Annotated in this window: 42 protein-coding genes and 3 pseudogenes; 16 read left to right on the top strand and 29 right to left on the bottom strand. The window is 70.4% G+C overall.

The window, feature by feature from the left end; all coding sequences use genetic code 11:
• Positions 1 to 65: 65 nt before the first annotated feature.
• Both F8271_RS05890 and F8271_RS05885 read right to left on the bottom strand, forming a co-directional pair.
• Positions 66 to 1,016, bottom strand: a complete 951-nt coding sequence (locus tag F8271_RS05890; protein WP_151488631.1) for a malate dehydrogenase — start codon at positions 1,014 to 1,016, stop codon at positions 66 to 68.
• Positions 1,017 to 1,111: 95 nt separating this feature from the next.
• On the bottom strand, positions 1,112 to 1,972 hold the full coding sequence (locus F8271_RS05885; protein WP_151488630.1) for a bifunctional methylenetetrahydrofolate dehydrogenase/methenyltetrahydrofolate cyclohydrolase: 861 nt from the start codon (positions 1,970 to 1,972) through the stop codon (positions 1,112 to 1,114).
• Between the two features lie 449 nt (positions 1,973 to 2,421).
• Between F8271_RS05885 and F8271_RS05880 the strand changes: the two genes are divergently transcribed.
• The 5 genes from F8271_RS05880 (at position 2,422) to F8271_RS05860 (ending at position 8,312) form a co-directional block, all read left to right on the top strand.
• The gene (locus F8271_RS05880; protein ID WP_151488629.1) at positions 2,422 to 4,023 is read left to right on the top strand and encodes an ABC transporter substrate-binding protein; all 1,602 of its coding nucleotides are present in this window, start codon (positions 2,422 to 2,424) and stop codon (positions 4,021 to 4,023) included.
• Positions 4,024 to 4,227: 204 nt separating this feature from the next.
• Positions 4,228 to 5,166 carry an ABC transporter permease gene (locus F8271_RS05875; protein ID WP_151488628.1) on the top strand — a complete coding sequence of 313 codons (939 nt, stop codon included), beginning with the start codon at positions 4,228 to 4,230 and terminating at the stop codon, positions 5,164 to 5,166.
• Positions 5,167 to 5,238: 72 nt separating this feature from the next.
• Positions 5,239 to 6,195, top strand: a complete 957-nt coding sequence (locus F8271_RS05870) for an ABC transporter permease (RefSeq protein ID WP_151488627.1) — start codon at positions 5,239 to 5,241, stop codon at positions 6,193 to 6,195.
• 70 nt (positions 6,196 to 6,265) lie between these two features.
• Complete coding sequence (locus F8271_RS05865) at positions 6,266 to 7,291, top strand: ABC transporter ATP-binding protein (RefSeq protein WP_151488626.1); 1,026 nt, start codon at positions 6,266 to 6,268, stop codon at positions 7,289 to 7,291.
• The gene (locus F8271_RS05860) at positions 7,275 to 8,312 is read left to right on the top strand and encodes an ABC transporter ATP-binding protein (protein ID WP_151488625.1); all 1,038 of its coding nucleotides are present in this window, start codon (positions 7,275 to 7,277) and stop codon (positions 8,310 to 8,312) included. Before F8271_RS05865 ends, F8271_RS05860 begins: the two co-directional genes overlap by 17 nt.
• Before the next feature lie 100 nt (positions 8,313 to 8,412).
• Here the strand turns inward: F8271_RS05860 and purH are convergent, their stop codons facing one another.
• Both purH and purN read right to left on the bottom strand, forming a co-directional pair.
• Complete coding sequence (purH, locus tag F8271_RS05855; RefSeq protein ID WP_151488624.1) at positions 8,413 to 9,984, bottom strand: bifunctional phosphoribosylaminoimidazolecarboxamide formyltransferase/IMP cyclohydrolase; 1,572 nt, start codon at positions 9,982 to 9,984, stop codon at positions 8,413 to 8,415.
• Positions 9,981 to 10,601, bottom strand: coding sequence for a phosphoribosylglycinamide formyltransferase (gene purN, locus F8271_RS05850; RefSeq protein WP_151488623.1), 621 nt, complete (start codon positions 10,599 to 10,601; stop codon positions 9,981 to 9,983). The genes purH and purN overlap by 4 nt, the downstream gene beginning before the upstream one ends.
• Before the next feature lie 178 nt (positions 10,602 to 10,779).
• Here purN and F8271_RS05845 point away from each other — a divergent pair, with 178 nt between their 5' ends.
• The gene (locus tag F8271_RS05845; protein WP_151488622.1) at positions 10,780 to 11,076 is read left to right on the top strand and encodes a CD225/dispanin family protein; all 297 of its coding nucleotides are present in this window, start codon (positions 10,780 to 10,782) and stop codon (positions 11,074 to 11,076) included.
• Positions 11,077 to 11,102: 26 nt separating this feature from the next.
• A complete protein-coding gene (locus F8271_RS05840; protein WP_151488621.1) occupies positions 11,103 to 11,678 on the top strand; it encodes a DUF4190 domain-containing protein in 576 nt (191 codons plus the stop codon).
• 54 nt (positions 11,679 to 11,732) lie between these two features.
• On the opposite strand, the gene F8271_RS05835 is transcribed toward F8271_RS05840, so the two are convergent.
• The gene (locus F8271_RS05835; RefSeq protein WP_151488620.1) at positions 11,733 to 13,061 is read right to left on the bottom strand and encodes a DUF6350 family protein; all 1,329 of its coding nucleotides are present in this window, start codon (positions 13,059 to 13,061) and stop codon (positions 11,733 to 11,735) included.
• A gap of 186 nt (positions 13,062 to 13,247) precedes the next feature.
• Between F8271_RS05835 and F8271_RS05830 the strand changes: the two genes are divergently transcribed.
• Positions 13,248 to 13,514, top strand: a complete 267-nt coding sequence (locus F8271_RS05830) for a DUF4190 domain-containing protein (RefSeq protein ID WP_151488619.1) — start codon at positions 13,248 to 13,250, stop codon at positions 13,512 to 13,514.
• 70 nt (positions 13,515 to 13,584) lie between these two features.
• On the opposite strand, the gene sucD is transcribed toward F8271_RS05830, so the two are convergent.
• From sucD to F8271_RS05815, 3 genes are all read right to left on the bottom strand, one after another.
• Complete coding sequence (sucD, locus tag F8271_RS05825) at positions 13,585 to 14,472, bottom strand: succinate--CoA ligase subunit alpha (protein ID WP_151488618.1); 888 nt, start codon at positions 14,470 to 14,472, stop codon at positions 13,585 to 13,587.
• A gap of 2 nt (positions 14,473 to 14,474) precedes the next feature.
• Complete coding sequence (gene sucC, locus F8271_RS05820; protein ID WP_151488617.1) at positions 14,475 to 15,653, bottom strand: ADP-forming succinate--CoA ligase subunit beta; 1,179 nt, start codon at positions 15,651 to 15,653, stop codon at positions 14,475 to 14,477.
• A gap of 433 nt (positions 15,654 to 16,086) precedes the next feature.
• Positions 16,087 to 16,491: a cobalamin B12-binding domain-containing protein gene (locus F8271_RS05815; RefSeq protein WP_151488616.1), complete on the bottom strand. Its 405-nt coding sequence runs from the start codon at positions 16,489 to 16,491 to the stop codon at positions 16,087 to 16,089.
• 410 nt (positions 16,492 to 16,901) lie between these two features.
• Between F8271_RS05815 and F8271_RS05810 the strand changes: the two genes are divergently transcribed.
• Positions 16,902 to 17,609 (top strand): M23 family metallopeptidase, encoded by a 708-nt coding sequence (locus tag F8271_RS05810; RefSeq protein WP_151488615.1) that lies wholly within the window; start codon positions 16,902 to 16,904, stop codon positions 17,607 to 17,609.
• Between the two features lie 262 nt (positions 17,610 to 17,871).
• The gene (locus tag F8271_RS05805) at positions 17,872 to 18,645 is read left to right on the top strand and encodes a M23 family metallopeptidase (RefSeq protein ID WP_151488614.1); all 774 of its coding nucleotides are present in this window, start codon (positions 17,872 to 17,874) and stop codon (positions 18,643 to 18,645) included.
• A gap of 66 nt (positions 18,646 to 18,711) precedes the next feature.
• On the opposite strand, the pseudogene F8271_RS05800 reads toward F8271_RS05805, so the two are convergent.
• Both F8271_RS05800 and pcrA read right to left on the bottom strand, forming a co-directional pair.
• A pseudogene (locus F8271_RS05800) lies at positions 18,712 to 18,816 on the bottom strand (DUF418 domain-containing protein); the annotation flags it as partial.
• Positions 18,817 to 18,948: 132 nt separating this feature from the next.
• Entirely contained in the window at positions 18,949 to 21,354 is a 2,406-nt protein-coding gene (gene pcrA / locus F8271_RS05795) for a DNA helicase PcrA (RefSeq protein ID WP_151488612.1), read from the bottom strand.
• A 265-nt stretch (positions 21,355 to 21,619) separates the two neighbouring features.
• Between pcrA and F8271_RS05790 the strand changes: the two genes are divergently transcribed.
• Positions 21,620 to 22,012 carry a chorismate mutase gene (locus tag F8271_RS05790; protein WP_151488611.1) on the top strand — a complete coding sequence of 131 codons (393 nt, stop codon included), beginning with the start codon at positions 21,620 to 21,622 and terminating at the stop codon, positions 22,010 to 22,012.
• A 149-nt stretch (positions 22,013 to 22,161) separates the two neighbouring features.
• Here F8271_RS05790 and F8271_RS05785 read toward each other — a convergent pair whose 3' ends face one another.
• The 14 genes and pseudogenes from F8271_RS05785 to F8271_RS05720 form a co-directional block, all read right to left on the bottom strand.
• Complete coding sequence (locus F8271_RS05785) at positions 22,162 to 23,175, bottom strand: ABC transporter ATP-binding protein (protein ID WP_151488610.1); 1,014 nt, start codon at positions 23,173 to 23,175, stop codon at positions 22,162 to 22,164.
• Positions 23,168 to 24,196, bottom strand: coding sequence for an ABC transporter ATP-binding protein (locus F8271_RS05780; RefSeq protein ID WP_151488633.1), 1,029 nt, complete (start codon positions 24,194 to 24,196; stop codon positions 23,168 to 23,170). Before F8271_RS05780 ends, F8271_RS05785 begins: the two co-directional genes overlap by 8 nt.
• Positions 24,197 to 24,222: 26 nt before the next feature.
• Positions 24,223 to 25,191 (bottom strand): ABC transporter permease, encoded by a 969-nt coding sequence (locus F8271_RS05775; protein WP_151488609.1) that lies wholly within the window; start codon positions 25,189 to 25,191, stop codon positions 24,223 to 24,225.
• Positions 25,184 to 26,110, bottom strand: coding sequence for an ABC transporter permease (locus F8271_RS05770; RefSeq protein WP_151488608.1), 927 nt, complete (start codon positions 26,108 to 26,110; stop codon positions 25,184 to 25,186). Before F8271_RS05770 ends, F8271_RS05775 begins: the two co-directional genes overlap by 8 nt.
• A 149-nt stretch (positions 26,111 to 26,259) precedes the next feature.
• Positions 26,260 to 27,900 carry an ABC transporter substrate-binding protein gene (locus F8271_RS05765; RefSeq protein WP_151488607.1) on the bottom strand — a complete coding sequence of 547 codons (1,641 nt, stop codon included), beginning with the start codon at positions 27,898 to 27,900 and terminating at the stop codon, positions 26,260 to 26,262.
• 662 nt (positions 27,901 to 28,562) lie between these two features.
• On the bottom strand, positions 28,563 to 29,126 hold the full coding sequence (locus F8271_RS05760; RefSeq protein ID WP_370461865.1) for an ATP/GTP-binding protein: 564 nt from the start codon (positions 29,124 to 29,126) through the stop codon (positions 28,563 to 28,565).
• Positions 29,127 to 29,160: 34 nt separating this feature from the next.
• Entirely contained in the window at positions 29,161 to 29,442 is a 282-nt protein-coding gene (locus tag F8271_RS05755) for a DUF742 domain-containing protein (RefSeq protein WP_255473645.1), read from the bottom strand.
• Positions 29,443 to 29,549: 107 nt separating this feature from the next.
• Positions 29,550 to 29,984 carry a roadblock/LC7 domain-containing protein gene (locus F8271_RS05750; RefSeq protein ID WP_151488604.1) on the bottom strand — a complete coding sequence of 145 codons (435 nt, stop codon included), beginning with the start codon at positions 29,982 to 29,984 and terminating at the stop codon, positions 29,550 to 29,552.
• On the bottom strand, positions 29,984 to 32,623 hold the full coding sequence (locus tag F8271_RS05745) for an ATP-binding protein (RefSeq protein ID WP_151488603.1): 2,640 nt from the start codon (positions 32,621 to 32,623) through the stop codon (positions 29,984 to 29,986). The genes F8271_RS05750 and F8271_RS05745 overlap by 1 nt, the downstream gene beginning before the upstream one ends.
• Positions 32,616 to 33,695, bottom strand: coding sequence for a hypothetical protein (locus F8271_RS05740; RefSeq protein ID WP_151488602.1), 1,080 nt, complete (start codon positions 33,693 to 33,695; stop codon positions 32,616 to 32,618). Before F8271_RS05740 ends, F8271_RS05745 begins: the two co-directional genes overlap by 8 nt.
• A 56-nt stretch (positions 33,696 to 33,751) precedes the next feature.
• On the bottom strand, positions 33,752 to 35,008 hold the full coding sequence (locus F8271_RS05735; RefSeq protein WP_151488601.1) for an ammonium transporter: 1,257 nt from the start codon (positions 35,006 to 35,008) through the stop codon (positions 33,752 to 33,754).
• A 171-nt stretch (positions 35,009 to 35,179) separates the two neighbouring features.
• Positions 35,180 to 35,437 (bottom strand): annotated as a pseudogene (locus tag F8271_RS05730) (transposase); the annotation flags it as partial.
• Positions 35,438 to 35,523: 86 nt separating this feature from the next.
• The gene (locus tag F8271_RS05725; protein ID WP_151488632.1) at positions 35,524 to 36,210 is read right to left on the bottom strand and encodes a response regulator transcription factor; all 687 of its coding nucleotides are present in this window, start codon (positions 36,208 to 36,210) and stop codon (positions 35,524 to 35,526) included.
• 2 nt (positions 36,211 to 36,212) lie between these two features.
• Positions 36,213 to 37,475, bottom strand: coding sequence for an ATP-binding protein (locus tag F8271_RS05720; protein WP_151488599.1), 1,263 nt, complete (start codon positions 37,473 to 37,475; stop codon positions 36,213 to 36,215).
• A 157-nt stretch (positions 37,476 to 37,632) separates the two neighbouring features.
• Here F8271_RS05720 and F8271_RS05715 point away from each other — a divergent pair, with 157 nt between their 5' ends.
• From F8271_RS05715 to F8271_RS05705, 3 genes and pseudogenes are all read left to right on the top strand, one after another.
• The gene (locus F8271_RS05715) at positions 37,633 to 39,402 is read left to right on the top strand and encodes a PspC domain-containing protein (RefSeq protein WP_151488598.1); all 1,770 of its coding nucleotides are present in this window, start codon (positions 37,633 to 37,635) and stop codon (positions 39,400 to 39,402) included.
• Positions 39,399 to 39,632, top strand: a pseudogene (locus F8271_RS34095) (hypothetical protein); the annotation flags it as partial. The gene F8271_RS05715 and the pseudogene F8271_RS34095, both read left to right, overlap by 4 nt.
• Positions 39,633 to 40,123: 491 nt before the next feature.
• Positions 40,124 to 41,377: a phosphatidylserine decarboxylase gene (locus tag F8271_RS05705; protein WP_151488597.1), complete on the top strand. Its 1,254-nt coding sequence runs from the start codon at positions 40,124 to 40,126 to the stop codon at positions 41,375 to 41,377.
• A gap of 58 nt (positions 41,378 to 41,435) precedes the next feature.
• Here F8271_RS05705 and F8271_RS05700 read toward each other — a convergent pair whose 3' ends face one another.
• The 3 genes from F8271_RS05700 to F8271_RS05690 form a co-directional block, all read right to left on the bottom strand.
• Positions 41,436 to 42,371, bottom strand: coding sequence for a phosphatidylcholine/phosphatidylserine synthase (locus tag F8271_RS05700; protein WP_151488596.1), 936 nt, complete (start codon positions 42,369 to 42,371; stop codon positions 41,436 to 41,438).
• Positions 42,372 to 42,717: 346 nt separating this feature from the next.
• Positions 42,718 to 43,626 (bottom strand): NUDIX hydrolase, encoded by a 909-nt coding sequence (locus F8271_RS05695; protein ID WP_151488595.1) that lies wholly within the window; start codon positions 43,624 to 43,626, stop codon positions 42,718 to 42,720.
• A gap of 116 nt (positions 43,627 to 43,742) precedes the next feature.
• The gene (locus tag F8271_RS05690) at positions 43,743 to 44,693 is read right to left on the bottom strand and encodes an NUDIX hydrolase (RefSeq protein ID WP_151488594.1); all 951 of its coding nucleotides are present in this window, start codon (positions 44,691 to 44,693) and stop codon (positions 43,743 to 43,745) included.
• A gap of 143 nt (positions 44,694 to 44,836) precedes the next feature.
• On the opposite strand from F8271_RS05690, the gene F8271_RS05685 reads away from it, so the two are divergent.
• On the top strand, positions 44,837 to 45,193 hold the full coding sequence (locus F8271_RS05685; protein ID WP_151488593.1) for a PspC domain-containing protein: 357 nt from the start codon (positions 44,837 to 44,839) through the stop codon (positions 45,191 to 45,193).
• 7 nt (positions 45,194 to 45,200) lie between these two features.
• Here F8271_RS05685 and guaA read toward each other — a convergent pair whose 3' ends face one another.
• A complete protein-coding gene (guaA, locus tag F8271_RS05680) occupies positions 45,201 to 46,757 on the bottom strand; it encodes a glutamine-hydrolyzing GMP synthase (RefSeq protein WP_151488592.1) in 1,557 nt (518 codons plus the stop codon).
• A gap of 141 nt (positions 46,758 to 46,898) precedes the next feature.
• Complete coding sequence (locus tag F8271_RS05675; protein WP_151488591.1) at positions 46,899 to 48,596, bottom strand: FAD-dependent oxidoreductase; 1,698 nt, start codon at positions 48,594 to 48,596, stop codon at positions 46,899 to 46,901.
• 146 nt (positions 48,597 to 48,742) lie between these two features.
• Here F8271_RS05675 and F8271_RS05670 point away from each other — a divergent pair, with 146 nt between their 5' ends.
• A complete protein-coding gene (locus F8271_RS05670; protein WP_151488590.1) occupies positions 48,743 to 49,861 on the top strand; it encodes an LCP family protein in 1,119 nt (372 codons plus the stop codon).
• Positions 49,862 to 49,987: the final 126 nt, after the last annotated feature.

Raw genomic sequence — 49,987 nt, 5'->3', positions numbered from 1 at the left:
AGGTGGGACTCGGAGGGGCGCGCCGGCTTGCCGGCGCGCCCCTCCGCGATGCGGTGGTTCGGGAATTACATGCTGGAGATGTCGCCCTGCTTGGCGCGGACGGCTTCGGCGGCCTCCAGGAGGCTGGCGCGCTCGTCGGCGTCCAGGTCGGTCTCGACGACGCGCTTGACGCCCTCGGCACCGATCTCGGCCTCGACACCCAGGTAGACGCCGGAGATGCCGTACTCACCGTCGACCCACGCGCAGACCGGCATGACCTCGCCGGAGTCCTCGGCGACAGCCTTGGCCATCCGGGCCGCGGCCGCGGACGGCGCGTAGTACGCCGAACCGGTCTTGAGCAGCGCGACGACCTCGGCGCCACCGTTGCGGGTCTTGACGACCAGCTCCTCGATCTGCTCGGCCGGCATCGCGTCGCGCAGCGGCTTGCCGTTGACCGTGCTCTTCGACGGCACCGGGACCATGGTGTCGCCGTGCGAGCCCAGGGTCAGCGTGCGGACCGACGCCACCGGCACGTTCAGCGCCTCGGCGACGAAGTTGCTGAACCGGGCGGTGTCGAGCATGCCGGCCTGGCCGAGCACCCGGTTCTTCGGGAACTGGGTGGCGAGTTGCGCGAGCGCGGTCATCTCGTCCAGCGGGTTGGAGACCACGATGACGACGGCGCTCGGGGCGTACTTGGCGACGTTCTCGGCGACCTGCCGCACGATCTTGGCGTTGGTCTCGAGCAGGTCCATCCGGCTCATGCCCGGCTTGCGCGGCAGGCCAGCGGTGATCACGACGACGTCGGAGCCCTCGATGGCCTCGTAGCCCTCGCCGTTCGGGCCGGTGGTCACGCCGACGACCTTGGTCTCGAAGCCCTCGATGGCCCGCGACTGGTTGAGGTCGAGCGCGAGGCCCGCGGGCTTGCCCTCCACGATGTCGGTGATCACAACGGTGTCGAAGACGTCGTACTCGGCCAGGCGCTGTGCGGTGGTGGAGCCGTAGAAGCCAGCCCCGACGACAGTGACCTTCTTACCCATGGTCGTCCCACTCCCTGATACCAGTCGGTTTTCCGGACCGTATCAGTCATCCTGGCACCGATCGGGCCAGGGGCGGACGGTTACGGCCCTACACCTCAACCGCGCTCGGCACGCTCCACGACGTTGGTGAGGAGCATGGCGCGGGTCATCGGACCGACACCGCCGGGCATCGGCACCAGCGCGCCGGCCGTCTCGGCCACCTCCGGGTCGACGTCGCCGGTGTAGCGGCCCTTGCCGTCCGGGCCGATCACCCGGGTGATGCCGACGTCCACCACCACCGCGCCCGGGTTGATCATGTCGGCGGTGAGCAGGCCCGGTACGCCGGCCGCGACGATGACGATGTCGGCGGCACGGGTGTGCGAGGCGAGGTCAAGGGTGCCGGTGTGGCACAGGGTGACCGTGGCGTTCTCGCTGCGCCGGGTGAGCAGCAGGCCGAGCGGGCGGCCGACGGTGTTGCCCCGGCCGACCACGGCGACGGTGGCGCCGCGCAGGGCGACGTCGTGGCGGCGGAGCAGCTCGACGATGCCGCGCGGGGTGCAGGGCAGCGGGCCGTCGTAGCCGAGGACGAGGCGACCCAGGTTGACCGGGTGCAGGCCGTCGGCGTCCTTGTCCGGGTCGATCAGCTCCAGCACGCGCTGGGTGTCCAGGTGGGCGGGGAGCGGCAGCTGGACGATGTACCCGTGGCAGGCCGGGTCGGCGTTCAGCTCGGCGATCACGTCGTCGACCTGCTGCTGGGTGGCGTCGGCGGGCAGCTCCCGGCGGATCGAGGCGATGCCCACCTCGGCGCAGTCGCGGTGCTTGCCGTTGACGTACGCCTGGCTGCCCGGGTCGGCACCGACCAGGACCGTGCCCAGCCCGGGGACGATGCCGCGTTCCGCGAGTGCCTTCACGCGTATCCGCAGCTCGTCCTTGATCTCCGCCGCGGTTGCCTTGCCGTCCAGAAGCGTCGCCGTCACGACCCGATCGTCTCATGTCCAACGCCTGCCGTTCCGACGACCTCACTCTGGATGCCTTGCGAGACCCCAGCCACACGTCAATCGGTAACTCAGAGTGAAGTGCGCTTCATCACTATGAGTGAGATATCTGTGTGACCGGACATCGTCGAAACGGTCAGACGGTGCGCGAGAGGCTGAGATCGGACGACGCGGCAGTGGGCGCTGAGTCCGGCCCGGCAGAGCACAAAGAGCCCTCAACTTGCCACCAATCTGGCAGCTCAGAGAACGCAATGCGGCTTGCGGTAGCACGGCACTGCGGCACCGCGCAAGCACGGCGCCTGCCGACCCAACGCATCCGCAACCCGGCCGTTGTCGACGGCCGGGACGTCAACATACCCTTGCGCCTTGTTGCGCAGCGTAAACCCAGCGTCGGGCCTGACTGCGCAGCGTGAGGAGATGAGGAGGTTCCAATGCGAGTTCGTAGACTCGCCGCCTGGACCGCCCTCCCGCTCGCGGTGACGCTGGGCCTCGCGGCCTGCGGCAGCGGCGGAGACGGTGGATCCGGCGGCAGCACCAGTTCGGCGGTCAGCATCCAGATCGGCGAGCCGAAGCACCTGGTTCCCACCAACACCGCCGAGACGAACGGTGCGCAGGTGCTCGCTGGCCTGTTCACCCCGCTCGTCGACTACGACGCCCAGAACAAGCCGTTCGAGGTCGCCGCACAGTCGGTCACCTCGTCCGACAACAAGGTCTGGACGATCAAGCTCAAGGACGGCTACACCTTCCACAACGGCGAGAAGGTCACGGCCGAGGACTACATCAACGCGTGGAACTACGGCGCGTACGCCCCCAACGGCCAGGACAGCAGCTTCTTCTTCGAGAAGATCGCTGGCTACGCCGACCTGCAGGGCGAGAAGCCGAAGGCCAAGGAGATGTCCGGCCTGAAGAAGGTCGACGACCTCACCTTCACCGTGACGCTCTCCGACCCGTACATCGACTTCCGGACGATGCTCGGTTACAACGCGTACCTGCCGATGCCGGACGCCGCGTTCTCCGCGCCGGGCGTGCTCAAGGACTCCTACGAGCAGGCGCCGATCGGGCAGGGCCCGTTCAAGATGAAGGGCACCTGGCAGCACGACAGCAAGATCAACGTCGAGCGCTACGACGCGTACCCGGGCGAGAAGCCCAAGGTGAAGGAGATCGAGTTCCGGATCTACCAGCAGCTCACCGCGGCGTACGCGGACGTCCTGGCGGACAACCTGGACGTGCTGCCGATCCTGCCGACGGAGAGCCTGAGCAGCGCGCCGACCGACCTGGGCGACCGGTACAAGACCAGCCCGATGTCGTCGTTCCAGTTCCTGGCGTTCCCGACGTTCGACAAGAACTTCGCGAACCCGGACGTGCGCAAGGCCATCTCGATGGCGATCGACCGTGACGAGATCACCAAGTCGGTCTTCAAGGGCTCGCAGACGCCGGCGCGTTCCTTCGTCTCGCCGGTCCTGCCGGGCTACCGGGAGAACACCACGGGCAAGGCGGGCGAGTTCAACCCGACCGAGGCCAAGAAGCTCTACCAGGCCGCCGGCGGCCCATCGAAGATTCTCATCTCCTACAACGGCGACGGCGGACACAAGGACTGGGTCGACGCCACGGTCAACCAGCTCAAGGCCAACCTGGGCGTCGACGCCGTCGGTGTCGCCGAGCCGAAGTTCGCCGACCTGCTGACCAAGGTCAAGGCGAAGCAGCCGGTGGGAGCCTTCCGACTGGGTTGGGTGATGGACTACCCGAGCATGGAGGACTACCTCGGCCCGCTGTACAGCACCAACGGCTCGTCGAACTACTACGGCTACAGCAACCCGGAGTTCGACAAGCTCGTCAAGGAGGGTTCCGCCGCCAAGACGCAGGCCGAGGCGATCGCCAAGTACCAGCAGGCGGAGGACATCCTGGCCAAGGACATGCCGACGATCCCGCTGCGCTTCGGCCAGAACGTGTTCGGCCACTCGACCAAGGTCAAGAACGTGGAGATGGACCTGTTCCAGCGGGTCAACCTCATCAAGATCGAAGCGGCCAGCTGAGCTGACCTACGGATTTCGGGCCACCCGGGCGACGACGCCCGGGTGGCCCGGACCGCGCTGTCCCGGCCGGGCCCCGCGCAGGCGGGGCCCGGAACGGGTGGTGCCGGCCTCCCCCGGGCCGGACGGCACGTGCCAGACATTTCGGGTACGACCAGAGATGCCGTCTTGCGACCCTTTCGCATATTTCCGGAGAGACTGCTAAGCATGTTCCGCTACATCCTGCGGCGCCTACTCCAGATGGTCCTGGCGTTCTTCGGGACCACCCTGATCGTCTACGCGCTGATGTTCGCCGGCCAGGGCGACCCCATCCAGGCCCTCGCGGGCGAACGCCCGGTGACGGCGGCCCAACGGGCCTACCTGACGGAGAAGTACCACCTCGACGCGACCGGCGTCGGCGGGTTCTTCTACCGCTACTTCGACTACGTCAAGAGCCTGCTCCAGGGCGACCTCGGCCAGTCACTGACCGGCCGCCAGATCGGCGACATCCTGCAGGCGGCCTGGCCGGTCACCGTCAAGCTCGCGCTCATCGCGCTCGCCGTGGCGATCATCTTCGGGGTCACCGCCGGCGTGGTCGCCGGCATCCGGCGGGCCAGCATCTTCGACAACTCGACCCTGGTGCTCACCCTGCTGGTGCTGGGCATCCCGACCATCGTGCTGGCGCCGCTGGCTCAGTACCTGCTGGGCGTCAAATGGCAACTCTTCCCGCCCACCGCCGGCTCCCAGCCGACGTTCTACGCGCTGCTGCTGCCGGGCATCGTCCTCGGCTCACTGTCGCTGGCCACCGCGCTGCGGCTGACCCGTACCTCGGTGGCGGAGAACCTGCGCGCCGACTACGTCCGGACCGCCCGGTCCAAGGGCCTGGTCAAGCGCCGCATCGTCACCGTCCACGTGCTGCGCAACTCGCTCATCCCGGTGGTCACCTTCCTCGGTGTGGAACTGGGCAACCTGATGAGCGGCGCGATCATCACCGAGGGCGTCTTCAACATCCCCGGCGTGGGCTTCAACCTCTTCCGCGGCATCCGCACCGAGGACGGCCCCCTGGTGGTGGGCATCGTCAGCGTGCTGGTCGTGGTCTACCTGGTCTCGAACCTGGTGGTGGACGTCCTGTACGCCGTACTCGACCCGAGGATCCGCTATGAGTGAGCGCAGCGAACGAATCATCAGCGCAGCGTGCTTGGGCTCGCAGGCCGGCATCGCGCGCAGCGAGGTGCCGGCATGAGTGATTTCGAGACTGTGGCGGCCAGCGAGAACCAGGCCGCACGGCGGGGCCCCTCGGGCGAGCCGGGGACACCCAACCAGGTCGGCGCACCGCACAAGCCGCGCAGCTTGGCCGGCGACGCCTGGCGCGACCTGCGCCGCAACCCGATCTTCTGGATCTCGCTGACGCTGGTCGTCATCTTCACGCTGATGGCACTGGCCCCGGGCGTGTTCACCGCCAACAACCCGAACGACTGCCTGCTCTCCCGGCAGCACGCCGGGCCGTCCGGCGGGGCCATCTTCGGGTACGACTTCCAGGGCTGCGACACGTACTCCCGGGCGGTCTACGGCACGCGGGCCTCGCTGCTGGTCGGCGCGCTCGCCGCGCTGGGCACCGGCATCATCGCGCTGGTGGTCGGCATGCTGGCCGGGTACTTCGGCCGCTGGGTCGATGCCGTGCTCTCCCGGGTGATCGACGTGGTGCTCGGCATCCCGCTGCTGCTGGCCGCGATCGTGCTGCTCAAGCGGGTGTCCAGCGACAGCACGAGCGCCCGGATCGCCGCGGTGATCTTCGTTCTGGCCATCCTGGGCTGGACCACCGCCGCCCGGGTGGTGCGGTCCTCGGTGATCACCGCCAAGGAGCAGGACTACGTGGCGGCGGCCCGGATGCTCGGCGCCGGCAACGGCCGGATCATGTGGCGGCACATCCTGCCGAACTCGCTGGCCCCGGCCATCGTCGTGCTGACCATCGCGCTCGGCTCGTTCATCGCCGCCGAGGCGACGCTGTCCTTCCTGGGCATCGGCCTGAAGTCCCCGACGATCTCGTGGGGCCAGGACATCGACACCGGTCGCATCCACATGCGGGAGGCGGCGACACCGCTGATCGTCCCGTCGGCCTTCCTCGCGCTGACCGTGCTGGCGTTCATCATGCTCGGCGACGCGATCCGTGACGCCTTCGACCCGAAGCTGCGGTGATCAACTCCATGCGAGCGCGAGGAGTGAGCGAAGCGAGCCCCGCAGTCGTGAGCGAAAGGCAGGCACAGCCATGACCGTCGAACCCACGCCCGCCTCCACCCCGGCGGACGGCCACCTGCTGGAGCTGCGGGACCTGCACGTCGAGTTCCGGACCAACGAGGGTGTCGCCCGGGTGATCAACGGCGTGTCGTACCACCTGGATGCCGGGGAGACCCTGGCGGTGCTCGGTGAGTCCGGCTCCGGCAAGTCCGTCACCGCCCAGGCGATCATGGGCATCCTGGACACGCCGCCCGCGTTCGTCCGCTCCGGCCAGATCCTCTACCGGGGTCAGGACCTGCTCACCGGCTCCGAGGAGCAGCGCCGGCAGGTCCGCGGCAAGGAGATCGCGATGATCTTCCAGGACGCGCTCTCCGCACTGAACCCGGTGTTCCCGGTCGGCTGGCAGATCGGCGAGACGCTACGCCAACGCGCCGGCATGTCCCGTGGTGACGCCCGCCGTCGTGCGATCGAGCTGATGGACCTGGTCAAGATCCCGGGCGCCGCGAAGCGGATCGGCGACTACCCGCACCAGTTCTCCGGCGGCATGCGGCAACGCGTCATGATCGCCATGGCGTTGGCCCTGGACCCGAAGGTGCTGATCGCCGACGAGCCCACCACCGCGCTCGACGTCACCGTGCAGGCCCAGATCATGGACCTGCTGGCCGACCTGCGCCGGGACCTCAACATGGCGATGATCCTGATCACCCACGACCTCGGAGTCGTCGCCGGCGTCGCGGACCGGATCGCCGTCATGTACGCCGGCCGGATCGTCGAGCACGCCGACGTCCGCTCGCTGTACAAGGCGCCCGCCCACCCGTACACCAAGGGGTTGCTGGAGTCGATCCCGCGGATGGACGTGCGCGGCCAGGAGCTGTCCACGATCAAGGGGTTGCCGCCGAACCTGATGCGCATCCCGTCCGGCTGCCCGTTCCACCCCCGGTGCCCGTACGTCCAGCAGGTCTGCGTGGACGTGGTACCGCACGACCTGGTCCTCGGCGATGGCCGGACCAGCGCTTGCCACTTCGCGCAGGAGGTCCGTGATGACAGCGCCCGCTAGCTCCACCAAGGTCCGGGGCGAGACCATCCTCTCCGTCGACAACCTGGTGAAGCACTTCCCGATCAGTCAGGGCGTGCTGTTCCAGCGGCAGATCGGCGCGGTCAAGGCCGTCGACGGGGTGAGCTTCGAGCTGCGCCGGGGCGAGACGCTCGGCGTGGTCGGCGAGTCCGGCTGCGGGAAGTCCACCCTCGCCCGGCTGCTGATGCGCCTGGAGACGCCCACCTCCGGGCGGGCCACCCTGGAGGGCAAGGACCTGTTCAAGGCCTCCGGGTCCGAGCTGCGCCGGCTGCGCCGCAACATGCAGATGGTCATGCAGGACCCGTACACCTCGCTGAACCCGCGGATGACCGTCGGCGACATCATCGGCGAGCCGTTCGAGATCCACCCCGACGCGGCGCCGAAGGGCAGCAAGCAGAAGCGGGTCCAGGAGCTGCTGGACGTCGTCGGGCTCAACCCGGAGCACATCAACCGGTACCCGCACCAGTTCTCCGGCGGTCAGCGCCAGCGCATCGGCATCGCCCGCGCCCTCGCGCTACGCCCGGAGGTGATCGTCTGCGACGAGCCGGTGTCCGCCCTCGACGTCTCCATCCAGGCCCAGGTGATCAACCTGCTGGAGCAGTTGCAGGACGAGTTCGGGCTGTCGTACATCTTCATCGCCCACGACCTGTCCGTGGTGCGCCACATCGCCGACCGCGTCGCGGTCATGTACCTGGGCCGGATCGTCGAGATCGGCACCGAGGACGAGATCTACGAGCGGGCCACCCACCCGTACACCCAGGCCTTGCTCTCGGCCGTGCCGGTGCCGGACCCGGAGGTCCGCGACCAGCGCAACATGATCCGTTTGGTCGGGGACGTGCCCAGCCCGGCCGACCCGCCGTCCGGCTGCCACTTCCGCACCCGCTGCTGGAAGGCCCAGGGCATCTGCGCCAAGGAAGACCCGCAGGCGGTGCCCCGCGCCGCGGACCCCCACCCGTCCGCCTGCCACTTCGCCGAACTCCGCCCGGCTACCCCCGCGGCGTAGGCCCGCACGTTCGCGTCGATCATGGAGTTGTGGTGGGCGGTTCAGCCGCTGGAGCCCCTTTTGTGAGGCACCACAACTCCATGATCGACGGGGGACTTCGTTAGTGGAAGAAGTGGCGGGTTTCCGTTAGGTACATCGTCACGTTGGCTTTTTTGGCCGCTGCGATGACCTCTTCGTCGCGGATCGAGCCGCCGGGTTGCACGATGGCGCGGACGCCGGCGTCGATGAGGATCTGCGGGCCGTCGGCGAACGGGAAGAACGCGTCCGACGCCGCGACCGAACCCCTCGCCCGGTCGGCGCCAGCGCGGCTGACCGCGAGCCGCGCCGAGTCGACCCGGTTGACCTGACCCATGCCGACGCCGACGGTGGCACCGTCGCGGGCCAGCAGGATCGCGTTGCTCTTCACCGCGCGGACCGCCCGCCAGGCGAACGCGAGGTCGCGCAGCAGCTCCTCGTCCGCGGCCTCGCCGGTCGCCAGCCGCCAGTTCGCCGGGTCGTCGCCGGGGGCGTTCACCCGGTCGGCGACCTGGGCCAGCACACCCCCGGTCACCTGCCGCAGCTCCACCAGCGCCGGGGTCCACGCGGGCGCGCGCAGCAGCCGGATGTTCTTCTTGCCCTGCAGCACCTCGACCGCGCCCTCGTCGAAGCCGGGGGCGACCACCACCTCGGTGAAGATGTCGGCCACCTGCCGGGCCATCTCGACCGACACCGGCCGGTTGACCGCGATCACGCCGCCGAATGCCGACACCGGGTCGCAGGCGTGCGCCCTGCGGTGTGCCTCGGCCACGTCCGCGCCGACCGCGATGCCGCACGGGTTGGCGTGCTTGATGATCGCCACTGCCGGCTGGTCGGCGAAGTCGTTCGCGGCCCGCCAGGCGGCGTCCGCGTCGACGTAGTTGTTGTACGACATCTCCTTGCCGTGCAGCTGTTCGGCCTGGGCCAGCCCCGCCGGGGCGTCCGGGTCGGTGTAGAGCGCAGCCGGCTGGTGCGGGTTCTCGCCGTAGCGCAGCCCGGTCGACTTGCGCAGCGCCAGCCCCGCGAACTGCGGCCACGAGTCGTCGGCGGGGGCCAGTTCCTGGGCGCACCACCGGGCGACCGCCACGTCGTACTCGGCGATGTCGGCGAACGCCCGGGCGGCCAGCGCGCGACGCTGGGCCAGGGTGAAGCCACCCTCGCCGAGCGCGGCGAGCAGCGCCGGGTAACCGGCCGGGTCGGTGAGCACGGCGACCGAGGCGTGGTTCTTGGCGGCGGCCCGCACCATGGCCGGCCCGCCGATGTCGATCTGCTCCACGCACTCCTCGACGCCGGCGCCGGAGGCCACGGTCGCCTGGAACGGGTAGAGGTTGGAGACCAGCAGGTCGAACGCCGCCACACCCAGCTCGTCGAGCTGCGCCACGTGGGTGTCCTTGCGCAGGTCGGCGAGCAGGCCCGCGTGCACCTTCGGGTGCAGCGTCTTCACCCGGCCGTCGAGCACCTCGGGAAAGCCGGTCACCGTCTCCACCGGCGTCACCGGCACACCGGCGGCGGCGATGGTGCCCGCCGTGCTGCCGGTGGACACGATCTCCACGCCGGCCGCGTGCAGGGCCTGGGCCAGCTCGACCAGCCCGGTCTTGTCGTAGACGCTGACCAGCGCCCGCCTGATCGGGCGGCGCCCGTCCTGAGTGGGACTCACGGAACCGTGACCTTCCTTCCGGTGATGGTCCAGCCTTCGCGGACCAGGCGACCGACCTGCTCGACGAGCTGGCGGCGCTCGGCTTCCTTGATGCGCTCGGTGAGCGCGTCCACGTCGTCGTCGTCGAGCACCGGCACCGCGACCTGCGCGACGATCGGCCCGGTGTCCATGCCCGCGTCGACGAAGAAGAGGGTGGCCCCGGTGAGCTTCACGCCGTAGGCGAGGGCGTCCCGTGGGCCGTGGATGCCGGGAAACGCCGGCAGCAACGTGTTGTGGGTATTCAGGTAGCGGTCGCCGAACGCGGTGAGGAAGTGCGGGCCGACCAGCTTGAGGAACCCGGCGGAGATGACCAGGTCGGGTTGGTGCTTCGCGACGTGCGCGGTGAGCGCCACATCCCAGTCGTCCCGGGTGTCGTGGTCGCGGACCCGCTCGACGAACGTCGGCACGCCGGCGGCCTCGGCCCGGTCCAGGCCCGCGATGCCGTCGCGGTCCGCGCCGACCGCGACCACCTGCGCGCCGTACGCGGGGTCGGCGGCGGCGTCCAGCAACGCCTGGAGGTTGCTCCCGGAGCCGGAGATGAGGACGACGATGCGGGCGGCGGACGCGGGCTCGGTCACCGGGCCACCCTATCGGGCAGGTCAGGACGCCCTCCGGCTGGGCGGTGCCGATCTTTGACAGTGCCGGCGGGCATCGACCCGATACGCTGCCGCTCGCTCGGGCTGGACACCGTGCCGGCCCGCACCCCTGTCACTGATCCGGCACGGCAGCCGTGCCGTCGGAATGAGGAGCACCCCCATGCAGCCCGGTACCCACCCCCAGCAGCAGCCGCCGATCAACAACAACATGACGATGTCGATCGTCGCCATCTTCCTCTTCTGGCCGCTGGCCCTCCCGGCCATCATCAGCGCGTCGAAGGTCAACCCGCTGCTTCAGCAGGGTGACTACGCCGGTGCCCAGGCCGCCGCCGCGGAGTCGAGGAAATGGTCGAAGTGGGCCCTTATCGTGGGCATCGGGTGGTATGTCGTCGTGTTGCTGTGCTGTGCGTTGGGTGGTCTGGGCGCGATCATGGGTGGGAACAGCAGCAGTAACTGACGGAACCAGTCCAAGGAGCTTCTCGAATGCAGCCCGGTAACCCCGGTCAGGACCCGTACGGCCAGCAGCCCAACCAGGACCCGACCGCGCCCCAGCCGCCGCACGACCCGTACGCCCCGCCGCCGGCCGCCCCGTACGGCCAGCAGCCGACCTCTGGGCAGCCCTACGGTCAGCAGCCGCAGGACCCGTACGCGGCACCGCAGGCGCCGTACGGCCAGCAGCCCACCTCGGGTCAGCCGTACGGTCAGCAGCAGCCGTACCAGGACCCGTACGGCCAGCAGCAGCCCCCGTACGGCGCTCCGACGTACCCGAACGCCGGCTACCCGCAGGCCCAGGGCCAGAACAACACCCTCGGCCTGGTGTCGATGATCCTCGGCATCGCGTCGATCCCGCTGGTCTGCTGCCTCTACCTGGGCATCCCGGTCGGCATCGCGGGCGTGGTGACCGGCTACCTCGCCCGGCAGAAGGTCGCCCAGGGTCAGGCCAGCAACGCCGGGCAGGCCAAGGCCGGCCTGATCTGCGGTGCGGTCGGCGTCGGACTGGGCATCCTGCTGATCATCCTGAGCATCGTGGCGAACGTCGCGCTGCCGACCCAGCCCTGACGGGCTCGGTACCGACGGGGCGCTCCGGATCGTCTCGGGGCGCCCCGCGCTCGTCTACCAAGCGGGAGACCGGGTGAGCGCCCGGGTCGCGGCGGCGCCGAGCAGCGCACCGACCGCGATGACACCGGTGGCCACGGCGGCGACCTGCCAGGCCACCGGCCCGAGCTGCGCGAGTCGGCCGGCACCGAGCGGGCCGCCGGAGACCTCGGCGGCCACGCCGAGCAGCACGCCGGCCACCGGCCCGGCCAGCGCCGCCGGCACCAGCAGGTCGGCCCAACGCCTCGGGGCGCGCTCGCGGCCGTGCTCGGCGTCGACCCGACCGCGGACCCGCTCCGGCCCGACGTGCCGGGCCGTCCGACGGGCCAGCAGCCAGCCGGCCACCATCCCGGCCAGCACCGGCACCGCGAGCAGCAGGGCACCGAGGCCGTCCACCGGGCCGCGCGGCAGGCCGGCGAGCAGCGGTACGGCCGGCAGCGCGCCGACCGACACCTCACTCGTCCGGATCGCGGTGTCGGTGCCGACCGCGAAGCCCGGCCCGAGCAGGTAACTGCTCGACCAGATCGCCGCGTTCGGCGCGTACGCCACACTGACCAGGGTGATCCCGGCCTGCCCGGCCACCCCGGTGCGGTACGCCCCGATCATGTCGGCCGCGTCCCCGCCGCCGGTGGCCACGGCCAGCCCGGCCGCACCGGCGCCCGCGCCGAGCAGCAGGAGCCCGGCCACCAGCCCGGTGCGTACGCCGTCGCGCAGCCGGGTCGGCATCCGGGCGGCGAGCACACCGGTGACGGCGGTGATCCGGGTCGCGCCGACCAGCGCGGCGAGCGTGCCGACCGCCGCGAAGGTGGCCGCCGCACGGACCAGGGACGCGTCCGGGCCGCCCGCGCCGACCAGCACGGCCGCGAGTGTGCCGAGCAGCGCGTACGCGATGCCGACCGCGCCCGCGGCGAGCAGCGCCCGGCGCGGTGAGCGGGTGTCCCGGGCGCCGATCGCGCGGCTCACGTGCACGCCGGCCCGGGTGAGCCGCCAGATCGCGAGGACGGTGAGCGCCAGCGGGGCGAGCCCGAACGGGCCGGCCTCGGTGCGCAGCGGCACGCCGTGCCCGACCAGCCAGCCGGCCAGCGCGGTGCGCAGGGCACCGCCGAGGGTGGCGCCGTCCGCGCCGAACTGGACCAGGGCGAGCACGATGGCGACCGGCAGGTACGACGTGAGGGCGGCCCAGCCGGCGGCCACCCCCGCGGCGACCGGCAGCGGCGCCCGCCCACGCGGCGGCCCGCCGGGGCGCTGCGCGGGCACCCGTCGGCCCGGTGTGGCGCGGTCGACCGGCCGGTCGTCGGCGCGCACACCGCCGGGACGGCTGGGACGGTCAGGGGTGACGGGGGACATCCGCTCTACTCTGGCACGTCGCGCGGGCGGGAGCAGTCCGTTAACCCGCCCCGAAAGGCGGCGAGTTGAACGAACCTCGGTCCGGGACGCCTGCTCCGGTCTAGCGTCGGCCCAGAGGGGGTGGCCGTCGCCGCCATCCGGGTCGGCCCGGGTCAGCCCGCCGCTCACGACCGTCCGGAGGTAGCTGTGACGACCGCATACCCGCCGCCCCCGCCGCCACCGGCCCAGGGACGGGACCGGACGACGCTCTGGGGCGTGCTGGGCATCGTGCTGGGCCTGATCTGCTGCGGCATCCTCGGCATCGTCTTCGGCTACCTGTCCATCCGCGACGCCCGCCGTTACGGCCAGTCGCCGGTGCTCGGATACCTCGCCATCGTGTTCGGCGTGATCAATATCATCGGCGGCTCGATCCTGCGTCTCACCGGCAACTACCCGTTCTGGAACAACGACTGAGCGGGTGCGGCACGACGAGAGGGGGCCGACCGTCTCCGGTCGACCCCCTCTTCGATGCCGCCTGGCCGGCTCAGTTGCCGGACATGATCTCCCGCATCAGCTTCGCGGTCTCGGTCGGCGTCTTGCCGACCTTGACGCCGACGGCTTCGAGGGCCGCCTGCTTCGCCTCCGCGGTGCCGGCCGAGCCGGAGATGATCGCACCGGCGTGGCCCATGGTCTTGCCGGGGGGCGCGGTGAAGCCGGCGATGTAGCCGACGACCGGCTTGGTGACGTTCGCCTTGATGAACTCGGCGGCCCGCTCCTCGGCGTCGCCGCCGATCTCGCCGATCATCACGATCGCGTCGGTCTCCGGGTCGGCCTCGAACGCCGCCAGGGCGTCGATGTGGGTGGTCCCGATGATCGGGTCACCGCCGATGCCGACGCAGGTGGAGAAGCCGATGTCCCGCAGCTCGTACATCATCTGGTAGGTCAGCGTGCCACTCTTGCTGACCAGGCCGATCCGGCCGGAGCCGGTGATGTCGGCCGGGATGATGCCGGCGTTGGACGCGCCCGGCGAGGCGATGCCCGGGCAGTTCGGCCCGATGATCCGGGTCCGCTCGCCCTGCGCCAGGTTGTACGCCCAGAACGCGGCGGTGTCGTGCACCGGCACGCCCTCGGTGATCACCACGGCCAGGCCGATCGCGGCGTCGATCGCCTCGACCACGGCGGCCCTGGTGAACTGCGGCGGCACGAAGATGACCGTGACGTCGGCCCCGGTCTCGGCCATGGCGTCCGCCACGGACGCGAAGACCGGCAGCTCGGTGCCGTCGAAGTCGACCTTCTGGCCCGCCTTGCGCGGGTTGACGCCGCCCACCACGTTGGTGCCGGCGGCGAGCATCCGCCGGGTGTGCTTGGAACCCTCGGAACCGGTCATCCCCTGGACGATGACCTTCGAGTCCTTGGTCAGCCAGATAGCCATGATCAGACCCCCGCAGCTGCCAGCTCGGCGGCCCGCTCGGCCGCGCCGTCCATGGTGTCCACCCGCTGCACGAGCGGGTTGTTCGCGCCGTCCAGGATCGCCCGGCCGGCTTCGGCGTTGTTGCCGTCGAGCCGGACGACGAGCGGCTTGGTGACCTGCTCGCCGCGCTGCTCCAGCAGGGCCAGCGCCTGGATGATGCCGTTGGCGACCTCGTCGCAGGCGGTGATGCCGCCGAAGACGTTGACGAAGACGCTCTTCACGGCCGGGTCGGAGAGCACGATCTCCAGCCCGTTCGCCATGACCGCGGCGCTCGCGCCGCCGCCGATGTCGAGGAAGTTGGCCGGCTTGACGTTGCCGTGCCGCTCACCGGCGTACGCGACCACGTCGAGGGTCGACATGACCAGACCCGCGCCGTTGCCGATGATGCCGACCTCGCCGTCGAGCTTGACGTAGTTGAGGTCCTTGGCCTTGGCGGCCTGCTCCAGCGGGTCCACGGCGGCCTGGTCGACCAGGGCCTCGTGGTCCGGGTGCCGGAACGCGGCGTTCTCGTCCAGGCTGATCTTGGCGTCGAGCAGCAGCATCCGCCCGTCGCCGTTCTTGGCGAGCGGGTTGACCTCGACCAGGGTGGCATCCTCGGCGACGAACGCCTGCCACAGGCCCACGGCGATCTCGACCACCTGGTCGGCGACCTCGGCCGGGAACCCGGCGGCGGCGACGATCTCCCGCGCCTTGGCCTCGTCGACACCGGTGTTCGCGTCGATCGGAGCCTTGACCACACGGTCCGGGGTCTCGGCGGCGACCTGCTCGATGTCCATACCGCCGGCCACGCTGGCGATGCAGAGGAAGGTGCGGTTCGCCCGGTCGAGCAGGTACGAGAAGTAGTACTCCTCGGCCACGTCCGCCGTCACCGTGATCATGACCTTGTGGACGGTGTGACCCTTGATGTCCATGCCGAGGATGTCGGTGGCCCTGGCCACCGCCTCATCCGGGCCTTCGGCCAGCTTGACGCCGCCGGCTTTACCTCGGCCGCCGACCTTCACCTGCGCCTTGACGACCACTCGACCGCCGAGGCGTTCGGCGATCGAGCGGGCCTCCTGGGGGGTAGTGGCGACGCCGCCGGCAAGCACGGGCAAGCCGTGCCGCTCGAACAGGTCCCGCCCCTGGTACTCGTACAGGTCCACGATTGCGCGTCCCGTCCCGTCTCCGCGGCGCGCCGTCGCGCCGCCACCAGCGTTCAGAAAAACAGTTTGACGCCTGTCATCACTTGACACAGGCCATTGGCCGCAGCCTAGCGAGGTGGGCACCGCCGGCAACCGAGCGGGTGCGCGGTGTGCGGTAATGCACAACCCGGCAGCCCGCGGGGCCGGTTTCGGGCGCGGCACGTGCCGCGTCAACCGTCCGGGCGATGTTGCCGGGGGTGCGTAACCCGCCCGTCGGGGCGTCGTTGAGTCAGGTGTCGGAGCGCTGATTCAGCGTGATGACGGGAGACGGCCGATGCCCTGTCGGTCGAGGGGTGGCGGCGGGGCATCGTGCATAGAGGGGCCGGACGTGTGAGGGGTGCGTCCGGCCCCTCCCCCGTGCCCGGGTCCGCCCGACGACCCGAGCCGGTACGCCTCAGGCGACCGGCTGCGCCACGTTCTGCCGGACCCACTCGACGATCGCCTGCGTGGTGGCCCCCGGCGTGAAGATCTTGGCGACGCCCAGCTTCTCCAGCTCGGGGATGTCGTCGTTCGGGATGATGCCGCCGCCGAACACGACGATGTCGCGGGCGTCCCGCTCGCCGAGCAGTTCCAGGACCCGGCGGAAGAGCGTCATGTGCGCACCGGACAGCACGGAGAGGCCGACCGCGTCGGCGTCCTCCTGGATCGCGGTCTCCACGATCTGCTCGGGGGTCTGGTGCAGGCCGGTGTAGACGACCTCCATGCCGGCGTCACGAAGGGCACGCGCGACAACCTTGGCGCCCCGGTCGTGGCCGTCCAGGCCTGGCTTGGCGACGACGACCCGAATACGAGAGCTCATCAGCGCACACCTTTCACCGGCTCCACGGCCTTCACCTGAACGAACGGTAACCCGGCCGACCGGGCCCGGGAAATCCGGGCCGGCAACCCGCTCGACCCGGTCGACTCCGAGCGGGGCCCGACAGACCGCGCCGTCAAGCCGGACGACTCCGCCGGACCGGTCACGCTCGGCGACGAACGGGCAGCAACGAGGGCACCGTTCGACGTCGCGATGCATGACAATCATGGACGCAAACGGACAGATCGACACGCCAATTCGGCGCTCTGGCTTGTGACTCGCCTGGTGGTTGGCTAACGTGTCCTCGGTTGTCATCAGGTCCATGGACGGGTGATGACGCGGTCAGCGGACGTTCACCGGAGCTTCACGAACGTCCACCGGCCGCCTCGGAACCCCGACAACGGAGGGTGTGCGTGCGCCAGCGCCTGTCGTCTGAGCCCGATCGATATCGCGGTCGCCGCCGCGTACCCACCCCACCCCGCAGCCGCTACGCCGCGGTCGTCACCACGGCGTTCGTCGGAGCCGGCATCGTCGCGCTCGGCGCGAGCGCCCTGCCGGACGCCAAGGACGTCAGCCCGTCGGTTCTCGACGAGCTCAAGCAGGCGTCGGTCACCAGCCAGGACGCCGCGGCCCGTGCGGACAACGCCGACCGCGCCTCCCGGGACGGCCGTGGCAAGGACGCCGCCGAGCCCGAGGTCTGGCTGCTGCCGCTGCAGGGCTACGACTTCAACTCTCCCTACGGGGTCCGCTGGGGCAAGATGCACACCGGCGTCGACTTGGTCGTCCCCGAGGGCACGCCGTACGTGGCGGTCCACGACGGCGTGGTCACCAAGGCCGGTTGGTTCGGCGGGTACGGCAACGCGGTGATCGTCCAGCACGCCGACGGCAGCGAGGCGATCTACGGCCACTCCGCCGCGGTCAGCGTCAAGGAGGGGCAGCAGATCAAGGCGGGTGACCAGCTCGGCCTCGTGGGCCAGACCGGCCACGCCTACGGCGTCCACCTGCACCTCGAGATCCATGTCAAGGGCCAGCCGGTCGACCCGGTGACGTTCCTTCAGGACCACGGAGTGGACATCAAGCTGCAAGTCGAGGCAATTTACAGCGAGGTAGCCGCCTCCTGACGGTGCGTAACGACCGTTGACCGCCCGGATCTGTCGATCCGGGCGGTTTTTCGTGCCGGATGTCACCTGGGCCACACCGCCGACTGTGACCGACGACACGAGTCGCCATGATCATATTTACGGACGGATCACCGCAGGTCGGGAGGTATCCGGGCAGAGCGCTGCCAACCTGCCCGGTCCGGATGCGGTCCCGGTACCCGGCCGGACTCGACCCGACACCAGTATTTCGAGGTCAAGTGCCCCTCGACTGTGAAGGTCCGCCGTGCAGGAAGACAGCCCCGTCCAGAACGAGAACACCCCCGACACCACCGTCGAGCAGCCGCAGCGCGCCCGTCGGCGGAACCGCCTCATCGTGCTCGGCGCGGCTGCCCTGGTGGCGCTCGGCCTGGGCGGAGTCGCCGTCGCCACCACCGGCCCGGACCGCCCGTCGCCCACCGCCGTCTCGCTCGACGCGCAGTCCCGGGCCGAGGCCGCCAGCCGGGCCGACCGCTCCGCCCGTGAGTCGACCGCGCCGGCCTCCCCCTCGGCCACCCCGAGCGTGAGCCCGTCGACGACCAGCGCCAGCCCCACACCGGCGAAGACGGCCACCGCCAAGCCGAAGCCGAAGCCGAAGCCGAAGAAGACCACCAAGCCCACCCCCGCCTGGGTCGACCCGATGCCGGGCGCGGCGGTCACCTCCTGCTACGGCCAGCGCTGGGGCACCCTGCACGCCGGTATCGACCTCGCCCTGCCCTCCGGCACCCCGATCCACGCCGCCGCGGCGGGCACGGTCACCCAGGCCGGCGACGCCGCCGACGGCTACGGCAACTCCGTCTTCATCGACCACGGCAACGGGTACCTGACCCACTACGCCCACCAGAGCCGGATCGCGGTGACGGTCGGCCAGAAGGTCAAGGCCGGCCAGATCATCGGGTACGAGGGCGCCACCGGCGACGCCACCGGCCCGCACCTGCACTTCGAGGTGCACCAGGGCATGTGGAACCAGATCGACCCGGCCCCGTACATGCGGGCCCACGGCGTGGACCTGGGCTGCTGAGACCGCCGTAGGTTCACTTGCTCCTGGGCCGAGCGCCGGTGCCAGGCCCAGGAGCAACCAGGAGACCTACGCCGGGCTCGCGGCGCGCAGCCGTGGCCACCGCTGCTCGGTCCAGGCCCGCAACAACCACTCCATCGGCCCGTACCGGAACCGGGCCATCCACGCCGCGCTGGCGGCGAGCTACACACCGTAGACGCGGCCGCGAGCAGCGGCGCGGTGAGCACTCCTGAAGGCCACTCTTTGCATGATCAAGCGAAATCGTGGCGGGCAGCGAGCTGGGCGCGCGTCACCCCGCGTGACGGGTCAGAGCTTGTCGACCGGGGCGTGCCGGAGCACCAGCCACATCGTCTGGTCGCCGAAGTCGATCTGCGCACGGGCACCCGGACCGTGCCCCTCGACGGCGAGCACCCGCCCCAGGCCGTACCGCTGGTGGTTGACCCGGTCGCCCGCGGCCACCTTCGGCCCCTGCGGCAGCTCGCTGGCCGTGGTCAGCCGGCTGGCGTCCACACCGAGCCGCTGGGCCAGCTGCGCCGCCTTCGGCGTACCCCCGGTGAAGGTGCCACGCACGCCGGGCGCGCGGTCCGCGCGGCCGCCCACGCCGCCGCCCCCGCCGGCCCACGAGGTGTACGACCCCTCGGTGCGCTCCCAGTGCACCAGTTCCGTCGGCAGCTCCTCCAGGAACCGCGACGGCGGGTTGTAGGCCGGCTGCCCCCACGCCGAGCGGGTCACCGCCCGGGAGAGGTAAAGCCGCTGCCGGGCACGGGTGATGCCGACGTAGGCCAGACGGCGCTCCTCCTCCAGCTCGCGGGTGTCGCCCAGCGAACGCAGGTGCGGGAAGACCCCATCCTCCAGCCCGGTCAGGAACACCACCGGGAACTCCAGGCCCTTGGCGGTGTGCAACGTCATCAGGGTGACCACGCCCTGGTGGTCGGGGTCGTCCGAGGGGATCTGGTCGGCGTCGGCGACGAGCGCGACCTGCTCGAGGAAGCCGGCCAGGGTGGCCCGCTCCCCCTCCTCGCCCAGCGCCTCGATGCGCTCGGTGTACTCCCGGGCGACGCTGACCAGCTCCTGGAGGTTGTCCACCCGGCCGGCGTCCTGCGGGTCCAGGCTCTCCTCCAGCTCGGTCAGGTAGCCCGAGCGGGTCAGCAGCGCCTCCAGCACCTCCTCCGGGGTGCCGGTCTCGGCCAGCTCCCGGGCACCGTCGAGCAGCGCGACGAAGTCGCCGATGCCGTTGGCCGCCCGGGTGGAGATGCCCGGTGCCTCCCGGGCCCGGCGCAGGGCCGCGCCGAACGAGATGCGGTCGCGGCTGGAAAGCGCCTCGACGCATGCCTCCGCGCGGTCGCCGATCCCCCGGCGGGGGGTGTTGAGCACCCGCCGCAGGCTCACCGTGTCGTCGTCGTTGACCACCGACCGCAGGTACGCCAGGGCGTCGCGGACCTCCTTGCGCTCGTAGAAGCGCACCCCGCCGACCACCTTGTAGGGCAGGCCGACCCGGATGAACACCTCCTCGAAGACGCGCGACTGGGCGTTGGTGCGGTAGAAGACCGCGACGTCACCGGGACGGGTCTCGTCGGCGTCGACCAGCCGGTCGATCTCCCGGGCCACCCAGTCCGCCTCGGCGTGCTCGGTGTCGGCGACGTACCCGACGATCCGCTCGCCGGCGCCGGCCTCGCTCCACAGCCGCTTCGGCTTGCGGGAGGTGTTCCGGTCGATCACCGCGTTGGCCGCGTTGAGGATGGTCTGGGTGGAGCGGTAGTTCTGCTCCAGCAGGATCGTCCGCGCGTCGGTGAAGTCCCGCTCGAACTCGAGGATGTTGCGGATCGTCGCGCCCCGGAAGGCGTAGATCGACTGGTCGGCGTCACCGACCACGCACAGCTCGGCCGGCTCCAGCCCCTCGGTGCCGGAGACCAACTCCTTGATCAGGACGTACTGGGCGTGGTTGGTGTCCTGGTACTCGTCCACGAGCACGTGCCGGAACCGCCGGCGGTAGCTCTCCGCGACGTGCGGGTGGGACTGGAGCAGGTGCACCGTCGTCATGATCAGGTCGTCGAAGTCGAGTGCGTGCGCCTCCCGCAACCGGCGCTGGTACAGCGTGTACGCCTCGGCGAGGGCCCGCTCGTTGGGCCCCGACGCCCGCGCGGCGAACTGCTCCGGGTCGACCAGCTCGTTCTTCAGGTTGGAGACCTGGGCGGCCAGCCCGCGCGCCGGGTAGCGCTTGGGGTCGAGATCGAGTTCGCGGGTGACCAGCTGCATCAGTCGCCGGGAGTCGTCCGCGTCGTAGATCGAGAAGGTCGACTTCAGGCCGGCGTGCTCGTGCTCGGCGCGCAGGATCCGGACACACGCGGAGTGGAACGTCGACACCCACATCAGGCGGGCGCGCGGCCCGACGAGCGCGGCGACGCGCTCCTTCATCTCGCCGGCCGCCTTGTTGGTGAAGGTGATCGCGATGATCTCACCGGGGTGGACGTCCCGGGCGGCGAGCAGGTAGGCGATCCGGTGGGTGAGCACCCGGGTCTTGCCGGATCCCGCGCCGGCCACGATCAGCAGCGGCGAACCGGCGTGGCTGACCGCGTCGCGTTGCGGGCCGTTCAGCCCGGCGAGCAGCTGCTGCGGGTCGAGGCGGACGGCGGCCGGCCGGGGCCGCTCCGGACGGGCCGGCGCGGACTCCGGCGCAGGCGAGGACGCGGGGATGTCGAAGAGAGGATGCATCGCCGGACAAGTCTATGCCGCCGGGCGGACACTTCCCGACCTCCCACGGTCGTCCCGGGCGAACCGCTTGCGTACGGGGCGGAGGCATGGGCATACTCGACGACGTGTTCGCAGCGCGTTACTACTTTTACTACGGCACCGGGAGTCCGGCTGCCGTAGGTCGCGCCTGATCGAATCAGACCTACGAAAGCCCCGGGCTCCTGGAGTCCGGGGCTTTTCCGTCCCAGGTTCCGGGCACCGGGCACCACAGTGCGAGAGGTACCCGATGATGACAGACGTGGTGGAGCAGAGCGGCGGCGCGATCCGACCGACGGAGCAGTCCCCGACAACCGGGAGCGAGCCGGCGACGGCGGTCGCGCCTCCGAGCGGGGACGGCGGCCCGGTCGAGGCACGTACCGGCACCGCGGAGCCGATGGCCGCCGCCCGGATCGTGGAGATCAGGGAACGGATCGACGAGATCGACCACGCACTCATCTCGCTCTGGCAGGAACGGGCGACGCTGTCCCAGGAGGTCGGGGCGACCCGGATGGCTTCCGGGGGGACGCGGCTCGTGCTCTCCCGGGAGCGGGAGATCCTGGAGCGCTTCCGGACGGCGCTCGGTGCCGACGGCACCCAACTGGCGCTGCTGCTGCTGCGGGCGGGCCGCGGCCCGCTGTGAGCCATCCCGGCGGGCCGCGGCCCGCTGTGAGCCATCCCGGCGGTCCGGGCGACTCCGCTCTCACCCCGACGACTCGGCCGTGCGGGGTTCCGGACAGACGAAACCGCCTGCCGACGTCGTGACGACGTCGGCAGGCGGTCCCGGGGAACTCACACCTCGTGGGTGGCGACGATCTCGCGCTTCTCGGCGAAGTGGCAGGCGCTCGGGTGGTCCGAGCCCTGCCGGACCTCCAGCAGCGGGACCTTCTCGGCGCACACGTCCTGCGCCTTCCAGCAGCGGGTCCGGAACCGGCAGCCCGAGGGCGGGCTGATCGGCGACGGCACGTCACCCGAGAGCCGGATGATCGTCTTGTGGTGCCGCTGCGTCGGGTCGGGCACCGGCACCGCGGAGAGCAGCGCCTGCGTGTACGGGTGCGTCGGCCGCTCGTAGATCTCGTCCTCGGTGCCGATCTCGACGATCTTGCCGAGGTACATGACCGCGACCCGGTCCGAGAGGTGCCGGACCACGGACAGGTCGTGGGCGATGAAGATGTACGACAACCCGAACTCGGCCTGCAACTGCTCCAGCAGGTTCATCACCTGAGCCTGGATGGACACGTCCAGAGCCGACACCGGCTCGTCGCAGACGATCACCTCCGGCCGCAGCGCGAGCGCACGGGCGATGCCGATGCGCTGGCGCTGACCGCCGGAGAACTGGTGCGGGTACCGGTTGATGTGCTCCGGATTGAGCCCGACCAGGTCGAGCAGCTCCCGGACCTTGGCCCGACGGCTGCCCTTCGGCGCCACCTCCGGGTGGATCTCGAACGGCTCACCGATCAGGTCACCGACCGTCATCCGCGGGTTCAGCGAGGTGTACGGGTCCTGCATGACCAGCTGGATCTGCCGACGCAGACGCCGCAGCGCCCCACCGGAGAGCTTGGAGATGTCCTGGCCCTTGTAGACCACGTTGCCGGCGGTCGGCTTCTCCAGGTTCATCAGCACCCGGGCGAGGGTCGACTTGCCGCAGCCGGACTCGCCGACGACGCCGAGCGTCTCACCGGCGCGCAGACCGAACGAGACCCCGTCGACCGCCTTGACCTGGCCGACGGTCTTCTTGAACACCACACCCTGGGTGACGGGGTAGTGCTTGACCAGGTCACGGACCTCGAGGATGTTCTCAGTCACGGTTCACCAGCTCCTCGGCGAAGTGGCAGGCGCTGGCCCGGGCGGTGCCCACCTGCAGCAGCGGCGGGACCTTCTCCCGGCACACCGGCTGAACCATGGGGCAACGCGGGTTGAACGGGCAGCCCGGCGGGATGTTCATCAGGTTCGGCGGGAGGCCCTTGATCGTCCGGAGCTGCTGCCCCTTCTCGTCCAGGCGCGGGATCGAGTCGATCAGACCCATCGTGTACGGGTGCGCCGGCTTGGCGTACAGGTCGTACACGTCGGCTTCCTCGACGATCCGGCCCGCGTACATGACCGCGATCCGGTCCGCGACGTCGGCGACCACGCCGAGGTCGTGGGTGATCAGGATCATGCCCATCTGCCGCTCACGCTGAAGCTCGGCCAGCAGGTCCATGATCTGGGCCTGCACGGTCACGTCGAGCGCGGTGGTCGGCTCGTCCGCGATCAGCACCTCCGGGTCGAGCGCCAGCGACATCGCGATCATCGCGCGCTGCCGCATACCGCCGGAGAACTGGTGCGGATAGTTGTTGAACCGACTCTTGGCGTTCGGGATCTTGACCTGGTCGAGCATCTCGATCGCGCGCTTCTTGGCCTCCGCGCGGCCCAGGCCCCGCCGGACGCGGAACTGCTCGGCGATCTGGAACCCGACGGTGAAGACCGGGTTCAGTGCCGAGAGCGCGTCCTGGAAGATCATCGCGATGCCCTCACCGCGGATCCGGCGGCGCTCCTCGCCGGACATGCGCAGCATGTCCTTGCCGTGGAAGCGAACCTGCCCGCCGGTGACGAACCCGGGCGGGGTGTCGAGGATGCCCATGATGGTCTGCGCCGTGACGCTCTTGCCGGAGCCGGACTCGCCGAGCACGGCGAGGGTCTCCCCCGCGTCGACGTGGTACGTGACCCCGTTGATGACCTTTGCGACGCCGTCCCGGGTGCGGAACTCCACCCGCAGGTCGTCGACCTCGAGCAGCCGGCCGGAGGGACGTCCGGACCCGCCGGATCCCGGCGCGGACTGCTCGGACACGAGAATGTCGGACAACTGGATCTCCCCTAGCGGAGTTTCGGATCGAGGGCCTCGCGGACCGCCTCACCGAGCATCACGAAGCTCAGCACTGCGGTGACGAGGAACGCGGCGGGGAAGAACACCAGCCCCGGCGCGACCCGGATGAACTGCTGCCCGTCACTGATCATGATGCCCCAGGACACCACCGGCGACTTCAGGCCGACACCGAGGAACGACAGCGTCGCCTCGGCGCCGATGAACGAGCCGACCATGATCGTGCCGTAGACCAGCAGCGGGGCCAGGCAGTTCGGCAGCAGGTGCTTGAGGATGATCCGACCGGTGCCGGCACCCAGCGCGCGGGCCGCGACGATGTAGTCGGCCTCCTTGGTGGCGAGCACCGAGGACCGCATCAGCCGCATGACCACCGGCCAGCTCAGGACGGTCAGGGAGACGATGACGAGGCCCATGATCTGGGCCTTGCTGTTGCCGGAGCCCGAGCCGTTGAACGTGGTCAGGATGACGATCGCGCCCAGCACGAACGGCAGACCGAAGAAGACGTCGGCGATCCGGCTGAGCAGACCGTCCACCCAGCCACCGCGGTAGCCCGCGATGATGCCCATGGTGCCGCCGACCAGCAGGGTGCCCATCACGGAGAGGACGGCGACCACGATGGACGCCCGCGCGCCGTAGATGACCCGGGCGTAGACGTCGCGGCCCTGCACGTCGTAACCGAACCAGCCTTCGGCGCCCGGCTTGTTGAGGCTGCGCGACAGCGAACCGTTGACCGCGTCACCCGGGGCGAACAGCGCCGGGAAGGCGGCCATCAGCAGGAAGATCACGATCAGCGTGGCCGAGATCCAAAACAGCGGCTTACGGCGCAGATCCCGCCATGCGTCGCCGAGCAGGCCACGGGGCTTCTCGTTGCTCTGCGGTGCGCCCGGGGCTGCGGGGGTGGCAGCGTCGGTCGGGTGCGCGGCAGGGGTGCTGACGATCGATGCGGTACTCGGGTCACTCATAGCGGATCCTCGGGTCCAGGGCGGCGTAGAGCAGGTCAACCAGCAGGTTCATCACGAGATAGACCAGCACCAGGACGACCACGATCCCTACCACGGTAGCGCTCTCTTTGGTGACGATCGCGCGGAAGACCTGGCGGCCGATTCCGTTGATGCCGAAGATGCCCTCGGTGACGATCGCGCCGCCCATCAGAGCACCGAGGTCGGTGCCGAGCAGGGTGACCACCGGGATGAGCGAGTTGCGCAGCAGGTGCACACCCACCACCCGGCGCATCGGGAGGCCCTTGGCGATGGCCGTACGCACGTAGTCGGCACGGCGGTTCTCCGCGATGCTCGTGCGGGCCACCCGGGCTATGTACGCCACCGATGCGCTACCGAGCACGAAGCCCGGCACGATCAGTTCAGAGAGCCGCATCTCCGAGGAGACGGTCGGCTTGATGATGCCCCACTGCACGCCCAGCAGCCACTGGAGGACGAAGCCGACCACGAAGACCGGCAGCGCGATGAGGAAGAGCGTGGAGACCAGGACCAGGTTGTCCAGGAAGCCGTTGCGCCGCAGACCGGTCAGCACGCCGGCGCCGAGGCCGATCACGGCCTCGATGGCGAGCGCCACCAGGGCCAGCTTCAGCGTGTTCGGGTACGACGTCAGGATGATGTCGCTGATCTCACGCTGCGAGAACGTGGTGCCGAAGTCCCCCTGGAGCAGGTTCTTCATATAGTTGGCGTACTGCACGAAGACGTTCTGGTCGAGGTGGTACTTCTCGGTCATGAACGCGATGTACTGGTCCGGGCAGCGGCGCTCGCCGCACTTGCCGGCGAACGGATCGCCCGGAACGGCCCAGACGAGGGCGTAGATCAGGAACGTCGTACCGATGAAGACCGGCACGAGTTGGAGCAGCCGTCTCAACAGATAACGGCCCATGGGGTGGTCCTCCAGACAGGGGGCGCGTCGGACGGCCGACACGGTGGTGACAACGTGGCGAGCGGGGTGTTGTAACACCCACTCGCGGAACGGCCCCGGGCCGGGCTCACCGGATGTGGCGAGCCCGACCCGGGGTCAGACCGTTCGGATCAGAGCTCGACCGAGGTGATGTCGAGTTCGCCGACGTTGTTCAGCTCGAGCTTCTTGATCTTCTCCGAGTGGCCGGACTGCTGGCCGTAGAAGTAGATCGGGATGCTCGGGACGTCCTGGTCGACCAGCTCGACGGCCTTGGAGAACGCCTCGTGCGAGGCTTCCAGGCTCGGCGCGGCGCTGGCCTGCTTGGCCAGGGCGTCGACCTGCGGGTTGCTGTACAGGCCGTCGTTGGAGGAGCCACCCTTGACGTAGAGCGGGTTGACCCAGTTCTCCACGTCCGGGTAGTCCTGCTGCCAGGCGGCACGGTACGGGCCGGTCATCTTGTGCGCGTTGATGTTCTGGCGGAAGACCGCGAAGGTCGGGACGCCCTCGGCGCGAGCCTCGATGCCGAGGTTGGTCTTGACCTGCTGCGCAACGGCGTCCATCCAGTCCTTGTGGCTGGAGTCGGCGTTGTAGTAGAAGACCATCTCGCCGGTGAAGCCGCCGGCCTCGGTCAGCAGCTGCTTGGCCGTGGTCGGGTCGAACTTGCAGGCGGTGCAGTTGCCCGGCTTGGCGCCCGGGGTCAGCGGGTTCGCCCAGCTGTCGGCCGGCTTGCGGGTACCGAAGAAGATCTTGTCCGAGATCTCCTGCCGGTTGATCGACAGCGACACGGCCCGACGCAGCTTCGGGTTCTGGAAGCGCTTGTCGTAGATCGGGAAGGCGATCAGCGCGGTCGACGGCGTGGTGGTCGACAGCCCACGGTCACCGAGGTCGGTCTTCCACTTGTCACCGGCGAGGGCCGAGGTGGGGACCGTCTCCATGAAGTCGAGGTTGTTGGCCAGCAGGTCGTTGTAGGCCGCCGTCTCGTCCTGGTACAGCTTGACGTCGACGTCCTTGATCTTCATCTTGTCGCGCAGGTTGTAGTCGTCGAAGCGCGTCAGCTTGATGAGGACGTTGTCCTCCCACGACACGAACTTCACCGGGCCGTTGCCGATCGGCTTCTTGCCGAACTCCTCGGGCTTCATGGTGAAGAAGGCGTCCGGCAGCGGCATGAAGGCGCTGTAGCCGAGCTTGGTCGGGAAGACCGCCGTGGGGGCCGCCAGAGTGACCTCGAAGGTCTGCTCGTCGATGACCTTCAGGCCGGACAGCTCCTTGGCCGTGGGCGGCGGGGCCTTCTGCGGGCCGTCCGCGCCGTCCGGGTCCTCGGTGTAGGTCTTGTCGAAGCCGGCGATGTCCGAGAAGAACGTGCCGTTCTGCGCGCCGTTCGGCGAGTACGCGGCCCAGTTCCAGGCGTCGATGAAGTTCTTCGCCTTCACCTCGGTACCGTCGTGGAACTTGGTACCCTTCTTGATCTTGATCGTGAAGACCTTGGAGTCCTTGGAGTCGATGGACTCGGCCAGCGCGTTGCGCGGGGCCCCACCGTCGTTCGGGTACTCGACCAGGCCGGTGAACAGCCAGTCGATGACCTTGCCGCCGCCGGTCTCCGTGGTGTTCGACGGGACCAGCGGGTTCTCCGGCTGGACACCGTGGATGACGATCGCGCCGTCCTTGCTGGCGGCGGCGTTGCCGTCACCGTCACCGCTCGAGCAACCGCTCGCGACAAGCGCGGCAGCCGCGCTGAGCGCGATCGCGCTCGTCGCCCGCTTCGAGACTCTCATTCCGAGGGGCCTCCTCTTTCTAACCAGGTTCCGTCGTGGGTTTCACGCACGTTTGGGGGTGACACCGCCCGACCACCCCGGGGCGCGGGTCGTCGGGATCACAGGGAAGTTGGAGACACCCCTGATGTTCCGATCCGCCGGGCTCCCCACCCGCCGGGGCGTGACCCTACGCGGGCGACACGGCCACGAACCGCCGTCAAAACAGCGAGGGTCGTGGTCGTGGGCCGTACGGAGTGCCACACACCAAGGGTGAAGTGCTGCCACTGTGACACCCACTGGCCGCTGCCGTGAAGGTGCCGTTATCAAGCCGTTAGTTGCCCGCCACGTTGCCGATACTTGAAAAATGATCATAAAGCGGTCGGGACGGGCAGCTCCGAGCAGGAAATAGGTAGCCAAGCCGGCCGCGACGCTCGGCGGGGAATTGCGTTGCGTGAGCTTGTCCGCACTCTCCCTCGGCGCTGGCGGAGCGCAGCCGGCCCCGACACCGCGCGAAGCGGGGCCGGGGCCGACTCCTCACCGCCGTCTTCCTCGCCGTGACGCTCCCACCCGCGCAAACCCTGCACCGGTCGATCTGGCGACGAACAGCCCAAGCCCGAACCCGACGAGCCACTACCAGTGCAGACAGGCGAACTGACGTTGGGGTACTGAGCCCCGGCCGTGACTCATGAACCAGTCACATCGGTTGGCGGGCCGGCCCGTCGCGGCATCGTCAGACTGCGGCGCAGAACCACCAACAACGCATCCAGCACCGAGCCCCGGTCGCGGGCATCGAAGGTGATCAGTGGTGTGTCGTCGGAGATCGCCAACGCCCACCGGACATCGTCAAGATCATGGGTCAGCAAGCCGTCGAACAGGTTGACCGCCACCCCGAAAGGAATGCCGGTCCGCTCGAAGTAGTCGACCGCCGGATAACAGTCATCGAGGCGACGCGCATCCACAATCACCAACGCACCGAGCGCCCCCTCCGTCAGATCCCGCCACATGAATCCGAAGCGGTCCTGGCCCGGCGTACCGAAGAGATAGAGCTTGATCTCGTCGTCGATGGTGATGCGACCGAAGTCGAGTGCAACCGTCGTGGTCGTCTTACTCGGCACCTCCTCGGCACGGTCGAATGCAGCCGCGACCTCGGTGATCGGTGCCTCGGTGGTCAGTACGGGAACTTCGGAGATCTGGGAGACCGCAGTGGTCTTGCCTACTCCGAAACCACCGGCGATGACGATTTTCACCGGTACAGGCGGCCGGCCCTGGTCGGGAGCCGCGTCAGCGAATGGCAGTGAGTCCACGGATAACCCTCTCGATGATCTGCCTCTGCCGGTCCTCGGGCAGGTGCAATCCGCGGGTGGTGAGAAAGTTCAACGCAATTAAATCGGCGACCAGCACTCGGGTGACTCCGAGATGCAGCCCGACGTGGGCCGATATCTCCGCGATCGCAACCCACTCCCTGCAGAACTCGACGATGTCACGATGCTCGTAGTGCAGGCGAGACGTCGAGTCCAGGCCATCCCGTGTCGCCACCACTTGCGCCGCCATGTTCAACTTCATCCCGATGGGGCGTACCCGCCCACCGGTCAGCAGATAAGGCCGTACCCGGGACACTCGGCGATGATGTCCGCCGACTGTTTCGTTAACCCCGTCTGCGACCATCCCGGTCAGGCCCGGACCGTCAGCTTCAGTTCGTCAATAAGCTGCGGCGTGAGTACTGGGCCGGCATGGTTGGCAAAGACCGCCATCTCATAGGCGAGGTTGCCCAGGCTGGCGTCCTTTTGTGCGAGCACTCCGAGTGAACAACCCGGGCTGATGGCGCTGACTAGCAGATAGCCCCGCTGCAGGTCGATGATGACCTTGTTCGTGGCACCGAGGTCGTACACACGTGAAGCGCCGCTCGCCAGGCTCGCGAGAGCCGAGGTGATGGCCGCGAGACGATCAGCGTCTGTGCGGGAGAGGGTGGAGGAGAGCGCCACGAGCAGTCCGTCGGAGGAGACAGCAATCGCCTCCAGGACGCCTGCGGTCTCGCTGGCGAACCTTTCGAGCAGCCAGTTGAACTGCTGCGCCTCGTTGCTTGTCTGGTAAGCGGGTACGGTCATTATCGGCTCCGGTCATTGTGAAGGGCCGCCGCCCGAGCGAGCCCCTCGTGAAAGTCGTCGAGTGCTGCCCGTTCGGCTTCGGGATCACGCAGGGTACTTGCGCCTCCAGCGGGCGGCGGAGCCGCCCGGTACCGCGCGCGAGCGGCGAGTTCCTCGGCCAACTGCACGTCGAGATGCTCTCCCGGACGGCGCCGTTCCAGCCCGCTGGCGCTGAGCTGAGCGGTCCCGCGAGCCGTCGGCGAGGGAGCAACGCGCGGCGGCAATGCCCCGACGCCCGGAGCCGGCCCGGCTGACGGTTGCGCATCCCGGCCTGGCCGACGAGCCGCAGACCCGACCGCGCCCTCAGCTTGGGCCTCCGCACGGACCATCTCGTCCAGCTCGGCGCGCTCCACGTCGGGACGTCGCGGCGGATACGGCAGAGGTCCGGGGTCATCCCAGCCCAGCGACGTCTGGCTCAGTCCTGGACGGCGTCGCCGCAGCCCAGCGCGGGTTTCCGTGGCTACCGATTCCGCTGCCGTCCGGGGCGACGTCGCGTCGGGCTGGTTCCCCCTCGGGACAGTTGGCAGAGGATCGTGATGGTGGGGTATCTCCTGAGCGCCGTCCAACCGCCCGCTCCACCAGTTGAAGACATTCTTGCCGAGCGCCCCGGTCAGCGGCGGGGACGACGGTGCCAGACCTACGGCGGATGCGCTGCCGGTGCCGGCCTTCGCCGCTGCCCGGCCGACTTTCGGCCGCGCCGGCATGGGCTGAGTCCATCCTTGCGGCCGGACCGCCGGTTGATCGACACCCATCAGCAGCAGCAAATGCCGCGGAACCGTGATCTCGACGGTCACCCCGGCGACCGGCGATGGCAGCAGTCGTACCGTCATTCCGTGCCTGCGGGCCAGCCGTCCCACGACGATCAGTCCGAGCATGTTGGTCGGCGCGACGTCAGGGCGTCCCGCAGAGACAAGGCGGCGATTCTCCTCGACGATTCGGTCCGGCTTCATGCCGATGCCGGAGTCGACGACGCGGATCAGGCAGTCTGAACCCAGACTTGCCGAAACGTCGACCGGCGCGGACGGCGGCGAGAACGACGTGGCGTTCTCCAGCACCTCGGCAAGGATCAGGGTCAGGTCGGCTACGACGCCCGCCGCCACCGTTGTGTTGGCCACGGAATTCACGTGGACGTTCTGGTAGCGCTCGATCTCGCCGATCGCGGAACGGATCACATCGATCAGCGGTGTGGGGGCATGCGCGCGCAACTGCTCCTCGTCCCGCCGACCGGCAATCGCCAGCAGACTCTCGGTCCCCCGCCGGAGGCGGCTGGTCAGATGATCCAACTGGTACAGCTGGGCCAGCCGCTCTTCATTGGACTCGTCGCGCTCCAACTGGTCGATACGAGCAACCTGCCGCTCGACCAGACTACGGGTGCGGTTCGCGATGTTACCGAACATCACGGAGACGTTGCGCCGGTTGAGTGCCTGTTGTTGCAGCAGCAGCGCCGCAGTCGCCTGAACACGGTTGATCGCCGATGCCAGTTCGCCAATCTCGTCAGCCGACCGCAGCATGACGGCCGCGAACTTCGGTTGAAATTCCTCGTCGTCGAACTCAAGCTCGTTGATCCGATTCATTTCGCGGGTGGCGAGGTCCGCTACCGCGTTGGCCGCGCGCGCCATTCGCTTCAGGGGCCGTGCCACGGACCTGTTAATCGCAGCGGCGAAGAGGCAGATCGCGGCCAGCAGCGCCACCAACACTCCGGTCTCCAGGGAGGCGGCGCGACGGCCAGCGACCGCGGCGTTCACCGCTCGCTGCGTGATATCGCGCGTGATCTCGTCCTGGACTTCCTGCCTCGTTGCAAGCGCCCCCTCCATCATCGACATCAGTCGACTAATCGGCAGGGTCCGGGCTGGCCCGCGGCGGCTCGTCACGGCGGCCACCGCCGCTCTTGCCCGCCCGGATGTCGGCCCCGCATCCGCTGCCGCGATCAATGCCTCGTGGTGCGCGTCACCCTCTTGTCTGAAAGTCTCCCGGTATATCACGGCCGCAGACTCCGCCGTGACCGCCAGTTGTTGGGCTGCGTTTGGGTCCACCGGCTCGAGGAGCACCGCAGTGAGGCTCTGGCTGGTTACCTCGTTCAGTCGCAGCAGGGCGTCCACCGACGCCATCTGTCGCAGTCCCGGCGCGTCAACACCTGCTGAGCCGGCCAGACGTAAGCCATCGAGCAGTTCCCGGATCAGCTCGTCGTAGCTGTGGGCGAACTGCGCCGCCGTGCGGGCGTCCCCCAACACCCGGGCACGAAGCTCTCGCAAGTGCTCTGGATGGCCCAGCGCCATGCGGAGCTCGGCGGCACTGGTCGACGGCAGCGCGCGCGCCGCGCTCTCCCAACTGTCGTCCACCTGCTGCATTTGAACAAGAAGCGCGTCGTGACTGACCGGCGCTCCGCCGAGCCGACCCACGACGAGTAGGCGCTCTCGCTGTAGGTCCCGGATCACCCGGCTAACCGAGCGCGCATCCTCTGCACTGTTCGCGACGACCGTGGCCGAACGCGCCTGGTCGATCCCGCGTGCGACGAGCGGTATCGTGGCGCACAGCGCCACGGCCACCGACAGCAGCGACAGCAGGCTGAGTCGCTGCGCGACGCGCAGTCCGCTAAGCATCTGTCAGCTCGTCGTCACCCGATCGAGGCCGTACGCCGCGCCCGACCCGAAGCAATTCTTCGGCCGCGAGTAGGTCCCGAGCATCAACCTCGGGCATCGCGACGGACACGGCCGCGATATCGGCAGTCGGATCCGCCCCAACCTCATCGTCCCGGTCGTCGGCCGACTCCCGTTCACGACCCGGCATCGCCCACCAGAGCAGCAGCAGACCGACCAATACCCCGCCGATCACCAAGGCGATCTGCTGTTGCCGGAGCCTGTCGAGGGTCCGGACGCGATCCTTGAGTAGCCGGTCCAACTGCTTGGACATCGCGTCGGCCACGGCCAGACTCGCGTCCTGCACCAGGACGGCGTTGGCGGCGGTTGCCCTCGTACCAGCAGTGCCGGCCGGCGCAGTGTCGCCGAACCGGCTGACCGTGTCGCGGAACGAGTCGAGGGGCTCGACCAGCGCGGCGTGGCCGGCGGCTCCGGTCGCGTCACGCAGGCCTGCGTCGATCGCGGCCGCCGCAGCCGCCACCTGCGCGCGGGTCACCGCGATGACGAGTGCGGCCGACCCAGACCCGCCGCCGAGGTACGTCTGGTCAGCAACCAGATTCGCGCCGATCAGCACGATGGGCAACTGAACGAAGCTCGCATCGGCGAGGTAGTTGACGTAGCTGTCCGCACTGCTGGTCAGGTGCGCGAGACGCACCACCTTAGCGGCCATATCCACCGCAAGAGTGAGCACCTCGCCGTACCGGTCGAGCGCCTGACGCCCGGTCGGCATGTCGTCGATGAGCTGCCCGACCTTCGGGCGTAGGCCGGACCAGCGCGGGCCGAGGCCAAGCTCCTCGCCCTCGCGTCCGTCGAGGGCATCGAGCTCGGTGACCACCCGTTGCAGTGCGCCCGGGTTGGCTGGAGTGTTGCGCACCGCTTGCGCCCTGAGCCGGGTCAACTCGCTGAGCAGGTCGATGGTCGCCCGCAGGTAGCGCACCCCCTGCTGTGCACTGGTGACCTGAGCGACGTCGGAATCAATGCGGCTACGTGACTGCACGGCAAGCATCACGTGCACCGCGGAGAGCGCGATGATCAACAGCAACGCGACTGCGATCCAAGGTCCGCGCCGGCGGAGGGCCGATGTTGGACTGGTCACGACCGGGCCGCCGGCTGCGGTGTCGACGGGAACTCGTACGCGGTCTCGCCATGCTCCGCCAGGTCAGCTCCGACACTCTCGGCACGGCCACTGACCCGATTGCCACGAATCCGCGACACGAGGCTCATGATGATCAGGGAGACCAATGCGGAGTACACCACCACAGCGCAGACGCTCAACGCCTGAACGCCGAGCAGTCGGTATCCTCCGCCATAGAACAGGCCATTCGCGATTCCAGGATTGACCGAGGCGGTGGCGAAGAGGCCGACCGAGAGCGCGCCGATCAACCCACCGCCGAGATGGACGGCGGCAACGTCGAGCGCGTCGTCAAGTCGGAGCAGCACCTTGAGCCCGACCGCGAAGTGGCACAACACGCCTGCGGCGAGACCGATCAACAGCGCACTCGACGGCGTGACGTACCCGGCCGCCGGGGTGATCGCGACCAGGCCGGCCACCGCCCCAGACGCGGCACCCAGCGTTGTGGGCTTACCGAACCGAAGTCGCTCCGCAGCCGCCCAAGCGATCATCGCCGCTGCTGCGGCTGCCTGCGTGTTGATGACGGCAAGCACAGCCAGGCCATTGGCGCTGAGCGCCGAACCACCGTTGAATCCGAACCAGCCGACCCAGAGCAGCGCCGTACCGAGCAGCATCAACGGCAAATTGTGCGGACGGTGCTCCGCACGGGCCCGACGGCCCAGACGAGCGGCGACGACAAGCGCCGCCGCTCCGGCGTTCGCGTGAACCACAGCTCCACCGGCGAAGTCAAGCGCGCCGAGCTGGTGCGCCCAACCAAGCGGCGAGAACAGCCAGTGCGCCACGGGCGCGTAGACCAACAGAGACCAGAGCGCGATGAAGAGCATCGAGGCGCTGAAGCGCCAGCGTTCCGCCCCAGCCCCGGTGATCAGAGCCGGTGTGATCACCGCGAACATCATCTGGAACAGCACAAAGGCCATCGACGGCACCCCGGCGAGGTCGATCCCCGGCACTGCGGCCGCGAGATCGGTCAGCCCGGCGAACGACCACCCACCGACGAATGAGTTGCCGGGCCCGAACGCCAGGGAGTAGCCGAGCAGTAACCACAGGACCGTCACAACGCCGATCGTCATCATGCTCTGCATCACCGTACCGGCGACGTTCGAGGCGCGAACCATGCCGCCGTAGAAGAAGGCCACTCCCGGCGTCATCAGCAGCACCAAGGCGGCCGAAACCAAAACCCAGGCAGTTGCTCCACCGTCAAGGCCCGCTTGACTCATCCGTACTCTCCTCCACCCGCAGAGCAAGATCGCCTTGTCCGCACAACGGCCTAGAATCGGTTTTGGTTCAAGGGTCTGTCAACTGAACCGAGAACGGTGCGACTCTAGTTGTTGAGGGTTACCAGCGGCCTGCGGTCAGGCGGCCTTCGAAGGACATCTCGAAGGCACTCAGCGTATGGTCCACCGGCCGGCGGGCTTGCCTGGTCAGGTCGAGGCCCCTCACCGGGCGGTAGCCGCCCTTTAGGGCGGCACCTTCGGTTGCGGTTGTAGCCGCGGGCACGGATAGCTCGGCGGATCCGGGCGATAACGGACTCGATGGCGTTGGTGGAGCAGATGACGGTACGGATCTCGGCGTCAAAAGCCAGGAACGGCACGAACTCTGCCGTGCGCCTGCTCCCACAACCGGATGATCGACGGATACCTCCGGCCCTCGCCGCCTGACCGAGTCCGGCAGCAGGATCACCGGGCAGCGGCATCCGCCGCATCTGCCCCAATCGCCGGGGAGGAGGAATAGATCACACCAGCCGACGGTCCGCGGCCCAGCGGGACAGCTCGTAGCGGTTGGACATCTGGAGCTTGCGCAGCACGTTAGACACGTGCGTCTCCACCGTCTTGATGGAGATGAACAGCTCCTTCGCGATCTCCTTGTACGCGTACCCCCGGGCAAGCAGTCGCAGCACCTCCCGCTCACGGTTGGTGAGCTGGTCCAGCTCCGGGTCGGCCACCGGCGCGTCCGGTCGGGCCGCGAAGGCGTCCAGCACGAACCCGGCCAGCCGCGGACTGAACACCGCGTCACCGTCGGCGACCCGGCGGATCGCCGCCGCCAGCTCGTCCGGCGAGATCGTCTTGGTCACGTACCCCCGGGCACCGGCACGGATCAGCCCGATCACGTCCTCGGCCGCGTCGGAGACGCTCAGCGCCAGGAACTTGACCTGCGGATGGCTGCGCCGCATCGCCTCCAGCACCGCGCGTCCGCCACCGTCGGGCATGTGCACGTCGAGCAGCACCACGTCCGGGCCGGTAGCCGCGATCCGGGTCACCGCCTCAGCCACGGTGCTCGCCTCACCCACCACCTCGACGTGGGCACCCAACTCCGCGCGTACGCCTGCTCGGAACATCGCGTGGTCGTCCACCAGGAACACCCGCAGCCGCCCGGGGCGGGCGTCCGCCGGGTCGAGGTGCTCCGTCGACTGCTCGGGCATGCTCATCTGTTCCTCTCCGCTGCGGACGAGTCCCGGGAGATCGGCAGGATCAACCGGACCTCGGTCCCCTCCCCCGGTCCGGACCGGATCTCGGCCCGTCCGCCGTGCCGCTTCATCCGCCCGATGATCGAGCCGCGTACGCCGTGCCGGTGGTCCTCCACGGTATCCGGATCGAAGCCCTTCCCCCGGTCCCGGACGAAGACACTGACCTGATCCGGCTCCACCTCGGCGTAGAGCGACACGGTCTGCACCTCGGCGTGCCGGGCCGCGTTCACCAACGCCTCCCGCGCGGCGGCGACCAGCGCACCGACCTTCTCGTCGGTCTCCCGGTCGCCCACCACCACCGCCTCCACGGTGATCGCGAACGTGTCCTCGACCTCGGCGGCCGCCTGCTCCAGGGCCGCGGCGAACCGTTCGTGCGGCGACGCGGTGGGCTTGTAGAGCCAGTTGCGCAGCGACCGTTCCTGCCCCCGCGCCAGCCGCTGGACCGTCTTGACGTCCGTGGCGTTGCGCTGGATCAGGGCCAACGTGTGCAGCACCTGGTCGTGCACCATCGCGGCCAGCTCGGCCCGCTCCTGCTCGCGGATCCGTCCCTCCCGCTCGGAGCGGAGCTGGCTGTACGTCCGCCACAGCACCGGTGCGGCGACCACGCCGACACCGGCCAGCCCCACCAGCGCGAAGATCACGCCGTTGATCACCGCGTCGAAGTTCTGGGCTGGCGAGTAGACGGCCGCCACACCGATGATGCCGACCGCGACCAGGACCCCGCCGCCGATGAACCGGAGGACGAAGGCCCGCCGGTCGCTCTCCTCGACGACCGCGCCGAGCCAGGGCACCGGTGCGTCGCCCCAGCGTCGACGCCGCTCGGGAGCGGACTGGTGCCAGATGACCCCGGCGCCGACCGCGATGATGGCCACCAGCCAGCCGGCGGTGCCCGCCGCACCGACCGAGTCGAACACCATCACCTGGATCAGCAGGACACCCAGCCCGATCCCCACGAACGGCAGGAGCTGGGCCACGTCCCGCCGGGGCGGGACGGCGGTGTCACCGGGTCGCAGCGGCACCACCGCCCAGAAGGCCGCGTAGAGCAGCAGGCCCAAGCCGCTCAGGCCGAGCAGCACCATGAACGCGACCCGGACGCGCAGCACCGAGATGCCGAGGTGGTCGGCGATGCCGGCGGCGACGCCGGCGGCCATCCGATGCTCGGGGGCGCGGTACAGGCGCGGGGGCGGTGTGACGGTGCTGATCGCGGGCTCCCTGGTCACGGTGGTGGACTGGTCGGGTTCGGTGAGTCCGATCGTCACACGCCGCGGCGGCCACGACCACGGGGACGCCCCCGACATTCCGGCCGCCGATATCTCAGGGTGGGGTCAGGGTCGGGTCCTGAGGTCGCTCGGGCGGACCGGGCAGCAGTATCGACGTATGACCGAGGAAGCTGCCCCGCCGCCCCGCCCGGGATCGGCACAGCCGGGCGGTTCATCACCGCCCCCACCAGCCGCGACACCGTCCGGCTGGGCCGAGCCCACCACGTTCGGCCCGCCCAGCGCCGGTCCGACCGCCGCCCCGACACCGGGCGATCCCGGCAGCGGCGGCGCGGGCTACCCGCCCGGCACCGGCTACGGGCCGGACGCCCGCCACGGGGCGGCCGGGGCCGCTGGCACACCGCCCGGTCCGGGCACGCCACCGCCGCTGGGCGGCGCCGGCTTCACCTCGCGGTACGGGTTGGTCCGCCCGCGTGAAGGGCGCTACCTCGCCGGGGTCTGCGCGGCGATCGGACGGGCCACCAACACCGATCCGGTGCTGTGGCGGGTGCTGCTCGCGGTGCTCGGGTTCTTCGGCGGCATCGGCATCCTGGTGTACGTCGCCGCGTGGCTGATCATCCCGAACGAGGGCGACACGGCGTCGCCGGTGGAGTCGATGCTCGGGCGCGGTCGGTCCAGCATGTCGCCGGTGACCGTGATCATCCTGGGCATCCTGGTCGCGGCCAGTTTCGGTTACATCGTCACCGACGCCTTCCGCGCGGTGTTGCTCGGCGCGGCCATCCTGATCGGTGGCGCGCTGCTGCTCAACCGGGACAGCCGAGGGCCGCAGCTCGGCACACCCGGCGGTCCGGCACCGGCCGGTACACCACCCGGCCCGGTCCCGCCGGTCACCTGGCCGGCCCCGGCGCCCGGCACCGTACCGCCCGCCGGCCCACCGGCGACGGCACCGCCGGTCGGCGGCGACCCGGCGTACGTGACGGCGGCACCCCCCGCCCCGGCGTACCGCGCCCAGCCGGTGGCCGACGCACGACCGGTCTCCGGGGTGGGGTCGACCTCCGGGCAGCCGGCCGGCACGACCTCCCCGCCGCAGCCGGGCTGGCCGGCGCCCGCGCCCGGTTGGCCGACCACCGGCACGCCCAGCGAAGGCTGGCCGGCGGCGCCGGTGACCGGCGTGCCCGCCACCGGCGCCCCCGCCGGCTACCCGACCCCGGCGGCTCCGGGCGGCTACCGCCCTCCGTTCGCCCCGCACGGCCCGTACGCGTCTCCGGCTCCGGCCGCGTACCCGCCGCCCAAGCCACCGAAGCCGCCAAAGCGGCCGAAGGAGCGATCGCCCCTCGGCTCGGTGACGTTCTCCCTGATCTTCCTGGCCCTCGGTCTGGTCGCCCTGCTCGACCTGCTCGACGTCTTCAACATCGGCGCGTCGGCGTACTTCGCGGCAGCGCTGGCCACCATCGGGCTCGGCCTGCTGGTCGGCACCTGGTTCGGCCGTGCCCGCTGGCTGATCGCGCTCGGCCTGGTGACCGCCGCCGCGCTGGGCACGGCGACGGTCGCCGAGTCCTACGACCGGATCCGCGGGGTCGACGGCGCGGTCACCTGGGCACCCACCGACTATCGCGATCTCGCCGACCGGTACGAGAACAGCTTCGGTGACGCCGTGCTCGACCTGCGGGGGATCGACTTCGCGAACCGGGACACCCAGGTGACCGTGGCGATCAACTTCGGCAAGGCGACCGTGGTCGTCCCGCCGAATGTGGACGTCACCACGGTGGCGGACGTCAACGCGGGCGACGCCACCGTGTTCGGCAACCGGTCCGGGGGGCTGGACGGCAGCCTGCGGGAGTCCACCGACCTCGGCGCGGACGGGCCCGGCGGCGGGAAGCTACGCCTGTACATCCACGTCAATGCCGGAAACCTGGAGGTGACCCGATGAAGGCTCACCGTACCGACCTGGTGTCGTTCGCCTTCGGGCTGGTGTTCCTGGCGCTGTCCGCCTGGTGGCTGCTCGCTCAACTGCTCGGGCTCGCACTGCCGCCGGTCGGCTGGTTCCTGGCCGGCGCACTGATCCTGATCGGGGTGTTCGGGCTGGTCGGTGCGCTGCGCTCGGGCCGGCCGAGCCAACCGGAGCCGGCCGTGCAGGCCACCGCACCCGTGTCCGGTGCCAGCGCGCCGGTTTCCGGTGCCGCCGCGCCCGTGCCCGGTGACACCGCGCCACTTCCGGCCGTCACCGTTCCGACCTCCGGTGTCCCGCTGCCGTCCTGGGAGGCCGACCGCTCCACCTGGGACACCGCGCCGGCACCGGAGGCGCCGACCGCGGAGGTGATCCACCCGGCGTGGCTGGCCCATCCGCCGGCGGAGCCGGAGACCACGCCGGTGCCCGGTCCGGCTCGTTCCGGGGCCGACGAGCCGACCTGGGCCGAGCAACCGGTCGAGGTCGTCGACGACCGGCCGGCGGACGAGCGGGAGGGGCGGCGCACGCAACCCTGACCGAGCGGGGGTGCCCGCGTCGGCCCGCTCCACCGCCACGGCGGTGCGGCCGGCGCGGGCAGGCGCATATGCTGGCTGATGGAGATCTCGCCTCCGCCGGCCGGCCCGACCCGCCATGGCGGTCCCGCCGCGATTCCCGTCGCTACCCCGTCAGGAGCCCGTCCGACATGACCCAGTCCCCCGCCGTGCGTACCACCGGTCGGTCCGGTCCGGTCCGCATCGGCGAGCGAGCCGCCCGAACGCTCGTCACCGAGCTGGCCCGGATCAACGATCCCAAGGCCGCCCTGCTGGTCGGCGCGAGCCCGGAGTCCGCGGTGCTGGCCGCGGCGATCGAGGCGCTGCTCCCCGGTGACCGGCTCACCGTGGTGCCCGCCGAGTCGTCCGACGCCACCGTGCTCCGCGAGCACGTCACCGCCCAGGGCCGGTGGGTCTCCGAGCGGGTCCGCGTGGTCGACACGCTCGCCGAGGCGGAGGCCGCCACCGTGGTCATCGCCGGAGAGGTTTTCGCCGGCACCGTCGAGGAGACCCGCGGCGCCATCGAAGGGCTGGTCAAGTACCTCACCGACGGTGCGGTGTTGAGCGTGGCCACGACCGCGACTCCCGGCCGGACGGCCGGTGCCGCCGCCGAGCTGGCCCGGCAGGACGCCCTGCACGGCGTCGGCGCCGACCTGGTCCTGCGCAACTCACCGCCGCTGCGGATCTACCGGCTGCGGTTCACCCCGGCCGCACCGGCCGCGGCGGACCGGTTGACCCCGGCGTACCGGCCGTCGAGCGTGAAGCTGACCCGCGGCATGCACATCGACTCCAACGGGGTGGCGGCGGCGGGCATCACGTTGGGCCTGGCCGCGCTGGCCCGGGTGGCACGTCCGTCATCGAAGCTGTGGCTGCTGCCGGCACTGGCCGCCGGCCCGGTCGCCGCGTTCTTCCGCGATCCGGAACGGGACGTGCCGGAGGACCCGACCGCCATCGTCGCCAGCGCCGACGGACAGGTCCTGTCGGTGCAGCGACTGCACGACGAGCGCTTCGGCGACGGCGAGTGGTTGCGGGTCGCGGTCTTCTTGTCGGTGTTGGACGTGCACGTCAACCGGTCACCGGTCGCCGGCAAGGTGGTGGACTACTTCGTCGCCGACGGCGGCTTCGTCAACGCGATGAAGCCGGACGCCGAACACAACGTCGCCGCGTACACCGTGCTGGACACGTCACGCGGCACGGTGGTGGTCGCGCAGCGGACCGGGCTGATCGCCCGCCGCATCGTGCAGCGCGCGCCGATCGGCGCGCTGTTGGCGAAGGGCGAACGCTTCGGTCTGATCCGGTTCGGCTCGCGCACCGACGTGTACCTGCCGGCCGACGCCGCCGACCCGCTCGTCGGTCCGGGCGACAAGGTCGTCGGCGGGGCGACGGTCATCGCCCGCTGGCGCTGACCCAGCAGAGCGAGAACGGGGCGCCGCTGTTCGCGGCGCCCCGTTCTGCATGTCTCGATCAGGCGGTACGACGCTGCCGCAACCAGAGCACCGGCCCACTGACCAGGTAGCCGACCACGATCAGGGCGAACGTGAGCCGGACGTCGACGAGCGCGCCGATCACCGGGGCCAGCCACAGCCACGGCGGCATCTTGACCAGGCGGGCGAGCTTGGCGTACGGGAAGCTGGAGACCATCGCGAAGGCGAGCAGCGCCACGCCGGCCACCAGCACCGGGCCGGGCACCGGCAGGCCGATCGCCACGGTCACCGCGAGCACCGCGGCCGCCATGGTGGTGGGCACGCCGCAGAAGAACCGGCCGTCCTTCGGTGAGACGTTGAAGCGGGCCAGTCGGATCGCGGCACAGGCCGCGACCAGGGCGCAGGCCACCGCGGCGGCCGCCGTCGAGACGGAGCCGGCGAGCGAGGCGTACACCACGACCGGCGCGGCGAGGCCGAACGAGCACATGTCGGCCAGCGAGTCCATCTGCGCGCCGAACGGGCTGGCCACACCGAGCCGGCGGGCCAGGGCGCCGTCCAACCCGTCGAAGACGACGCAGGCGATCAGGCAGAGCGCGGCGAGGCGCACCTCACCCTGCATGGCCAGGAAGATGGCCAGCATGCCGAGCATCAGGCTCGCCAGGGTGCAGGCGTTGACCACGCCGAACTTCATCCGGCGGGCCATCGTGCGCTCGCCGGGGAGCAGGGGGATCGACCCGGCCGTGGCCTCGTCGGTGTGCACCATGGGCAACGCCGGGCTGATCGGCATGACCGCCTCGATCTCCGCCCGGGTGGCGTCGATCGGCGGCCGGCTGAGCCGGTCCAGACCGTAGCGGCGGCGCTGCCGGTCGGCGTACCGGTGCTCGGGCAACGCGAGGTCGGTGGTCCGCAGGTCGTCGTCACGGCGACCCACTCGGACCAGCAGCACCTGGCGGGCGAACGTGCTGCTGCGGCGCAACGGGCCCGCCCAGCGACGCCCTGCGGGGCGCGGACTGTCAGTCGTACGACGCCGGCGCCATGGGGCTCTCGGCACGTTTCCTCCATCACCGGATCGGCTGGCCGCCGCGGGGGCGGGTGTCCGGCTGTCTCGTGCCGGACCCTTCGATGGCCCGGCAGCCTTTTGCGGAGTACACCATCGCATAGGGGAACAGGACTTGGCGATAGCTGCCGGCGGTACTTATAACTGGCTTAAACCGCGCGAACCGCTCTCTTATTCCCATCCCGGGCCTCAACGCCCGTTTCCTCCACCATTCCCTCCACTGACTGTACCGGAGGGTCACCATTCCGGCTCAGCGAGCGGGGTGCTATCCGCCCGCTTGTCCGATTGCCGAGGCAGCGATGCCGGTCAACGGCAGGTCAGCGGTCTCGGACCGGGTGAACCAGCCGGCCCGAGCCGTCGAACCACCGGCGGACTCGGTGACCACCGCGTCGGTGGGTACGTCCACCAGCACCCGATAGATCACCCGTACGCCGTGCCAGTCCAGCGGGCGACCCTCCGGGCCGAGCGCGGCGGGGTTGTGCAGGTTGTCGACGCCGAGCAGTTCCACCACCCGGCCCAGCTGCCCGCCCTCCTCGACCAGCTCCCGCAGCAGCCCGGTGGTCGGCTGTTCGCCGTGGTCGGTACCACCGCCGGGGAGGTGCCACCTGCCGGCGCCCGGGTAGCCGTCCGCGATCTGGGTGAGCAGGAACCGCCCGCCCGGATCGGTGACCAGCCCGTACGCCCCGAAGCGCAGCCGGCGGTCGGGGTGCGGTGCCGGGTCGGGTGGCAGTGCCCGGGGCAGGCCGGCCGGCAGGGGCGACACCGGCAGCCCGAGCAGCTCGGCAGTGAACGGCATCAGCGGCACGGCCGCCGCCTCGTCCGGGCCGAACCAGCCCAGCTCGGCGATGCCGCCGGCGGGCTCCGGCCGGAGGTCACCGCCCGTCGCCTCGACGTCGAAGATCAGCCGGTCGGTGTGCACCGCGACATCGTCGTCGGGGTACGTGGCGACGTCGGCGACCGCCGCCCGGATCGCGCCCACCGTGACGGCCAGCCCGGTCTCCCGGGCGAACTCACGCTGGGCGGCCCGGACCGGGTGTTCGGCGTGCTCGACCCCGCCGCCGGGAAGCTGCCACACCCCCGGGTACGGGCAGGTCTCCGACCCGCGCGCCAAGAGCACCCGCCCGCGCCCGTCGCGCAGCATCCCGTACGCCCCGACGCGCCGCCGCTCCCGCACGCCACCACCTCCACCCGCCGACTTCATCGATCATGAGGTTAGCGGCACCGGGACGGACATACCGCCCGGTCAACCTCATGATCGACCGCGAGCGTCGGGGTGGGGTGGGTGTGGGGTTAGGTGAGCTGGGCTGCTTGGACTGCCTCGGCGGTCACCTCGGTCAGGCGGTCCGTGGGCAGGGCGCCCAACTCCTCGCGGGCGAACCAGCGGGCCTCGCAGGTCGAGCCGCCCACGTCGGCGATCGTCAGCGGGTTGGGATCGTCCACGACCACCCGGTAGAAGGCGCGTACGCCGTGCCAGTCGATCGGGTAGCCCTCCGGGCCGAGCGAGGCGGCGTCGCGGTGGCTGGCCACTCCGAGTAGCTCGACGAGACGGCCAGCCTGGCCGGTCTCCTCCACCAGCTCACGGATGAGTGCCGCGCCGGGCTGCTCGCCGTAGTCGGTGCCGCCTCCGGGCAGGTGCCAGCAGCCGGCACCCGGGTAGCCGTCGGAGATGCGGGTGAGCAGCACCCGACCGGCCGGGTCGGTGCACACCGCGTACGCGGCGAAGCGCTGCGCCCGGTGCAGCCCGTCGGGGCCGGGCACCGCGTAGAAGGAGGGGAACTCGGGGGCTTCGTCGGGCACCACGTCGGCCGAGGAAGCGGGCAGACCGAGAGCACGCGCGGTGAACGAACGCAGCGGCAACTCGCGCGCCTCGTCGAGCGTGTACCACCGGGCCAGGTCGGTGGGGCGTTCGCCGACCCGGTCGGCGAGGGTGCCGCCGCGCACCCCGACCCGGTAGATCAGCCGGTCGGTGTGGATGGTGATGCCACGCTCGGGCAGCGCCCGCATGTCGGCGAGCACGTCGGCCAGGCCCGAGACGGCAACCGAGAGGCCCGTCTCGGCGGCGGTTTCCCGGACCACCGTGTGGTTCGGGTCCTCACCGTGGTCGACCGCCCCGCCGGGCAGCGACCATGTGCCGGGTGTGCCGGAGCGCTCCGATGCGCGGACCAGCAACACTCGGCCGTCTGAATCAGCACAAACTGCGTATGCCGCGATCCTGCGGAGCGGCTCCAGCAAGGTGGTCACGGGAGCAAATTCTCCCCGGGCCGGGTTACCGGAACGGAAAAGAGTCGGATTCCTGACTGTCTGGCCCCAATCAGGGATCGGTCAGGGTAAGGATCCGGGCAGTCACCGAGGACAGGCCGGGCCCCGGCGCGGACCGTGGAGGCATGACAACCACCGCCGCTCCCCACGCCCCGTACAAGCAGCTCCGGCGACCCACCACCGACCGCATGGTGGCGGGGGTCGCCAGCGGCCTCGGCCGCTACTTCGACGTCGACCCCACCCTGGTCCGGGTGGTCTTCGCGGTCGGCGGCCTGCTCACCGGCGGGCTCGCCCTGTTCGCGTACCCGATCATGTGGTTCCTGATGCCCGAGGAGCCCACCGGCGCGCCGGCCTGGCCGCACCCGGCGGGCGCCGCGCCGCAGCCCACCGCCGGGCCCGCGCCCGGCGGACCGGCACCGGGGTACGCCCCGACGCCGCCCTACCCGCCGACGACCCCGCCCAGCGCGCCGCCGGCCGGGTGAGGCGCACTCACTCCCACTCGATGGTGCCCGGCGGCTTGCTGGTCACGTCCAGCACCACCCGGTTGACCTCGGCGACCTCGTTGGTGATCCGGGTGGAGATCCGGGCCACCACCTCGTAGGGCAGCCGGGACCAGTCGGCGGTCATCGCGTCCTCGCTGGAGACCGGGCGCAGCACCACGGGATGCCCGTAGCTGCGCCCGTCGCCCTGCACGCCGACGCTGCGCACGTCGGCCAGCAGCACCACCGGGAACTGCCAGACGCCCCGGTCCAGGCCGGCGGCGGTCAACTCCTCGCGGGCGATCAGGTCGGCCTGGCGCAGCAGGTCGAGCCGCTCCCGGTCGACCGCGCCGATGATCCGGATGGCCAGGCCGGGGCCGGGGAACGGGTGCCGCCAGACCATGGCCTCGGGCAGGCCCAGCTCCAGGCCGAGCGCCCGGACCTCGTCCTTGAACAGCGTGCGCAGCGGCTCGACCAGCGCGAACTTCAGGTCCTCCGGCAGGCCGCCGACGTTGTGGTGGCTCTTGATGTTGGCGGTGCCGGTGCCGCCGCCGGACTCGACCACGTCCGGGTAGAGGGTGCCCTGGACGAGGAACTCCACGTCACCGTGCGAGGCGATCTCGCGGGCCGCGGCCTCGAAGACCCGGATGAACTCCCGACCGATGATCTTGCGCTTCTGCTCCGGGTCGGTCACCTCGGCCAGCGCGCCGAGGAACCGGTCCGCCGCGTCGACCACCTTCAGCTTGATGCCCGTGGCCGCGACGTAGTCCTTCTCGACCTGCTCGGCCTCGCCCGCGCGCAGCAGGCCGTGGTCGACGAAGACGCAGGTGAGCTGGTCACCGACCGCCCTGTGCACCAGCGCCGCGGCGACCGCCGAGTCCACCCCGCCGGACAGGCCGCAGATGACCTCCTTGTCGCCGACCTGGGCGCGGATCCGGGCGACCTGCTCGTCGATGATGTTCGCGGGCGTCCAGGTCGGCTCGATGCCGGCGATGTCGTACAGGAAGCGCTGCAGCATCTCCTGGCCGTGCTGGGTGTGCCCGACCTCCGGGTGGAACTGCACGCCGGCCCGACGCCCGGCCAGGTCCTCGAACGCCGCCACCGGCGCGCCCGCCGACTCGGCGGTCACCGTGAAACCCTCGGGCGCCTCGGTGACCGCGTCACCGTGACTCATCCAGACCGGCAGGTCCGCCGGGAGGTCGCGGAGCAGCACACCCGGGGCGAGCAGGCGGGGGCGCAGCGGCGTGCCGCCGTACTCGCGGTTACCCGTCCGCGCGACGGTGCCGCCGAGCGCCTGGGCCATCGCCTGGAAGCCGTAGCAGATGCCGAAGACCGGCACGTCGGCCGTGAACACGCCGGCGTCGATCTGCGGGGCGTCCGGCGCGTACACGCTGGCCGGGCCGCCGGAGAGGATGATCGCGGCCGGGTTCTTCGCCAGCATCTCGGCGACCGGCATCGAGTGCGGCACGATCTCGGAGTAGACCTTCGCCTCCCGGACCCGGCGCGCGATGAGCTGGGCGTACTGGGCTCCGAAGTCCACCACAAGGACGGGGCGAGGCAGGCTCATGTGCACAAATCCTAGCGAGTATCACCCCCGCCCCGACGACCGGCTCGCCGCCCGCACCCCGCTCGCCGCGATCGCGCACTTCCGGTCCCGCCAAAAGCCACAAATACCACCCGGCGACTACCGACACCGCGCGATCGCCGGTCAGGCGCGCAGCGCGCCCGGGGCGTCCGCCGGGACCGCCGGGGTGTGCGGCGGTACGGGTGGCAGACGGCGGTACGGGGCTCCGACGGGTGGCCTCGGGTCCTCTTCGCCCCGGTTGGGCCAGAAGGACATCGCCCGTTCCGCCTGCGCGGTGATCGTCAACGACGGGTTCACGCCGAGGTTCGCCGAGACCGCGGCCCCGTCCACCACGTGCAGCCCCGGATGGCCGTACACCCGGTGCCAGGGGTCGATCACCCCGTCGGCCGGGGTGGCGCCGATCACCGCCCCACCCAGGATGTGCGCGGTCATCGGGATGTCGAACGGCTCGGTGAGCGAGCCACCGGGGGTGCCACCGATCTCCTCGGCGAGCAGTCGGGTCGCGGTGTTGCCGGCCGGGATCCAGGTCGGGCTCGGCGCGCCGTGACCCGGGCCGGTCACCAGCCGACGACCGAACGCGCCGCGCCGCCACCGGGTCGTCAGCGAGTTGTCCACCGACTGCATCACCAGGGCGATCACCGTCCGCTCCGACCAGCCGCGCACGGACAGCATCCGGGCGGCCAGCCCCGGTTGCCGCACGATGCTGCCCAACCATCGCCGCACCCGGTGCGGGCCACCGTCGACGAGCAGCGACTGGAGCAGTCCCATCGCGTTGGAGCCGCGCCCGTAGCGGACCGGCTCGATGTGGGTCTGCGCGTCGGGGTGGAACGAGCTGGTGATCGCCACCCCCTCGCTGAAGTCGAGTCGGTCGGCCCGGGCCCGCTGGCGCGGCACCGAGGCGCCCAGGATGGCCTCCGAGTTGGTCCGGGTCAGCTCGCCGAGGCGGGGCGACAGCGCCGGCAGCGCGCCCTCGGCCCGCATCGCGTGCAGCAGTCGTTGGGTGCCGAGCGCGCCGGCGGCGAAGACCACCTGGTCGGCGTGGATCACCTGCCGCTCGCGCCGCAGCCACGCCCCGGTGCGGACGGTGTGCACCTCGTACCCGCCGCCGGAGGCCGGTCGCACGGCGGTCACCGTGGTCAACGGGTGCACCCTGGCACCCTGCCGTTCGGCGAGCCAGAGGTAGTTCTTGACCAGTGTGTTCTTCGCCCCGTGCCGGCAGCCGGTCATGCACGAGCCGCAGTGCAGGCAGCCAGTGCGTTCCGGGCCGGCGCCGCCGAAGTACGGGTCGGCGACCCGCTGGCCGGGTCGGCCGATGTGCACGCCCACCGGAGTGGCATGGAAGGTGTGGCCCACCCCCATCCGCTCGGCCACCGCCCGCATGGCGCGGTCCGCGCCGGTGTCCATCGGGTACGTGGTGACGCCGAGCATCCGCTTCGCCTGGTCGTAGTGACGGGCCAGTTCGTCACGCCAGTCGGTGATGTCGCGCCACTGCGGATCGGCGTAGAAGGCCGGCAGCGGCTCGTAGAGGGTGTTCGCGTAGACCAGCGAGCCGCCGCCCACGCCCGCGCCGGAGAGCACCAGCAGGCCACCGCCGGATCGCCGGTCGGCGGGGCGGAGCAGGGTGAGCCGCTGGATGCCGTAGCAACCCAGCCTCGGCGCCCACAGGAACCGGCGGGCCCGCCAGGACGTCTGCGGGAACTCGTCGTCGGCGAACCGCCGGCCGGCCTCCAGAACGCCGACCGACCAGCCCTTCTCGGCCAGCCGGAGCGCGGTGACGCTGCCACCGAAGCCGGACCCGATGACGACCACGCCATACCGCATGGACGCATCATTACTCGCCAGTAGCGCTCGCGCCAGCGGCAGTTTTCGCGCGATCATGCACCGGCCAACCGACCTGGCGCTTTCCGGGCCGCAACCCGGAGTACCCGTCGGAGCGTTGTTCACCAGACGGGTGGAAGGAATCCAAGATGATCCTCGGGTCGATGGCACCGCGCCGACGGTGGCTGCTGCTGGGCCTGGTGGCCCTCGCCGCCGTCGCGCTGATCGCCGCCGGGGCGGTGGTGGTCACCCGGCTCACCGGCGACAGCAAGCCCGGTGGCGCCCCGGTGGCCGGCTCACCCACCCCGTCACCGCTCGGTACGCCCACTCCCAGCCCGAGCGGTCCACCGCCGGGCGCCAACATCACCGGCCCGCTGACGCTGCTGCTGGTCGGGGTGGACACCCGGGTCAGCGTGCCCGGCTGGGAGCCGCACTCCGACGCCGTGCTGGTGCTGCACGTGCCAAAAGGGCTGGGCCGGGCGTACCTCTTCTCGCTCCCCCGCGACCTGCTGGTGGACATTCCGGCGTTCCCGAAGGCCGGCTACAAGGGCGGCAAGACCAAGCTCACCCACTCGATGAGCTTCGGCAGCCGGGTGCCGGGCAAACCCAAGCAACCGAGCACGGCCCAGGGGTACGAGCTGCTGCGCAGCACCGTCAGCGGCTACACCGGGCTGCGCATCGACGCGGGCGCGGTGCTCACGTTCAACGGCTTCGACCGGCTGGTGAACGCCCTCGGCGGGGTGGACATCTACGTCGACCAGCGGGTCGCGTCACTGCACCGCAAGCCGGACGGCAAATACCGGGACAGCGCGCCCGGCGGGTACACCGGGCCGCAGAAGGTCTACGAGAAGGGCACCCAGCATCTCAACGGCTGGCAGGCGCTGGACTACGCGCGGCAGCGCTACATCACCGGCGGCGACTACGCCCGGCAGCGCCACCAGCAGCAGTTGATCCGCGCGCTGACCCGCAAGATCCTGGACGAGGGCCTGGCCCGGCAACCGGAGCGGGTGGACCAGGTGGTCGCCGCGCTGGGCGACACCCTGGTGTACGTGGGCGGCAACCGCATCGTCGACCTGGCGTACGCGCTGAGCGGGGTGCCGGAGGACAAGTTCGTGCTGGTCGGCCTGCCCGGCTCCGGCGTCGGCAAGGGCAGCGCCTACCAGGGCGAACAGCTCACCAGCGAGGGCCGGAAGTTCATCACGGAGCTGCGCGCCGGCCGCGCCGACGCCTACCTGGCCGCCCACCCCAACCTGGTCGTCAAGAACTAACCCGGCACCCCGTACCCGGGCACCCCTCGCCCGCCCGCGATCTTGCACTTTCGGTCGTTGATCTGCGCTCACTCACCCCTTTTGCCGGGGCAGAAAGTGCAAGATCGCGGGCGGGCGAGGGGTGCC

Origin of the sequence: Micromonospora sp. ALFpr18c, assembly GCF_008868155.1 — a bacterium.
Classification (GTDB): domain Bacteria; phylum Actinomycetota; class Actinomycetes; order Mycobacteriales; family Micromonosporaceae; genus Micromonospora.
Note: the sequence above shows the minus strand (reverse complement) of the source record. Positions and strands in the feature narration are given on the sequence as shown.

Excerpts from the sequence above, each read along its gene's own strand:
- F8271_RS05890 (WP_151488631.1), bottom strand. The coding sequence starts at position 1,016 with ATGGGTAAGAAGGTCACTGTCGTCGGGGCTGGCTTCTACGGCTCCACC.
- F8271_RS05880 (WP_151488629.1), top strand. The coding sequence starts at position 2,422 with ATGCGAGTTCGTAGACTCGCCGCCTGGACCGCCCTCCCGCTCGCGGTG.
- F8271_RS05875 (WP_151488628.1), top strand. The coding sequence starts at position 4,228 with ATGTTCCGCTACATCCTGCGGCGCCTACTCCAGATGGTCCTGGCGTTC.
- F8271_RS05870 (WP_151488627.1), top strand. The coding sequence starts at position 5,239 with ATGAGTGATTTCGAGACTGTGGCGGCCAGCGAGAACCAGGCCGCACGG.
- F8271_RS05865 (WP_151488626.1), top strand. The coding sequence starts at position 6,266 with ATGACCGTCGAACCCACGCCCGCCTCCACCCCGGCGGACGGCCACCTG.
- F8271_RS05860 (WP_151488625.1), top strand. The coding sequence starts at position 7,275 with ATGACAGCGCCCGCTAGCTCCACCAAGGTCCGGGGCGAGACCATCCTC.
- F8271_RS05845 (WP_151488622.1), top strand. The coding sequence starts at position 10,780 with ATGCAGCCCGGTACCCACCCCCAGCAGCAGCCGCCGATCAACAACAAC.
- F8271_RS05840 (WP_151488621.1), top strand. The coding sequence starts at position 11,103 with ATGCAGCCCGGTAACCCCGGTCAGGACCCGTACGGCCAGCAGCCCAAC.
- F8271_RS05835 (WP_151488620.1), bottom strand. The coding sequence starts at position 13,061 with ATGTCCCCCGTCACCCCTGACCGTCCCAGCCGTCCCGGCGGTGTGCGC.
- sucD (WP_151488618.1), bottom strand. The coding sequence starts at position 14,472 with ATGGCTATCTGGCTGACCAAGGACTCGAAGGTCATCGTCCAGGGGATG.
- F8271_RS05815 (WP_151488616.1), bottom strand. The coding sequence starts at position 16,491 with ATGAGCTCTCGTATTCGGGTCGTCGTCGCCAAGCCAGGCCTGGACGGC.
- pcrA (WP_151488612.1), bottom strand. The coding sequence starts at position 21,354 with ATGCATCCTCTCTTCGACATCCCCGCGTCCTCGCCTGCGCCGGAGTCC.
- F8271_RS05790 (WP_151488611.1), top strand. The coding sequence starts at position 21,620 with ATGATGACAGACGTGGTGGAGCAGAGCGGCGGCGCGATCCGACCGACG.
- F8271_RS05775 (WP_151488609.1), bottom strand. The coding sequence starts at position 25,191 with ATGAGTGACCCGAGTACCGCATCGATCGTCAGCACCCCTGCCGCGCAC.
- F8271_RS05770 (WP_151488608.1), bottom strand. The coding sequence starts at position 26,110 with ATGGGCCGTTATCTGTTGAGACGGCTGCTCCAACTCGTGCCGGTCTTC.
- F8271_RS05765 (WP_151488607.1), bottom strand. The coding sequence starts at position 27,900 with ATGAGAGTCTCGAAGCGGGCGACGAGCGCGATCGCGCTCAGCGCGGCT.
- F8271_RS05755 (WP_255473645.1), bottom strand. The coding sequence starts at position 29,442 with ATGAAGTTGAACATGGCGGCGCAAGTGGTGGCGACACGGGATGGCCTG.
- F8271_RS05750 (WP_151488604.1), bottom strand. The coding sequence starts at position 29,984 with ATGACCGTACCCGCTTACCAGACAAGCAACGAGGCGCAGCAGTTCAAC.
- F8271_RS05745 (WP_151488603.1), bottom strand. The coding sequence starts at position 32,623 with ATGCTTAGCGGACTGCGCGTCGCGCAGCGACTCAGCCTGCTGTCGCTG.
- F8271_RS05735 (WP_151488601.1), bottom strand. The coding sequence starts at position 35,008 with ATGAGTCAAGCGGGCCTTGACGGTGGAGCAACTGCCTGGGTTTTGGTT.
- F8271_RS05725 (WP_151488632.1), bottom strand. The coding sequence starts at position 36,210 with ATGCCCGAGCAGTCGACGGAGCACCTCGACCCGGCGGACGCCCGCCCC.
- F8271_RS05715 (WP_151488598.1), top strand. The coding sequence starts at position 37,633 with ATGACCGAGGAAGCTGCCCCGCCGCCCCGCCCGGGATCGGCACAGCCG.
- F8271_RS05705 (WP_151488597.1), top strand. The coding sequence starts at position 40,124 with ATGACCCAGTCCCCCGCCGTGCGTACCACCGGTCGGTCCGGTCCGGTC.
- F8271_RS05685 (WP_151488593.1), top strand. The coding sequence starts at position 44,837 with ATGACAACCACCGCCGCTCCCCACGCCCCGTACAAGCAGCTCCGGCGA.
- guaA (WP_151488592.1), bottom strand. The coding sequence starts at position 46,757 with ATGAGCCTGCCTCGCCCCGTCCTTGTGGTGGACTTCGGAGCCCAGTAC.
- F8271_RS05675 (WP_151488591.1), bottom strand. The coding sequence starts at position 48,596 with ATGCGGTATGGCGTGGTCGTCATCGGGTCCGGCTTCGGTGGCAGCGTC.
- F8271_RS05670 (WP_151488590.1), top strand. The coding sequence starts at position 48,743 with ATGATCCTCGGGTCGATGGCACCGCGCCGACGGTGGCTGCTGCTGGGC.